We start from the raw sequence: 57,671 nt of genomic DNA, 5'->3' as shown, positions 1-57,671 counted from the left end.
GCAGGTGCTCCAGCGTGCCGTGCTCGCGCTCGCGGATGAAGGCGGCGCCCACCAGAATGATGGACAGCATGGTGATGTTGTTGATCACCTCCATCATGCCGCCAAACCACATGCCGTTCAGGTTGGGATTGAAGCGTACCCGCGGCAGCAGCTCGACCGGCGATGCCGCACTCACATCCGCGCCATGACCGACGAAATTGAGCACCTCGGCAGAAATGATGCTCTGGATGTAGCCCGAGCCGATGAAGGACTGCGACATGATGGTGGCGTCGATGTTGAGCTGTATCACCGGCTGCCGGCCAGCCACCAGATCGCGCTGAAAGTGTGCAGGAATCACGATCGCAAACGAATACTCGCCACGGTCGAGCCCCTCGTCCATCCTGCTCGAGTCGATCAGCTGCGGCACCCGGAAGTACGGTGGATAGAGTGCGTCGACAATCTGTGCCGACAGCTGCGAACCATCCTCATCGACGACCGCAACCGGCGCATTGTGAAGTTCGCGCGACATGCCGGTCGCCGCAACGTACAGACCGACGGTGAAAGCCCATACGATGACGATGAGCAGGATGCGGTCGGCCGCGAGGCTGCGCAGCTCCTTCACGCCCAGGCGACCGATGTTTGCCAGCCGGCCACGACGGATTTCAGCCATGACTCAATCCTCCTGCTTGCGGAGCAAGAGCACGCACAGCCCGATCAGGACCGGCACGAACAGCATCAGCATGCCGATCGGCGCCTGCAGGTTGGCGAGCCCCAGATCCTTGGTGAAGATGCCGCGGCTGATCAGCAGAAAATAGGTCGCCGGCCACAACTCACCCACCACCCGGCCGAAGCCGTCGAGCGAAGTTACCGGATCGGTAAGGCCGGCAAACTGGATGGTCGGCAGCATGGTCAGGATCGCCGTGGCCGCAAGCGCGGCAATCTGGGTGCGGGTGAAGCTCGATACCAGCAAGCCGATCCCGGTGGTCGCGGTGACGTAGATCAGCGCCGCAGCGGACAGCAGCAGTACGCTGCCCTTGACCGGCACCTGAAACACCAGCACTGCCAGCAGCACCAGGCCGACAAAGCTGACCATCGACAGTCCGATATAGGGCAGCTGCTTGCCGAGCAGAAACTCGAGGCGGGTCACCGGGGTGACATAGAGATTGGTGATGGAGCCCAGTTCCTTCTCGCGCACCACCGACAATGCGGTCAGGATGGCCGGAATGAACACCAGCAGCAGCGGAATCACGGCCGGCACCATCGCATTCAGACTCTTGAAGTCCTGGTTGTAGCGGTAGCGGGTTTCGATGCTCACCGGCAAGGACACCGGAACGCGGCCGGTGCGGCTGGCAACCAGCTCGGTCATGGTCTGCGCGTGCAGGCCGATCACATAGCCGCGCAAGGTCTCGCCACGGAACGGCATGGCACCGTCGATCCACGCCGCGAGGCTGGGAACGTCGCCACGGCGAAGGTCGCGACCGAAGCCGGCGGGGATCTCGAGTGCGAGTGCGAGTTCGCCGCTCTGCATGCGACGGTCGAGTTCGTCCGAGTCGCGGATCGGCGCCTGCTCGACGAAGTAGCGACTGCCGCCAATGTTCTCGATCACCATGCGGCTCTCCGGCGTGTCGTCCCGATCGAGCACCGCAAAGCGCAGGTTTTCGACATCGAGCGTAATGCCGAAACCGAGGATCAGCATCAGCAGCACCGAGCCCAGCAACGCAAAGGTGAGACGGATCGGATCGCGACGCAACTCCAGCATCTCGCGGTAGGCATAGCCGAGCAGCCGTCTCAGACTGAACGCGGCATGCCGGTGATTCCCCGCGGAAGCCGCTGCGGCAGGTTGAGCCACCACGGCAGCCCCCGCTTCCGCAGCGGCCGGCGCGTCGTCGCCGGCGTTCGTATCAGGCCCGATCGCCTTCTCCAGCACCTCGATGAAGGCGGTCTCAAGCGTATCCGTCGCATGTGCGGCCTTCAGTGCTGCCGGCGTATCACTGGCCAGCACACGGCCGGCATGCATCAGGCTGATGCGGTCGCAGCGCTCGGCCTCGTTCATGAAGTGGGTGGAGATGAAGATGGTCACGCGCTGCTCGCGCGAGAGTTCGATCAGCAAGGCCCAGAACGCATCGCGCGCCACCGGATCAACCCCGGAGGTGGGCTCGTCCAGAATCAGCAGGCGCGGCTCGTGCACCACTGCGACGGCGAGCGACAGGCGCTGACGTATGCCCAGCGGAAGGTTCTCGGAAACCGTGTCGGCCTGCTCTTCCAGCCCGAAACGCTGCAACAGCCCTTCGACCCGCGACGCAATCCGCTCGGGTGGCAGATGAAAGAGATGCGCATGCAGATCGAGGTTCTGGCGTACCGTCAGTTCGCCGTACAGCGAGAATGCCTGCGACATGTAGCCGACCTGGCGACGGGTTTCGAGCGAACGCGCATCGATGACCTTGCCGAACAGCAGGGCGCTGCCCTCGCTCGGCGGCAGCAGGCCGGTGAGCATCTTCATCGTCGTGGTCTTGCCACAACCGTTGGAGCCGAGAAAGCCGAAGATCTCGCCCTCGCCGATGCGAAAGCTCACGTGATCGACGGCAGTGAAGTCGCCAAAGCGCTGGGTCAGGCCTTCGGCCTCGATCACCCAGTTATCGTCGTTCTCCGGTCGTGGCGGAATCGTCAGCGCATGGTGCGTGCCGCGCCGGGCTTCGGGCAGCAAGGCGATGAACACCTCTTCCAGCGTGTCCTTGCCGGTCCGGGAGCGCAGTGCGTCAGGGCTGCCGCAGCCCAGCACTTTGCCGTCATCCATCGCTGCCAGCCAGTCGAAGCGCACGGCCTCTTCCATGTAGGCCGTCGCCACCAGCACACTCATGCCCGGACGGCCACTGCGGATACGGTCGATCAGTTCCCAGAACTGACGTCGTGACAAGGGATCGACACCCGTGGTGGGCTCGTCGAGGATCAACAGGTCGGGATCGTGGATCAGCGCGCAGCACAATCCGAGCTTCTGCTTCATGCCGCCCGACAGCTTCGCAGCGGGACGCTCGCGGAACGCCGAGAGGCCGGTCGCCGCGAGCAGTTCGGTGATGCGACGCTCGCGCTCCTGTGCAGCCTGGCCGAACAGGCGGCCAAAGAAATCGACGTTCTCGAATACCGATAGCGTCGGGTACAGATTGCGCCCCAGACCTTGCGGCATGTAGGCAATGCGTGGCTGCACCTGGCTGCGAAAATGACGATCGCCCATGTCGCCACCGAGCACCTCCACCGCACCCGTCTGGATCTTCCGCGCCCCGGCCAGCAAGGCCAGCAGCGATGACTTGCCAACGCCATCCGGCCCGATGAAGCCGGCCATGCACCCTCCCGGAACCTCGAGATCGATGTCCTCGATCGCGGCCAGCGCACGATAACGCAGCGAGACGCCGCTCAGGCGGGCAACGGGTTGGTCGAGTGCGGCAGACATGGCATTACCTCGCGGGCAGGCTGTCTGGCCACGGCTGCGTGGCATCGAGGCGCAGCCAGCCCACTGCCGGCATCCCCGGCTTGATCACGTCCGGATGGGCGGCAAGCCAGTCGGCATCAAGCTGGAGCTTGACCCTGAACATGAGCTTCTCGCGCTCGTTGCGGGTTTCGACCTCGCGCGGCGTGAATTGCGCACGCTCGGCAACGAAGCTGACGCGAGCAGGCACCGCTTCCGCTCCAAGCGCATCGACCTGCAGGCGCGCCTCGGCACCCAGCTGCACCTGACCCGCCGTCTCAGAAGGCACGAATACGGTCATGAAAACATCAGACGGATCGAGCACCGTCAGCACCCGCGCACCGGACGCCAGCACTTCGCCGGGTTCGGCAAGCCGGTACAGCACCCGGCCGCTTACCGGCGCAAGGAGCCGGGCGTCATCCAGGTTGCTGCGGATGCGGGTCACATTGGCCTCGGCGGCAAGCACAGCAGCATCTGCAGCCTCCACCCGCAGGCGGCTCGCAGCCAGCGCAGCATCGGCCTGTTGCACCGCGTTGCGATCCTGGTCAAGCCGCTGCGGTGACAGGAACTTGCGTGCCACCAGTTCCTGAGTGCGCTTCAGTGTGGTCGCCGCGAGGGCACGTTCGCTCTGGTAGCGGAGTACGGTTGCACGCGCCTCCGCAGCGGTCTGACGGGCCTGCTGAACCAGCGCCTCAGACTGCAGCAACTGCGCCTGCAAATCGCGGGCGTCGATCAGGCCAAGCTCATCACCCTGCTCAACAATATCGCCCTCCTTTGGGCCGAGCGCCATCAGACGCCCCGACAATCGGGTTGCGACGTCGTAGGAGGTCGACTCAAGACGACCGTTGCCAGACACGAGATTGGGCTGCGACTCGGACGCCGCCATGCCCTGCCAGACGGCGACTGCACCTGTGAGCGCGAGGACAAGAACGAGCACCAGCCAGGCTGACTTGTGGGAAGAAGAACGGGAAACCATGATGCATCCCCTTGAATGGGTGGCACGCGGTCCCGGTCGGCAAGCTTGGTGTTCCAATCGGGATCTGTTGCCATTCATTTGAATGAATTATTCAAATTACTGCATTGATGGTCATCAAACATCTATCAGAAAGTCGTTTTTCCGATGCAGGTCGGCAGGTAAAGCCGCGTGCGCTAGAATGCGCCGTCCAGCCCCCCAATCTCGGGGCACGTCCGTTCACGAGCCTGCTACATGACCAATTACACCGAACTCAACGCCCCGTATGGCCCGCTGGTATCCCGGATCGAGAGCGAAGCAACGATCATTGGTGACCAGATCCTGAAGATCGACCATTTTCTGAATCACCGTATCGAGCCCGCATTCATCATGGAGCTGGGCCGCGAACTTGCCCGCCGTCTCTCCGCCTACCAGCCCTCGGTGATCCTGACCGCAGAAGCCAGCGGCATCGCCCCGGGACTGGTCGTGGCACAGGCGCTGAACGTCCCCCTCGTGTATGCAAAAAAATACGCACCGCAGGTCGAATCGCCTTTCATCTCCCGTGTCATCCCGTCGCCGACCAAGGGCGGCGAAACCAAGCTCGTGCTGTCCCAGCGCTACATCCAGGCCGGCGCGCGTGTTGTAATCGTTGACGACTTCCTCTCCAATGGCCGTACGGCAGTTGCGCTGGTCGAGATGGCCCGCGAGGCAGGAGCGGTGGTGCTCGGCGCAGGCTTTGTGGTCGAAAAGCGTTTCAAGCATGGGCATGAGTCCATCGCCGCGTTGAACGTACCCGTTGCCACCCTCGCCCAGGTCGAACGTCTGGAGAATGGCAAGGCCATCCTGCATCAGCCGGCGCCCTGAACCCCGAAGATGCTGGCTGCTCAATCAGCAGCCAAGGCAGGGGGAATTTCGCCTCGATACTCCCCCCGTTCCTGCCACCCGCGCTAAACTGCAGCAATCTCATGCAGGATGGAAAGCAAGATGCAAGACTTTGACGCGCAGGCACAGGCCTTCTCGGAGCAGATCGAAGCCGAGCTCGAAGACGGACGACTGAACTTTCCGACCTCCCTCGACGTGTCATTGAGAGTCAAGCGTCTGGCCGACGATCCGGACTCCTCGCTCGACTCCATTGCCTCGGTGGTGAAAGCCGAGCCAGTCCTCAGTGCCAAGGCTGTTCGCATGGCAAATGCCGTCCTCCTCAACCCCTACGGCTCGCGCATCGCCGACGTGAATACCGCCGTCAAGCGCATCGGGCTGGCCTCCCTGCGCTGCCTCGCTTTCGCCGTCGCAGCAGAGCAGCTTTCGCAGGATCATCGCTCCAAACACATGCGCCTGATCGCGACCGGGTTGTGGATGCACTCGGTGGATGTGGCGTCGTGGTCCTATGCCCTCGCACGTCACCTGCGCACCGTTAATCCGGACACTGCCATGCTCGCCGGCATGATGGTCGATATCGGACAGTTCTTCCTCCTGGCCCGCGCATCGGCCTATCCTGCCCTGGAAGAAAACCTCGAACGCTTCGCAGAATTCGTTTCGGTCTGGAACGAACCGGTTGGTCGTGCGATTCTCGAAGTGTTCGAACTGCCGGAAGACGTGCTCGACGCGTTCGAATATGAAAATCCCTACGGCGGCTCATGGCCTCCGGAAAACCTCGCCGATCTGATTTTCGTGGCTTCGCTCGCAGCCGAGACCCCGAACCCTTTCGACTCGGCACTTGGCATTCAGCGTCGCCCCGAACTGTTCGACTCGTGCATCGCCGGCATCGAGAAGGACAAGCTTGATGCGCTCCTCGACGCCGCTCGCGCGGGAAAAATGGAAATGCTTGCTGCGGTTTGCGGCTGATCAGGCCGGCCCGTACATCCGGCTGCGCAAACTTGCTGCGGCATGGGCGACGGCAAGATTTGCCTCGGGGAAGAACTTGCCCAGGGTGATGAAGCCATGAACCATGCCTTCAGCCTGAAATTGCTCGATCACCCCGCCTTCGTCTGACACTCTCGCCGCAAAGGCGGCACAGTCGTCGACCAGCGGGTCGCATTCTGCCGTGATCAGGAGCATGGGCGGCAGGCCCGCCAGCGACCTTGCACGCATCGGCGAGGCGCGCCAGTCTTCAGTGTTTCCCTCGGGCAGGTAGCGTGTGAAAAACCACTCCAGGCTTTCCTTGTCCAGAAAGAACCCGTCACTGTAGCGCGCTCGCGAAGGACGCTCGCTCAGGATCTCGGTGCTCGGGTAGATCAGCAGCATGTAAGCCGGCGTCACCCCACCCGCATCGCGCAGGGCAAGCGCCGTGACCACCGAAAGATTCCCGCCCGCGCTGTCGCCGCAGAGCGCAATTCTCGAAGGGTCGACGGCGAGCAGTTCAGCCTGATCGACCGACCAGTCGAATGCGAGGCGTGCGTCATTCACCGCTGCCGGAAAGGGGTGCTCCGGTGCCAGGCGATAGTCAACCGACATCACGGCACAACCGCTGCCGTTGGCGAGCTCTCGACACAGTACGTCATAGCTCTCGACGTCGCCGACACACCAGCCACCGCCGTGGAAATAGATCAGCATGGGCAATGCCGTTGCCGGGTTCGCCTGCAAAGGGCGGTAGTAACGCGCGAGCAGCACGCTGCCATCGGGCCGCCCAATGGGCACTTCGGTGACCGAGGCGACGGCAGGTGCGTCCGGCCGAAAAGCAAACTGCAGCTTCTGGAAGGAATGCCGCGCCTGAAGGTGTGTTAGCTCATGAAACCGCGGTGCACCGACGCGATACACCATGTCGAGAAGAGACTGAGCCTGAGGCGAGAGAGGCATGGCGAACACATGCCCGGCGTCATCAGCCGGGCATCCTGAAAGTGGTTGATGATGACCGGATTGTAACCAGCACCACGCAAAATAACTGCCGATAACGTGTAGTTGACCACGCGCGCGGCCGTCCTCGAAGGGACCAGCAGCGCATGAAGACATAGAATGGACCCATAAACCTATCAGAGCCCACACAGAAAGGAGCCCAGATGACAGCAAGCCCAGGGAAGCCGGCCTCCAGAGAATCGAGCAACGGCACCACACCCCCGCGGAGAAGCCGCAAGCCCCGCCCTGTGAGCGAAGGCGACACCTCACCCGCGCTCGATGCGCTGTCGCTTGAGCAGTTCGAGATCGAGCAGGCTGTAGACGGCGCGCGCAGCAGCACCGAAATGGCGGTGGGCGACATCCTCTCCAAAGCAACAGGCGCCACCGTCAGCGAGGTCACAAAATCGCTCGAGGCCATTCTTGCGGGCGCGTCTCCAGACGACGCACAGCTGCTGCGCAAGACCCTTCTTGCTGTCGGCGGGAGCCCCGCGCCGGCATCGACACGCCCGGACGATGAACTCGCACCTGACTGGCGTATCGGCGCCTACCCGTACAAGAACCTCATGTCCCGACGCAACTACGAAAAACAGAAGTACCGCCTGCAGGTCGAACTGCTCAAGCTTCAGGCCTGGGTCAAGGAGACCGGTCAACGCGTCGTGATTCTGTTCGAAGGCAGGGACGCTGCCGGCAAGGGTGGCACCATCAAGCGTTACATGGAGCACCTGAATCCGCGGGGCGCGCGCGTGGTTGCGCTCGAGAAGCCCTCGGAAATGGAACGCGGCCAATGGTATTTCCAGCGCTACATCCAGCACCTTCCAACCGCGGGCGAAATCGTGCTGTTCGACCGCTCGTGGTACAACCGTGCCGGTGTCGAGCGCGTCATGAACTTCTGCACCCCCGACGAATACAGCGAGTTCATGCGTCAGGTGCCGGAATTCGAGCGCAACCTCGTGCGCAGCGGAATCCACCTGGTCAAGTTCTGGTTCTCGGTCAGCCGTGAAGAGCAGCTCCGCCGCTTCAAGGAACGCGAATCGCATCCGCTCAAGCAATGGAAGCTGTCACCGATCGACCTTGCCTCCCTCGACAAGTGGGACGACTACACCAAGGCCAAGGAAGCGATGTTCTTCTATACCGACACGGCGGACGCACCGTGGACGGTCGTGAAGTCCGACTGCAAGAAGCGCGCACGCCTGAACGCGATGCGCTACGTCCTGCACAAACTGCCCTACTCCAACAAGGACCTCGACCGGGTCGGCCCACTCGATCCGCTGCTGGTCGGCCGCGCCAACGTGGTGTACGAGCGCGGCGAAAAGGACACGCCGATTCTCTAGCACCGCGGCCGTGGCGCTCGGTGCTAGCCGTGCCCCCGATGCTGGTCCTGACCGGACTCAGCGAAGATGGGGAGCGGCGAGGAACAGCGCCGTGACCGTCTTGCTGTCGGTAATCCGGCCGTCGAGCACAGCGGCAGTGGCTTCGGATGGCGAGAACGCCAGAACCTCGAGGAACTCGCCTTCGTCCCACTGATGCCCTACGTGCGTGAGTCCTGTGGCGAGGAAGACCTCGATGCGTTCGTCGGAATAGCCAATGCAAGGATGCATGACACCGAGGTGCTGCCAGGCGTCGGCGACATACCCGGTCTCTTCCCTGAGTTCGCGCTTCGCACAGTCGAGAATATCCTCCCCGGCGTCGATCTTGCCTGCAGGAAGTTCGAGGAAGCTGCGATTGAGCGGATAGCGGAACTGCCGCTCGAAGATCAGCGCGCCATCGGGCATCACCGCGACGATGACGACGGCCCCTGGATGGCGGATGTATTCGCGAACAGACTCGCCTCCATCAGGCAGTCGCACTCTGTCGCGCGAAACCTTCAACAGCACGCCATCGAAAACCCGCTCGGTTGAGAGCGGTGTCTCCGCAAGTGGGTCCTGATCATGCTTGTTCATGTTCTTGCCGCCTCATCTCACAGGTGCCCGTCCGCCACAGCACAGCCGGCTGAGCGCACCTTCACACAGCACGCACGGCCCTTCCTGCTGCAAGCTGCTCGAGGCAGATGTTCGAACAGAAAGCACCGGTCAAAAAAACGGAAAGGGCGAACACCATTGACGGTCGTTCGCCCTTTCGAAGCTCAGTCAGCAATTACCGCTGCCCTTTCACCCCCGCTCAAGCGTCAGAGCGATGCAAGCAGTGCGTAGGCACAGATCGACATCAAGGCCTGCGGAGCAATCCCGAGCGCCGCAACCGCAATACCGTTGGCCGAGAGCATTACGCGCAGTTCAGCAGGCGCATGGATCGGCGCCGTATCGAGCGGTTCGTCGAAGTACATGACCTTCACCACGCGCAGGTAGTAGAAGGCACCAATGACCGACATCACCACCGCGACCGCAGCAATCCAGAAGTAGCCTGCGGCAACCACCGCCTGCAGAACCGAAAGCTTGGCGAAGAAGCCGATGAAGAACGGAACACCGGCCATCGAGAACATGACGAACATCATGACCGCAGCGAACCACGGGCTGCGCTTGTTGAGACCCTTGAAATCGTCGATGCGCTCGGCTTCGAAACCGGCGCGCGACAGCAGGATGATCATGCCGAAGGACGCCAGGCTCATGATCACGTAGGCCACGGCATAGAACATTGCCGAACTGTAGGCGTTCAGTGCGAAATGGCGCTCGCCTTCGACCACGCCCGACAACAGGCCGAGCAGCATGAAACCCATGTGCGAGATGCCGGAATACGCCAGCATGCGCTTGATGTTCGTCTGCGAAATCGCAGCAAGGTTACCGAGAATGATCGATGCCACGGCGACGAACATCAGCATCGTCTGCCACTGCTCAGCGATGTCGAACAGGCCCCAGATCAGCAGGCGCACGGCCATTGCAAACGCTGCCAGCTTGGGCGCCGTCGCAATGATCAGGGTCACGGCCGTCGTCGCGCCCTGATACACATCGGGCACCCACATGTGGAAGGGAACCACGCCGAGCTTGAACGAGATACCGGCAACCAGGAAAACCAGACCAAAGAGCAGGACCGACTTGTTCGCCGCCTGGTTGTAGACCGACTGGGCAACACCGGAGAACTCAAGCGTGCCGGTCGCACCGTACACCATGGACATGCCGTAGAGCAGCAGACCCGAGGCCAGCGCACCGAGCACGAAATACTTCATGCCCGCTTCGGTCGAGCGTGCCGAGTCACGGTCGAAGGCAACCAGCGCGTACAGCGCCAGCGACATCATCTCAAGACCGATGTACATCGTCAGCATGTGGTTGGACGTCACCATGACCATCATGCCGAGGGTCATCAGGATCGCCAGCAGGTAGTACTCCGGCTTGTCGATGTTGCGGTCTGCAAGGTAGCTGCGGCCGTACAGGAGCGCGATGGCCATCGAGAAGTAGATCAGCACCTTCAGAAAGTCGCCCATCAGGTCGCTGATGAACATGTTGCTGAAGGTATAGCTCACCTGACCATCCATGGTAGCGATGGTGATGAACGCCGCCGCAATCAGTGTGAACTGACTCAGGAAGTAGCCGAGTGAGCGTGCAATGCTGCGCGCAAAGGTCGTGGTCAGCATGATCACGAGCGCCATCACGGCGACGAAGATCTCGGCCGCTGCGGGGTAGAAGTCGGGGACAACAAAGTTCATCTTCTGACCAGTCCGGTTAAGTGTCTCGCCTGCTCGCTCAGAGCTTGCTCACGGCAACATGCCGCAGGAGTTCATCCACCGAAGCATGCATCACCTCGGTAAAGGGGAAGGGATAAAGGCCCATCGCCAGCACGAACAGCGCCAGGATGCCAAGGAAGGCAAACTCGCGACCATTGATGTCATCGAGTTTGGCGACATGGTCGTTTGCGATCGGGCCGAACACGACGCGCTTGTACATCCACAAGGTATAGGCAGCACCCACGATCAGCGTGGTGGCGGCGAGGAAGGCCACCCAGAAGTTGAACTGGACTGCACCCAGCACGACCATGAACTCACCAACGAAACCACTGGTCGCCGGCAGGCCGGCATTGGCCATCGCAAACAGCATGAAGAACGCAGCGAACTTCGGCATGCGATGCACGACGCCACCGTAATCGGCGATCTGACGGGAGTGCATCCGGTCGTAGAGCACGCCGATACAAAGGAACATCGCGGCGGATACGAAACCGTGCGAAATCATCTGAACGAGCGCACCTTCCATCGCCAGTGGGTTGAACATGAAGAAGCCAAGGGTGACGAAGCCCATGTGCGAGATGGAGGAATAGGCCACCAGTTTCTTCATGTCGGCCTGCGCCAGCGCAACGAAGCCGATATAGACGACAGCGATCAGCGACAGGGTGATCACCAGCGGCGCCAGCTGCATCGCCGCATCCGGCACGATCGGCAGCGAGAAGCGCAGGAAACCGTAGGCGCCGAGCTTCAGCGCAATTGCGGCCAGCACCACCGAGCCACCCGTCGGCGCCTCGACGTGGGCATCCGGCAACCACGTATGCACCGGCCACATCGGCACCTTGACACCAAACGCCACCAGGAAGGCAAAGAAGATCAGCGTCTGCGCGTCGATCCCGAGCGGCAGCTGATGCCAGTCGAGGATATTGAAGCTGCCACCCGACTCCATGAAGAGGTAGAGCAGCGCGATCAGCATCAGCAGCGAACCGGCCAGCGTGTAAAGGAAGAACTTGATCGCCGCATAGACCCGGTTCGGCCCGCCCCAGATACCGATCACGAGATAGAGCGGAATCAGCGAAGCTTCGAAGAAGACATAGAACAACACACCATCCAGCGCGGAGAAGATCCCGTTCATCAGACCTGACATGATCAGGAACGCTGCCATGTACTGGGCGACCTTCTGCTCAATGACCTGCCATCCCGCCACCACCACGATCACGGTAATGAAGGCGTTGAGGATCACGAACAACACCGAGATCCCGTCCACACCGAGGTGGTAGTTGATGTTGAACCGGGGCACCCAGGGCATGAGTTCAACGAACTGCATCGCACTCGTGCCGACGTCGAAGCCGGTGTAGAGGGGAAGCGTCACGACGAGGCCGGCAATCGCCACCAGCAGTGCTAACGCACGTGCCATCGGGGCGTTGCGGTCGGAGCCAGTGGCGAGCACTAGCAGCCCGCCAATAATTGGCACCCAAACCGCCAGACTGAGGAGGGGAATGTCCGTCATCGTTGCTTTCCGTTCTGTGCGCCGCAAGCGGCGCGTTCGACCTTGTTGTTGTGTCCCTGCGCGTTGCGTTCTTGCTTAAGCACGATTGAGCCAGAATGTCAGCAGAACGAACACGCCAATGATCATTGTGAAGGCGTACTGATACAGGTGCCCGGTCTGGAACAGACTGGAGATCCGCGACACCCAGCCCACCAGCTTCGCAGTGCCATTCACGACCACACCGTCGATCAGGCCCTGATCACCACCCTTCCACAATGCCTTGCCGAGCAGGCGAGCACCGCCCGCGAAGACAATCTCGTTGAACCGGTCAAAGTAGTACTTGTTCTCGAGCAGCGTGTGCAGCGGCTTGAAGGTGCGCTGAATCGCAGCGGGAATCCCCGGTTTGACCATGTAGAAGTACCAGGCCACCGCAACACCGCCCATTGCCAGCCAGAACGGCGCAGTCTGCAGCCCGTGCAAGGCCATTGCGATCGGGCCATGGAAGTTCTCGGCAAGCTCGCTCAGTCCGACATGGTTTTCACCGAAGAAGATGACGCCTTTGAACCACTCGCCGAACAGCATCGGTTCGATGGTGAAGAAACCGATCAGCACCGACGGAATGGCCAGCAGGATCAGCGGCACGGTCACGACCAGCGGCGACTCGTGCGGCTTCTGCCCCGGAGCCAGGCCGTGATGATGGTCGGCCGCAGGCTCCTCGTCATCGTGGTCGCCATGGTGCTCGTGATGCCCGTGGTCCTGCCCGAAGCGTTCCTTGCCGTGGAAGACCAGGAAGTACATGCGGAAGGAGTAGAAGGCGGTGACGAATACGCCCAGCAGCACGCAGAACAGCGCATAGCCCGCACCGGGGATCGTCGAGGCATGAACGGCTTCGATGATCGAGTCCTTGGAATAGAAGCCGGAAAAGAACGGGAATCCGATCAGTGCCAGCGAACCCAGCAAGGAGGTGAACCAGGTGATGGGCATGTACTTCCACAGACCGCCCATGTTGCGCATGTCCTGATCGTGATGCATGCCGATGATGACCGAACCGGCACCAAGGAACAGCAGGGCCTTGAAGAAGGCATGCGTCATCAGGTGAAACACCGCGGCAGAATACGCAGATACGCCGAGCGCCACGGTCATGTAGCCGAGCTGCGACAGCGTCGAGTACGCAACCACGCGCTTGATGTCGTTCTGGATGATGCCGAGGAAACCCATGAACAACGCCGTGGTGGCACCAATGATGAGAACGAAGGACAGCGCGGTATCCGACAGTTCGAACAGCGGAGACATGCGCGCCACCATGAAGATACCGGCGGTCACCATGGTCGCTGCGTGGATCAGCGCGGAGATCGGCGTCGGGCCTTCCATCGAGTCAGGCAGCCAGACATGCAGCGGCACCTGGGCCGACTTGCCCATCGCACCGATGAAGAGGCAGATACAGATCGCGGTCAGCAGCGGCCAGCCGGTCACGTCCATCGTCATCCCGGCGAGCTCGTTCGCCTTGGCGAACACTTCCGCGTAATTGAGGCTGCCGGTGTAGGCAACGATGAGACCGATGCCAAGCAGGAAACCGAAGTCTCCCACGCGGTTGACCAGGAAAGCCTTCAGGTTGGCGTAGATCGCGGTCGGACGCTCGTACCAGAAGCCGATCAGCAGGTAGGAAACAAGGCCCACTGCTTCCCAGCCGAAGAACAGCTGAAGGAAGTTGTTCGACATCACCAGCATCAGCATTGAGAAGGTGAACAGCGAGATGTAGCTGAAGAAACGCTGGTAGCCAGGATCTTCCGACATGTAACCGATGGTGTAGATGTGCACCATCAGCGAGACGAAGGTCACGACCAGCATCATCATCACGGTCAGTGCGTCGATCTGGAAGCCGACTTCGAAGTCGATCCCCCCTGCCTGCATCCAGGTGTAGATCGTTCCGTTGAAGGTGTTGCCCGCCTGAACGTCCTGGTAAATGACCACCGACGCGACCAGTGCGACCGCCACACCGAGAATGGTGACAATGTGCGCCCCGGCACGACCGATCGCCTTGCCAAAGAGACCGGCCATGATCGCGCCAAAGAGCGGCGCGAGCGGCACAAGGAGGTAAAGCTTCTGCATGTCCGTCATCGTGACGCTTCCTTAACCCTTGAGGCTGTCCAGATCATCCACGTGGATCGTGCGCAGGTTGCGGAACAGCACAACCAGGATCGCCAGACCGATTGCCGATTCGGCAGCCGCCACCGTGAGGATGAAGAAAACAAAAACCTGACCAGCGATATCGCCCATGTAGTGCGAGAACGCGATGAAGTTCAGATTGACCGCGAGCAGCATCAGCTCGATGGCCATGAGCAGGACAATGAGATTCTTCCGGTTAAGGAAGATCCCGACCACACTGATCGCGAACAGGATCGCGCCCAGGATGAGGTAATGGGAAAGCGAAAGCATCTATGACTCCCTGATCACGCCGACCGCAACCGGCGTGGTTCTTGTTCGCGCCTGTATCACTCTTTCTCGGCTTGCATCTTCACCAGTTCCACGCGTCCTTCGCGCTTCACCGAGACCTGCCGTGCCGGATCGATGTATTTTGTGTTCTTGCGCTTGCGCAGCGTGAGCGAGACCGCCGCCACCATTGCCACCAGCAGCACCAGCGAGGCCAGTTCGAACGGATAGACGTAGTCGGTGTAGAGCACGCGACCCAGTTCCCGAGTATTGCTGAAACCGGCCTGGGGTTCGGGCGGAACGGGCATTGCATCGAGGCCGAAATACTGACCGCCGAGCACCATGGCCATCTCGATCACCAGCAGCACGCCGATCAGCGCGCCAACCGGGAGGTAACTCCAGAATCCCTGTCTCAGACGCTCGAGGTTGATGTCGAGCATCATCACCACGAACAGGAACAGGACCATGACCGCCCCGACGTAGACCATCACCAGCGTGATGGCGAGAAACTCGGCATGCAGCAGCAGCCAGATGCCGCCGGCGTTGAAGAAGGCGAGTACGAGATAGAGCGCGGCATGCACCGGGTTTCTCGCGGTAATCACTTTCAGTGCGGCGAATACGAGGATCGCCGCAAGAAAGTAGAAAACGAAGGTCTTGAATTCCATAGTTCCGTTTCACGGTGCCCGCAGGCACCCTCCCCTTATCTGTACTTCGCTTCCTGCTCGCGATCGGCCGCAATCTGAGCCTCGTGCCGGTCACCAACCGCAAGCAGCATCTGCTTGGTGTAGTAGAGATCGCCACGCTTCTCACCGTGATACTCGAACACCCGTGTTTCAACGATCGCGTCGACCGGGCAGGCCTCTTCGCAGAAGCCGCAGAAAATGCATTTGGTCAGATCGATGTCGTAACGCGTGGTGCGGCGGGAGCCGTCATCGCGCTGATCGGAATCGATCGTGATCGCCATCGCGGGGCAGACCGCTTCACACAGCTTGCATGCAATACAGCGCTCTTCGCCGTTGGGATAGCGACGCAAGGCATGCAGACCGCGGAAACGCGCGCTTTGCGGCGTTTTTTCCTCGGGGAACTGGACCGTGATCTTGCGCTGGAAAAAATGCCTGCCGGTCAGGGCGAGGCCCTTGACCAGTTCCTTCAGGAACAGGCTTCCGATGTATTCGTTGGCACCCATGATCTTCAGTACCTCACTTCCAGATCGACAGCGGGGACATCATCCACACCGCCACCACGACCACCCAGACCAGGGTGACCGGAATGAAAACTTTCCAGCCCAGACGCATGATGTGGTCGTAACGGAACCGGGGAAAGGTTGCTCGTGCCCACAGGAACAGGAACAGGATGCATGCCGTCTTGAGCGCCAGCCAGGGAAAACCATCGGGCAGGAAACCCACCGGCGACAGCCAGCCACCAAGGAACAGGATCGAGGTCAGAATCGAAACCAGGATCATGTTTGCGTATTCGGCGAGGAAGAACAACGCAAACGCCATGCCCGAATACTCAACCATGTGACCGGCCACGACTTCGGCTTCGCCTTCAACGACGTCGAACGGAGCGCGGTTGGTCTCGGCGATACCCGAGATCACGTACACCACGAACATCGGAAACAGGGGCAGCCAGTTCCAGGACAGGAAGGACAGCCCCATGTCGTGGAAACGACCCTCGCCCTGGGAGGTCACGATATCGGTCAGGTTCAGGCTGGCTGAAATCAGCAGCACACAGATCAGCGCGAAACCCATCGACACTTCGTAGGAAACCATCTGCGCGGCAGCTCGCATCGATCCAAGGAAGGGATACTTCGAGTTCGACGCCCAGCCTGCGACGATCACGCCATAGACTTCCATCGAAGTGATGGCGAGCAGGAACAGCAGACCTGCGTTGACGTTTGCAAGCACCATTCCGTCGCTGAAGGGAACCACCGACCAAGCAGCGAGCGAAGGGGCGATCGCGAGGATCGGTCCAAGGATGAACAGGCCCTTGTTGGCGCCACTCGGAATGATGATTTCCTTGAGGAGCAGCTTCACGCCATCGGCGATCGGCTGCAGCAGACCGAAGGGACCGACGCGGTTGGGGCCAATCCGGACCTGCATGAAGCCGATGACCTTGCGCTCGGCGAGCGTCAGGTAAGCCACGCAGCCAAGCAGCGGCGCAATGATCGCGACGATCTTTAGCAGCGTCCAGACAGCAGGCCAGGTGGGGCCGAAGAGGTCGGCAACCGGTTGCAGCATCGCTTCCATCAGACTCGCTCCACGCTCAATTCACCGCACATCGGGCCCAGCGCCACGGTCGAAACGTGCGCTGCAGCAATCCGTACGCAACCGTCAGCCACCGTATCGTCCGCAACCGCAGCCAGTTCGACGCAGCCACTGCCGCTGACTCGCACACGCTCACCGGAACCAACGCCCAGGCTTGCAAGCGTCGAACCCGACATGCGAGCCACGGGTGCCGCGGCATCCTTGGTCTTCTGCAGGGAGGGTGCGCGGCGTACCAGCGGATCTGCGAAATAGATCGGCACGTCGGCAACACGCTGCAAGCCTGCAATGGCCGTCGAGCCAGCCAAGTCGATGCCGGAGACCGCGTTGCCCAGAGACGCGGGTGTAACCGCACCGAGAACCTCGGCACGCACGGCTTCGGAGTCACCCTGGTCGAAGCCGTCGAGCTGCAACAGGTTTCCGAGGACGCGCAGCACCTTCCAGCCCGGCCGCGTATCGCCCAACTGCTTCGCGACTGCGTTGAAACTCTGCGCAGTTCCTTCGCAGTTAACGAAGGTCCCCGAGGTTTCCGAGAACGGCGCAATCGGCAACATCACGTCAGCCGTCTCACGCAGCGAATCCGATCCGAAGGCGGACAGTGCAACCACAAGCTGTGCTGACGCGAGCGCGGACGTCGCCAGCGCGCCATCAGCAAAATCAAGTGCCGGCTCAGCGCCCATGACAATGTACGCCTTGCGCGGATCTTCGAGCATTGCACGGGCATTGAGCCCCGCCCCCGCAGGAACGGCCCCGGCAAGATAAGCGCCCACGCTGTTGGCCGCCTCACCGATGAAGCCGAACACACCGTCGGACAGGCGGGCAATCTCCTGCGCGAGAACCTGAAGCTCTGCAGCACACGGGTGCTGCACAGCCAGATTTCCAAGCCACACGGCAACCTTACGACCACTCGCAAGACTCTGCGCAATCCCGGTTTCCGCTTCCGACGCGTTTGCGGGCAACTGGGCGCTGAGACCCTCGCTGACTGCAACGCCCTTCTCGGCTGCCAGCGCGACCACGATCCCGGCAAGGGTCGCAACCATTGCGTCGGGCGCGACCAGTGCGCGCTGGCGCACCGGAATCAGCCATTCTTCTGCGGTGGGTCCAACAGCACTGACGTGCAGCCCGCGCTTGGCGGCCTGACGCACACGCTGCGCCAGGAGCGGCGCGTCCTTGCGCAGGAAGCTGCCCACGACCAGCAGGCGGTTGAGATCAGACACACCCGCCACCGGCATGCCCAGCCAGGGAGCAGCGCTGCGCGATGCATCGGCACGGAAATCGGTCTGACGGAGGCGGAAGTCGATGTTGTCCGAGCCCAGTCCGCGAACCAGCTTCTGCAGCAGGTGGAGTTCTTCCACCGTGGAATGCGGAGAAGCAAGTGCACCGATCGAGGCGGAACCGTAGTCCTTGGAGATTCCCTTGAGACCGGTCGCAACGAACTCAAGCGCGGTCTGCCAGTCGGTGGCCTTCCATTCGCCACCCTGCTTGATCATGGGCTGGGTCAGGCGATCTTCGCTGGACAGGCCTTCGTAGGAGAAGCGGTCCTTGTCCGACAGCCAGCACTCATTGAGCGCTTCATTCTCATTCGGCAGCACGCGCTTGACCACTTCGTGCTTGGTTTGCACGATGAGGTTGGCGCCAAGGGCGTCATGCGGGCTCACCGACTTGCGACGCGAGAGCTCCCACGTGCGTGCAGCAAAACGGAAGGGCTTGGAGGTCAGCGCACCCACCGGACACAGGTCGATGATGTTGCCGGAGAGTTCGGAATCGACCGTCTTCTCGACAAAGGTCATGATCTCCGCGTGCTCGCCGCGGAAGGCCTGACCCAACTCCATTTCACCCGCAATCTCGGTCGTGAAACGCACGCAGCGCGTGCAGTTGATGCATCGCGTCATGTCGGTCGACACGAGGGAGCCGAGGTTCTTGTTGAACACGACCCGCTTTTCTTCCTGATAGCGGGACTGGCTGCCACCGTAGCCCACGGCCAGATCCTGCAACTGGCATTCACCACCCTGGTCACAGATCGGACAGTCCAGCGGATGGTTGATGAGCAGGAACTCCATCACGCCCTTCTGCGCCTTGACCGCAAGTTCGGACTGGGTCCAGACCTTCATGCCGTTGGTAACGGGCGTCGCACAGGCAGGCAAGGGCTTGGGCGCCTTTTCCACCTGCACCAGGCACATGCGGCAGTTGGCCGCAATGGAGAGTTTCTTGTGATAGCAGAAATGGGGGATGTAGGAGCCGGTCATGGATGCGGCATCCATGACGGTGCTGCCATCCGGCACCTGAACCTGCTTTCCGTCGATTTCGATCTCTAGCATGAGGGGCTCACGTAGATTTGGCTGCCGGCACGCTGCACTTCCGGCGGAACCAGACATTTCTTGTTTTCGATGTGATACGCGAATTCATCGCCGAAGTGCTTGATGAAGCTCTGCACCGGCATCGAGGCCGCATCACCGAGCGCACAGATGGTGCGCCCCATGATGTTGGTGGTCACCGAGTTCAGCAGATCAAGGTCGTCCGGACGGCCGAGACCGTTTTCGATCCGGTGCACAACCCTGTACAGCCAGCCGGTGCCTTCGCGACACGGCGTACATTGACCACAGGACTCCTCGAAGTAGAAGTAGGACAGGCGCTCGAGCGCCTTCACCATGCAGGTGGTCTCGTCCATCACGATCACCGCCCCCGAACCCAGCATCGAGCCTGCCTTGGAGATCGAGTCGTAGTCCATCGTACAGTCCATCATCACCGCACCGGGAATGACCGGCGACGAAGAGCCACCCGGAATCACGCCCTTCAGCTGACGCCCGCCACGCATGCCACCGGCCATCTCGAGAAGCTCGGAGAACGGCGTACCGAGATTGATCTCGTAGTTGCCCGGACGATTGACATGACCGGAAATCGAAAACAGCTTGGTGCCACCGTTGTTTGGCTTGCCGAGGTTCAGGAAGCCCTCGCCGCCCATGTTCATGATGAACGGGACCGACGCAAAGGTTTCAGTGTTGTTGATGGTGGTCGGCTTGCCGTACAGACCGTAGCTTGCCGGGAACGGCGGCTTGAAGCGCGGCTGCCCCTTCTTGCCTTCGATCGACTCCAGCAGCGCGGTTTCTTCGCCGCAGATGTAGGCGCCGTAACCGTGGTGGGCAAACAGCTCGAAGGAAAAGTCCGACCCGAGGATGTTCTGACCGAGAAGTCCGGCAGCACGCGCCTCGTCGAGCGCCTCTTCGAAGCGGGTGTAGATCTCGAAGATCTCACCGTGGATGTAGTTGTACCCGCGGGCACAGCCCATCGCATAGGCCGCAATGATCATGCCTTCGATGACGGTATGCGGGTTGTAGCGCAGGATGTCGCGATCCTTGAACGTTCCCGGCTCGCCTTCATCGGAGTTGCATGCAAGGTACTTGTCGCCCGGGAAGGAGCGCGGCATGAAGCTCCACTTCAATCCCGTCGGAAACCCTGCACCGCCACGCCCTCGCAGCACTGACGCCTTGAGTTCGGCAATGATGGTCTCGGGTGGCGTCTTTTCCGCAATGATCTTGCGCAACGCTGCGTATCCGCCGCGGGCCATATAATCCTGGAGCCGCCAGGTGCGGTCGCCATCGACTCCGGCGAGAATCAGTCCGTGCGCGCTCATTTGTCTTCCAGATCGGCCAGCATTTGGTCGATTTTCTCGGTCGTCATCCAGCTGCACATCTTGTGGTTGTTGTGCAGCAGCACCGGGGCATCTCCACAGGCACCCATGCACTCGCCCTCCTTGAGGGTGAACTTGCCGTCAGGGGTGGTTTCGTTGAAGTCGATGCCCAGCTTGCTCTTCAGGTAATCGGCCGCGTGTACGCCGCCCGACAGCGCACAGGGCAGATTGGTACATACCGTGATCTTGTGGCGTCCGACCGGATTGAGGTCGTACATGTTGTAGAAGCTTGCGACCTCGTAAGCGGCAATGGCCGGCATGTCGAGATAACTCGCGACGTACTCGATGACGTCCTTGGGCAACCAGCCCTTCTCGACCTGTGCAATACGCAGCGCTGCCATGACAGCCGACTGCTTCTGGTCTGACGGATATTTTGCGATCTCGCGATCGATCTGTTGCAACGTTTCCTGGCTCAGCATGTCGTACTCTTTTTCCGGATAGCCTGCCGTCTGTTCGTAGGGGCGCACACCTTCAGCCTGTGCACGCTCATCTGTCGATTTCGCCGAACACGACGTCCATCGTGCCGATGATTGCGACGACGTCGGCAATCATGTGCCCGCGGGTCAGTTCGTCCATTGCCGCGAGGTGGGCGAAGCCCGGCGCACGCAGCTTCAGGCGATAAGGCTTGTTTGCACCGTCGGACACGGCATAGACGCCAAACTCGCCCTTCGGGTGCTCGACCGCCGCATAGACCTCGCCCTTCGGCACATGCATACCCTCGGTGAAGAGCTTGAAGTGGTGAATCAGCTCTTCCATGTTGGCCTTCATGTTCTCGCGAGCCGGAGGTGCAACCTTGTGATTGTCGGTAATCACGGGACCCGGGTTCTTGCGCAGCCAGTCGATGCACTGACGAATGATCCGGTTCGACTGGCGCATTTCTTCCATGCGGCACAGGTAGCGGTCGTAGCAGTCACCGTTCTTGCCGACCGGGATGTCGAAGTCGACCTTGTCGTACACCTCGTAGGGCTGCTTCTTGCGCAAATCCCATGCGATGCCCGAACCACGCAGCATCGGACCGGTAAATCCCCAGCTCAGCGCCTGCTCGGGCGACACCACGCCAATCCCAACCGTACGCTGCTTCCAGATGCGGTTGTCGGTCAGCAGGGTCTCGTATTCGTCGCAATAACGCGGGAACCGGTCGGTGAAGTCCTCGAGGAAGTCGAGCAGCGAGCCTTGACGGTTCGCGTTGAGATCCTTGATTGCCTTTGCGTTCTTGAACTTGTTCGCCTGGTACTGCGGCATGCGATCGGGCAGGTCGCGATAAACGCCACCCGGCCGGTAATAGGCGGCATGCATGCGTGCCCCCGACACCGCCTCGTAGGCGTCCATCAGGTCTTCACGCTCACGGAAGGTGTAGAGCACCATCGTCATTGCGCCGATATCCAGCGCATGCGTTCCGATGTTCAGCAGGTGATTCAGGACACGGGTGATTTCGTCGAACATCACCCGGATGTACTGAGCACGCAGCGGCACTTCGACCCCTAGCAGGCGCTCGATTGCCATGCAGTACGCATGCTCGTTGCACATCATCGACACGTAGTCGAGACGATCCATGTAAGGCACGGACTGAACCCAGGTACGGGTCTCGGCCAGCTTCTCGGTGCCACGATGCAGCAGACCGATATGCGGATCAGCGCGCTCGACCACCTCGCCATCCAGCTCGAGCACCAGGCGCAATACGCCGTGTGCCGACGGATGCTGCGGGCCAAAGTTGATCGTGTAGTTACGGATCTCAGCCATGTCCTACGTCCCCGTAGCTTTCCTCACGCACGATGCGCGGTGTGTTTTCACGCGGTTCGATACTGACCGGCTGATAGACAACCCTGCCCTGCTCCGGGTCGTAACGCATTTCGACGTAGCCGGAAATCGGGAAATCCTTGCGGAAGGGGTGGCCGACAAAACCATAGTCGGTCAGGATGCGGCGCAAATCCGGGTGGCCGGCATACATGATGCCGTACAGGTCGAAAGACTCACGCTCGAACCAGTTTGCACTGGCCCACAACTCGCACAGGGAGTCGAGAACCGGAAAGGCATCATCATCGGCAAAAACACGAAGACGCACGCGCCAGTTGTGACGAATCGACATCAGGTGCGCAGCGGACGCGAAGCGCTTGCCGGCCCAGCCGCCATTGCCATACGTGGAGTAATCAAGCCCTGACACATCGAGCAACTGCTCGAAATGCAGACTTTCGTGATCACGCAACGTGAGTGCAACGTGTAGATAATCGGCAGCGGACACCTCAATGGTGACCTCTCCGCGATCAAGAACCAGCGACTGCAGTTTCTCGCCAAACACTTCCTGCAGAGACTGGCTCAGACGTTCAAGCTTGGAACTCATGATCTGGAGCCTCGTCAGCGCGCAATCGTATTGGTGCGCTTGATCTTGTTCTGAAGCTGGATGATGCCGTAGAGCAGCGCCTCGGCCGTCGGGGGACAGCCCGGCACATAGACATCCACGGGGACGATGCGGTCACAGCCGCGCACGACCGAGTAGGAGTAGTGATAGTAGCCGCCGCCATTCGCGCACGAGCCCATCGAGATCACCCAGCGCGGCTCAGCCATCTGGTCGTACACCTTGCGCAGCGCAGGAGCCATCTTGTTGCACAGCGTACCTGCCACGATCATCAGATCGGACTGCCGCGGGCTGGGACGAAAGACCACACCGAAACGATCCAGGTCATAGCGCGAACAGCCCGCATGAATCATCTCGACTGCACAACAGGCCAGACCGAAAGTCATGGGCCACAGCGACCCGGTGCGCGTCCAGTTGATGACCGCATCAAGCGAAGTGGTCACAAACCCTTCGCGAAAGACGCCCTCTATGCTCATGCCTTACTCCCAGTCGAGTGCGCCGTTTTTCCACTCGACGATGTAGCCGATAACCAGGATAGCCAGAAAGACCATCACCGACCCGAAGACGAACCAGGCAACCTCGCCAGCGGCGATGAACTCCTGGAAGACGGTCGCCCACGGAAACAGGAAGGCGATTTCAAGATCGAAAAGAATGAAGAGAATGGCGATGAGATAGTAGCGGACGTCGAACTTCATACGGGCGTCTTCAAACGCCTCGAAGCCGCACTCATACGGAGACAGTTTCTCACTGTCGGGACGATAGGGCGCAATGATGCGACCCAGCAGGACGGGAACGACCCCGAAACCCAGACCAACAAGGATGAACAGCAGAACGGGAAAATAGCTTTCCAACATGACTCAATGACCCCTATTGAGTTTGGCAACTTATTGCTGCCATTATTGTTTTAGCTGCCCTTCATGGAAACGCCCGCTGTTGCGGGCGCTCACTATATTCTGGTGCCGACGGTGAGACTCGAACTCACACGACCGAAGCCACTACCCCCTCAAGATAGCGTGTCTACCAATTTCACCACGTCGGCTTACTTCGTACAGCGCGAGAATTATACGACATTTTCCGCACTGCGCAAAGTGATACTTATACCTACTTCGGGATTGCCTGAGCCTTGGAGTCATCCGCCGGAGCGGCCGGCACAGCGTCACCTGCGGCCTCTGCGGGCGCACTCTGAACGACGCCATCCATCACACTGGAAGGGGCTGCAGGCTTGTTGCTTGCGAGATAGCTCAGACTCAGGCTGGTGATGAAAAACACCGTCGCCATCGCCGCCGTCGTGCGGCTCAGGAAGTTGGCCGAACCCGAGGATCCGAACAGACTGCCCGACGATCCGCCACCAAAAGCAGCACCCGCATCAGCACCTTTGCCGTGCTGCACAAGAACCAGACCGATCACACCGAGACCGACCAGGACATGCACCGTCAGCACCAGGGAAAAAACGACATCACTCATCACAACAGACCTTGAAAGAAACCTGCATCAGTTTTGTTTAACCACCGCCGAACGGCAAATGGCCATGAAATCTTCAGCCACCAGCGAGGCGCCGCCAATCAACCCACCATCGACATCGTTCACCGCAAACAATTCGGCAGCATTGTCAGGCTTGACACTGCCACCATAGAGGATGCGCACACCATCCGCATCCACATCGTGCGTCCGCAGCCAAGAGCGCAAACCGCCATGCACCTCACCGACCTGAGCCGCCGTTGCCGACAGCCCCGTCCCGATCGCCCACACCGGTTCGTACGCAACCACCATTCGAGCCATTGCATCGGCGCCTGCGACTTCAAGTACCGCCGCAAGCTGGCGCCCAACGACATCCATCACCTGCCCGGCCTCGCGTTCTGCGAGCGTTTCGCCAACACAAACGATGGGCACCAGACCCGCTGCCTGCGCCGCAAGGGCCTTACGCCCCACGACTGCATCACTCTCTGCAAAGAGTGCGCGCCGCTCCGAGTGGCCAACGATTACGTAGCGGCAGCCGAACTCTGCAAGCATTGCAGCACTGACTTCTCCGGTAAACGCACCAGAAGCATATTCGCTGACATCCTGCGCACCGAGCGCGATACCCTGCAGGGCCGATTTCGCCTGTGCAAGATACGGATACGGAACACATACCGCCATCTCGACACCGGGCAGCGCAGCGAGTGCTGAAAGCAGGCGCTCATTCGCACCGAGACTGCCATTCAGTTTCCAGTTGCCGGCAACCAGTTTCTTCGACATGCAGAAAGCCGTCCGATAAATCGGAGGATTATATGCCGCCGCGGGCAATGCAGCAAAGTCGCATGTCGCAGACGAGACAGTCGGCACCTGGGCAAGGCTCACTGGCAAGACATGCATGCGGTATGCGAAGGCGCGATGACAGCCCGAGGATGCGGCCCTGCACGAGACGCCGCCGACAACGGCCGGCAGCGAATCCGCCGTGAAAACGCCTGGCGACGCGAGTCGCCAGAAAAGTGCCGCACCCGCCGCCATTGCGGGCATTCAGGCCGGCAAGCACTCTGGGCCGCATCACGGATCAGACTGGACATCGGCCCGCAATCCGCCAGAATAAGATCAGGCCTCTCGTTATTTTCGCGTACAGTGCCCTCAAGGACTCAAGCGCACAACAAGGAGACGGAGATGGAAAACCCGATTCACGAATTCAAGGACTTGTTCGAGCAACTGGGACTTCCGAGCGACAAGGCGTCGATTACATCCTTCATCGACAGCCACCGCCCGCTGCCTCACGACATCAAGCTCGCCGAAGCGCCGTTCTGGAATGCTTCACAGGCAGGCTTCCTGCGTGAAGAACTGCTCGAGGACGCCGACTGGGCTGAAATCGTCGACCGGCTCGACGTCGCCCTCAGAACCACCTGACTGCAGCGTCCGCCTGCCCGTCGCGAAGACCGCGAATCGTTGAAGCGCTGACGCAGGGCGTACCCGGAACGCGGCACCAGCCCTGCTCCGACAAGAAAAAAACGGAGCCTGAAGGCTCCGTTTTTTTGCTCACTCAGCCGAAACGGCCGGTGATGTAGTCTTCCGTTTCCTTCTTCTTCGGCTTCAGGAAGAGTTCGTCCGTCACGCCGAACTCGACCATCTCGCCCAGATACATGTAGGCGGTGTAATCGGAGATCCGCGCCGCCTGCTGCATGTTGTGGGTCACGATGACGATGGTGAACTCTTCTTTCAGCTCGCCAATCAGCTCTTCGATACGCGAGGTCGAGATCGGGTCAAGCGCCGAAGTCGGTTCGTCCAGCAGGATGACCTGCGGTTTGACCGCAATGCCGCGGGCAATGCACAGACGCTGCTGCTGACCACCCGACAGACTCATGCCGCTCTGGTGCAGCTTGGTCTTGACCTCATCCCACAGAGCGGCCTTGCGCAGCGCCCACTCCACCCGGTCGTCCATGTCGGACACCGACAGCTTCTCGTGCAGCTTCACACCGAACGCAATGTTGTCGTAGATCGACATCGGAAACGGGGTCGGCTTCTGAAACACCATGCCAATCTTGGCACGAAGCACGCTGACATCGATGCCAGAATCCAGCAGATTCTTGCCATCGAAAATCAATCCACCCTCTGCACGCTGTTCCGGATAGAGGTCGTACATCCGGTTAATCGTCCGCAGCAGCGTCGACTTCCCGCAGCCTGAGGGGCCGATGAAGGCGGTGACCTTGTGGCGCGCCATTTTGAAGTTGATGTTCTTCAGGGCGTGGAACTTGCCGTAATAGAAGTTGAAATCCTTGAACTCGATCTGTGCGTCGGTGATTTCCATAGTCATCTCGAAAGGCCCGCAAGGAGGCTTAGTTGATCTTTTCCACCCGCAGGAACACGCGGGCAACAATGTTCAGCACCAGCACACCAAGCGTAATCAGGAATACGCCGGCCCACGCCAGATCCTGCCAGTTGGAGAACGGGCTCATGGCGAACTTGTAAATCGTAACCGGGAGGTTGGCGACGGGACCGCTCATGTCCATCGACCAGAACTGGTTTGACAACGCGGTAAACAATAGCGGCGCAGTCTCGCCTGCGATTCGTGCAACGGCGAGCAGCACTCCGGTCATCACACCAGCACGTGCCGCACGCAAGGTCACCTTCGAGATCACCACGCTTTTCGGCGCACCGAGCGCAAAGGCGGCTTCACGGAGCGTGTCCGGAATCAGCTGCAGCATGTTCTCCGTCGTGCGCACGACCACGGGCAGCACGATCAGGGCCAGTGCGATCACACCCGACCACCCCGAAAACTTGCCGGTCTGCGCCACCACCACCGCGTACACGAAAAGACCGATCACGATGGACGGTGCAGACAGCAGCAGGTCGTTGATGAACCGGGTTGCCTTGCCGAGCGCGGTAAAGCGGCCGTACTCGGCCAGATACACGCCAGCCAGAATACCGATCGGCGTACCCAGCAGCGTTGCCAGGCCAACCATCACCAGGCTGCCCACAATTGCGTTCAGCAGACCGCCGACATCATCGCCGGGAGGCGGCGTCATCTCGGTAAACAGCGTGAGCGACAAGCCTGAGATACCGAGCTTGAACACGGTGAGCAGAATCCAGATCAGCCACACCAGTCCGAACATCATCGCCATCAGCGACAGCGTGAGCGCAACCGCGTTGATCAGCTTGCGTCGTTTCAGCAGATTCATGATATGCCTATCAACTCTTTGCGCCCTCGCCCTTGGCGAGACGGAGCAGCAACAGTTTTGAGATCACCAGCACGATCATCGTGATCACGAACAGAATCAGACCCAGTTCCATCAGCGCCGCAGTGTGCAGGCCGGGGTCTGCCTCGGCAAACTCGTTTGCGAGCGCAGAAGTGATACTGTTGCCCGGATCGAACAGCGACGGCGAACTGAGGAAGTTTGTATTACCGATCACGAAGGTGACGGCCATCGTCTCGCCCAGCGCGCGCCCGAGACCGAGCATCACACCGCCAATCACACCTGTCTTGGTGTACGGCAGCACAACACCCCACATCACTTCCCAGGTGGTACAACCGAGACCGTAGGCGGACTCCTTGAGCATCGGCGGAGTCACATCAAACACATCACGCATGACCGAGGCGATATACGGGATGATCATGATCGCAAGGATGATCCCTGCGGACAGCAAACCAATGCCGATCGGCGGGCCCGAGAAGAGCGCACCAATGACAGGAATGTTCCCGAGCGTTGCACTGAGAAACGGCTGCACGTACTTTGCAAAGATGGGGGCAAAAACCAGCAGACCCCACATGCCGTAGACGATGCTGGGAATGGCAGCCAGCAGCTCGATCGCAGTCCCCAAGGGGCGGCGCAACCACAGCGGCGAGAGCTCGGTGAGAAACAGGGCGATCCCGAAGCTCACCGGCACCGCAATCAGAAGTGCAATTGCGGACGTGACCAGCGTGCCATAAACCGGAATCAGGGCGCCGAACTTCTCCATCGGCGGATCCCAGTCCGTCGAAAACACGAAGCCGATGCCGAATTCGCGGATGCTTGGCCAGGATTCATAGATCAACGAAAGGATGATCCCGGCAAGCAGAATCAGGGTCAGGATGGCGAAAGAACGCGCCGCCAGCCCAAACACGCGGTCGCCAAGTTTCTTCCAGGCTGACGTTTTGAATTCTTTCGTGGACATACGGATACCCGAAAGGGCGGCGGCATCGCCACCACCCGCGGAAACAAGACCAAAGGCCTCCTCGGCCTTTGGTTGCTCATTGGAGCGAAGCACGTGCCTGCTCCGATTACTTGCCGGAATACACAGTCTTGCCCGACGTATCCTTGATCATGCCCCAGGACGTCTTGATGAGCTTGATGGTCTCGGCCGGCAGCGGAACGTAGTCGAGCTCGGAAGCCATCGACGCGCCATTCGCGAACGCCCACTCGAAGAACTTCAGCGCTTCAGCAGCCTGAGCCGGCTTGTCTTGAGCCTTGTGCATCAGGATGAAGGTTGCGCCGGTGATCGGCCACGAAGCCTTGCCCGGTTCGTTGGTCAGGATCTCATAGAACTCAGCCTTACTCCAGTCTGCGCTGGCCGCTGCTGCTGCGAAAGCCTCTTCGGTCGGGCCAACATAGGCGCCATCCTTGTTCTGCAACAGGGTGTGGGTCAGCTTGTTCTGCTTGGCGTAGGAATATTCAACATAGCCGATCGAACCCGGCAGGCGCTGAACAAACGCGGACACACCTTCGTTACCCTTGCCACCCAGACCAACCGGCCACTGCACCGCTGCGCCTTCACCGATCTTTTCTTTCCAGTTTGCAGAGACCTTGGACAGGTAGTTGGTGAAGATGAAGGTCGTACCCGAACCATCAGCACGGCGCACCACACCGATGTCCTGATCGGGCAGATTCAAGTCGGGGTTGAGCGCGACAAGCGCCTTGTCGTTCCACTTGACGATCTTGCCGGCGTAGATGTCAGCCAGCGCCTCACCAGTCAACTTCATCTGGCCCGGCTTCACACCCGCCAGGTTCACCACCGGCACCACTCCACCGATGACCGTCGGGAACTGCTGCAGACCGTCCTTGGCCAGCTCTTCCGGGGTCAGCGGCTTGTCCGATGCACCGAAATCAACCGTCTTCGCAGAGATCTGACGGATGCCACCACTGGAACCGATCGACTGATAGTTAACCTTGTTGCCGGTTGCTTTCTGGTAGGCATCGGCCCACTTTGCATACACAGGCGCGGGGAAGGAAGCACCGGCACCGGTGATTTCAGCAGCCTGCACGCCCATCGAGAAAAGGGCTGCAGTGCTTGCAACGACAACTAGCTTGGTCGATACGCGGATCATGACTACCTCGTGTTTGGTAACTGAGCCGCTAAGGTAACAAGCGACTGTTACAAACACATTTCATGTCTTCAAAAATTAAGACGTATGACACACTTCGAGAGGCCTCATTCATTACAAATCAGCACTTTACGGAACGTCTCAAATATTACAGCTGACCCGCGCTGACCATCGATCAGGCCACCGCCTGCTCCACCGCCCCGGCGATCTGACGTGCGAGTCGTTCGACCACCTCGCCATCCCTGCCCTCTACCATCACCCGAAGCAAGGGCTCTGTTCCCGACGGACGCAACAGGACGCGCCCGGCATCGCCAAGCTCACGCTCGGCGGCTTCCCGCGCTGCATCGATGCCCTGATCTGCCTTCCAGTCAAAGCCTGAAGGCAATCGCACGTTGATCAGGCGTTGCGGATAGAAGACCAGGTCCGCGCAGCTCTCTGCCAGCGTCTGCCCACGCTGCTTGAGCGCCGCCAGCACCTGCAGGGCAGACACGATGGCATCGCCGGTCGAATGGCAATCGAGGCAGATGATATGCCCGGAATTTTCACCCCCGAGTTGCCAGCCCTTCTCGTGCAGCAACTCAAGGACATAGCGGTCACCGACCTTGGCCCGCGCGAAGGGGACGCCAAGTCGGCCAACAGCGTGTTCGAAGCCGAGATTGCTCATCAGGGTTCCGACCACCCCGTCAAGCCGCCCTGCCGCCCTGCGCGCCGCAGCGATCACGTAGATCAGCTTGTCGCCATCGTAGATCTCGCCCTGACGATCGACCATGATCAGACGGTCGCCATCACCATCGAGGGCGATGCCGATATCCGCCCCTTGGGCAAGAACGGTCTTGCGCAGGTTCTCGGGCCGGGTTGCGCCAACCCCGTCGTTGATGTTCAGGCCGTTCGGCTCAACGCCGACCGAGACCACGTCCGCACCCAGTTCATGAAACACGCTGGGGGCAATGTTGTATGCCGCGCCATGGGCACAATCCAGCGCAATCCGCAGCCCGCGCAGATCGAGCTCATTGGGGAAGGTGCTCTTGCAGAACTCGATGTAACGCCCTGCCGCGTCATTGATCCGTCGGGCCCGGCCAAGCCGGGACGAGTCGACACAGCCCATGGGCTCATCGAGGTGTGCCTCGATCTCCGCCTCCATCGCGTCGGGAAGCTTGGTGCCGCCCGCCGAGAAGAACTTGATGCCATTGTCGTAGAACGGATTATGCGATGCGGAAAGCACCACGCCGGCCTGCAACCGGAGCGCCCGCGTCAGATAGGCAACCGCAGGCGTGGGGATTGGCCCGGCGAGCATCACGTCCACGCCCGCGGCAGCGAAGCCGGCCTCAAGGGCAGCCTCAAGCATGTAACCGGAGATTCGCGTGTCCTTGCCAATCAGAATGGCGGGACGCTCGCCCGGTGGCAGGTGCTCGCGTGCAACCAGGGAAACACCGGCCGCATAGCCGATACGCATCACGAACTCTGGCGTGATCGGAAACTCACCTACACAGCCCCGAACACCGTCCGTGCCGAAATACTTGCGTCCCATGCTGTCCCCACCCGTGCGGCAAAAGCAGGATTATGACACCGCCTGCCACACTGTGAGCGCATCCCGGGTCGGCGCCACATCGTGAACCCGCACAATCGCAGCACCACGCTGCACTGCGATCAGCGCGGCGGCCACGCTGGCGCTCACGCGCTGATCAACCGGTCGCCCGGTCAGGGCACCCAGCATGGACTTGCGCGACAGTCCGGCCAGCACCGGCAACCCGCGCTCTCCGAAACGCGCCATCTCGCGCAACATCATGCAGTTGTGTTCAACAGTCTTCCCGAAACCGAAGCCGGGATCGAGCACGATGCGCTCACGCGCCACGCCCGCCGTGGCGAGCACATCAACCCTGTCGGCGAGGAATGCAGCGACCTCGGACACCACGTCCTGATACAGCGGATTGTTCTGCATGGTGCGTGGTTCGCCCTGCATGTGCATGACACAAAGGCCTGTACGCCCGCCCGCTACCGCGTCGACCGCACCCGGCGCACGAAAGCCATTCACGTCGTTGATCATGTCCGCACCCGCACGGATCGCCTCTCGCATGACGGCCGGCTTGAGCGTATCCACGGATATCGGAACCCCCAAGCCAAGGAGCGCTTCGACCGCCGGAACCACCAGGTCGATCTCCTGCTGCTCGCTCACTGGCGCAGCGCCGGGACGCGTGGACTCCGCTCCGATATCGAGGATATCGGCACCATCGCGCAGCGCCGACTCGGCGCGCCGGATCGCCGCCGGGACGTCATGATGCAACCCGTCACCCGAGAACGAATCTGCGGTCAGATTCACGATTGCCATGATCCTGGGCACCGAAAGGTCCAGATCAAAGCGCCCACATGTCAAATTGGGCATTGCCCCTCCTGCACGCCGGAATCGACGCACAAAAAAACGGGCCGGAAAACCGGCCCGTCTGTTGTTACGGTAACGACTGAATCAGGCCGCCGGAGCAGCAGCCGATGGCGCGGCTCCCGGCGTATCGTCAGAGGAGCGCGACTTCGGCACCGGAGTCGGCTTGGGCGGCCGCGGCGGACGCCCTTCCATGATGTCGTTGATCTGCTCGGCGTCGATCGTCTCCAGCTCGAGCAGGGCGGCGGTCATGCTCTCGACCTTGTCCCTGTTCTCTTCCAGCAGGCGACGCGCCAGGGCGTACTGCTGATCGACAATGCGACGAATTTCCGCGTCGACCTTCTGCATCGTGGCTTCCGACACGTTACGGTGCGTCGTCACCTGGCGACCGAGGAAGATCTCACCCTCCTCTTCGCCGTAGACCATGGGTCCGAGCGTATCCGACATGCCCCACTGGGTCACCATGCGACGCGCGAGATCGGTTGCACGCTGGAAGTCGTTCGACGCACCTGTCGTCATCTGCTTCATGAAGATCTCTTCCGCAATCCGTCCGCCGAACAACACGGTGATGGTTTGCAGCAGGCGCTCACGATCCTGACTGTAGCGGTCTTCGGTCGGCAACTGCATCGTCACACCGAGCGCACGACCGCGCGGGATGATCGTGACCTTGTGCACCGGATCGGTCTTGTCCAGCAAACGGGCGACGACGGCGTGTCCGGACTCATGGTAAGCCGTGTTGCGGCGTTCCTCTTCCGGCATCACCACCGAGCGACGCTCGGCACCCATCATGATCTTGTCCTTGGCGCGCTCGAAGTCATCCATATCGACCAGGCGCTTGTTGCCACGCGCAGCGAACAGTGCGGCCTCGTTGACCAGATTGGCCAAGTCTGCCCCTGCGAAACCGGGGGTACCACGTGCCAGCACCTGCGGTTCGACGTCGGGTGCAATCGGCACCTTGCGCATATGAACCTTGAGGATCTGCTCGCGACCGCGGATATCGGGCAGGGACACCACGACCTGACGGTCGAAACGCCCCGGACGCAGCAGTGCGGGATCGAGCACGTCGGGACGGTTGGTTGCCGCAACGACGATCACACCAGCCTGCCCCTCGAAGCCGTCCATCTCGACCAGCAACTGGTTCAGGGTCTGTTCGCGCTCGTCGTTACCACCACCCATGCCGGCGCCACGCTGGCGGCCGACAGCATCGATTTCGTCGATGAAGATGATGCACGGTGCGTGCTTCTTGGCCTGCTCGAACATGTCACGGACACGTGCAGCACCCACGCCGACGAACATCTCGACGAAGTCCGAACCGGAGATCGAGAAGAACGGTACCTTTGCCTCTCCGGCAATCGCCTTCGCCAGCAAGGTCTTGCCGGTACCCGGCGAGCCGACCATCAGCACGCCCTTGGGAATACGGCCACCGAGTTTCTGGAACTTGGACGGGTCGCGCAGGAACTCGACCAGTTCGAACACTTCCTCCTTGGCCTCGTCGCAACCGGCGACATCGGCAAAGGTGATCGAATTGGCTGACTCGTCCAGCATCCTCGCCTTGCTCTTACCGAAGGAAAAGGCACCGCCTTTTCCGCCACCCTGCATCTGACGCATGAAGAAGATCCACACGCCGATCAGAAGCAGCATCGGGAACCAGGACACGAAGATGCTCGACAGGAAGGACTGCTCTTCCTCGGGCTTGGAGGCCGTCACTGCCACGCCGTAGCGCATCAGATCGGAAACCATCCAGATATCCTGAACACCGGGTGTGTACACCGTGATCGACCGGCCTTCCTGGGTCGTCGCGCGCAGCATGCGACCATCCACGGTTGCCTTGGCGATGCGCCCGGACTTCGCCTCCTCCATGAACTGGGAATACTCCATGGTGTTGGGCGCAGCCTGCCGCGTATTGAACTGGTTGAACACAGTCATCAGCACAACACCGATAACCATCCAGATCGCGAGATTCTTGAAGAGATTGTTCAACGTCTTACCCCGAAAGCCCATCATGGGCGTGCACACTAAGGACTCATTCTAGTGGCGAACGTTCCCGCCAGCAAACCAATGAGCGGCATTGATACCCGCTATCGTCGCCCCCTGACCGCCAGGCGCCGTGTACTGCATCCCCAACCATCAGGATGCGGCGTTTCCACAACATCCAATCGTGCGCTAAAGCGCTGAACAGGAATTCAGGACCGCAGCTTGCTCCCGAGCAGATAGACCTCCGCACTCCGGTCTCTGGAAGCCTTTGGTTTGCGAACCTGGACAGAAGCAAACTGCCGCTCCATTTCCTTGCGGAACTCCATGAAGCCTTCGCCCTGAAACACCTTCACCAGGAAATGACCATGGGTGTTGAGGTGATTGACCGCAAATTCGAGCGCCAATTCGCACAACATGATTGAACGCGCCTGGTCGACCGTCGCCACACCTGAAAGGTTCGGCGCCATGTCGGACAGAACGATGTCTACATGGGCACCGTCAAGGCGTTTTTCAAGCTCTGCCAACACGCTGTCTTCGGTGAAATCGCCTTGCAGGAAGTCCACACCGTGAATATGTTCAATTGGCAGGATGTCGAGTGCGAACACGCGACCGGTCGGCCCGCAACGCTGCACCGCAATCTGACTCCAGGACCCAGGAGCCACGCCGAGATCGACCACGACATTGCCACGCTTGAGCAGGCGGTCACGGTCGTCGATCTCCATCAGCTTGTACGCGGCGCGTGCGCGATAGCCTTCGGCGTTTGCGCGCAACACATAGGGATCGTTCAGGTGCTCGTGCAACCACGCTTTGCTGGTCTTGTTTCGCTTCATCAGAGTAAAATCCGGGGCCTACAGAGGTAATAAATGTCAATGATCGAGCTTACACCTGCACAGCGTCGCGACTTTCGCGCCCGTGCGCACCACCTGAGTCCTGTCGTCACCGTCGCCGGTAACGGCCTGACCCCCACTGTCGTTGCCGAAATCGACCGTTCGCTCCAGGCCCATGAACTGATCAAGGTTCGTGTGCAGGGTGCTGAACGAGAGCAGCGTGACGCGCTGATGGGCGAATTGTGCGCCAGTCTTGATGCTGCCGCCGTCCAGCACATCGGTAACATTCTGATCGTCTGGCGCCCGCGCCGGGAAGAAGAAAAGAAGGTTGCACAGCCCGCAGCCGCGAAACGTGCCGGCGGTGCTGCCACGGCAAAATCTGCTGCAGCCTTCGCTGCTGCCGCACGCCGTGCAGCGCTGGCCAAAGCCTCAGCCGAGAAGCGTCGCACTGCGTCGCGCACCTCCCCGGCCCGTGGGCGCAATGCAGGCACGCCTGGCTCAGGCCGCGGCCGCTGATGCGCTACGCGACCCTGCGCATCAGCGCAGGGTACGCCGCAAACCCAGTACCAGCGCGATACCCAGCAGGCTCTGCAACAGGTAGAGCACGCTGGATACGCCATGCCAGGTCGAGAACCGGTCGCGCATCATGCTGTTCATGACTTCCCGCGGCCAGGCGCTGGCCTTGAGTTCAGCCATCAGGGGCTGAATGCCATACTGCCCCGCAATCGTGCACAACAGCAGCACGAGCACCAGCCAGAACAGCCCGTTGCGAAAGGCCTGCCAGCCCAGACGCATGGCCAGGAACATCAGCAGGTAAGCCGCAGACCCGATGCCGATCCAGGCCACGAGGGTGAACAGCTGGCCTGCGACATTCCCCGCCAACCTGCGATCCGGCAGCATCGAGAACAGCGTCGGCGCCACCATGTATCCGACCACCCACATTGCACCGATCCACAAGGTGACCACGAGCACAGCGAGATGATCGGCAACGCGATTCATTGATCGTCAGATATAGCTGACTTCAATGATTTCAAGCTCACGGACACCGCCCGGGGCCTGAACTTCCGCAACATCGCCTGCGTACTTTCCGATCAGTGCGCGTGCAATCGGGGAACTGACCGAAATCTTGTTCAGCTTGATGTCGGCTTCGTCCTCACCCACGATCTGATAGCTGATCGTCTTGCCGGAATCCATGTCCTCAAGGGTCACGGTGGCGCCAAAAACGCAACGCCCGTCAGCATCGAGCAGCTTGGGGTCGATAACCTGGGCATTCGACAGCTTGCCCTCGACCTCCATGATGCGCCCCTCGACAAACCCCTGGCGTTCCTTGGCTGCGTCGTACTCTGCATTCTCGGACAGGTCGCCGTGCGAACGCGCCTCGGCGATCGCAGCGATGACATTGGGACGCTCCACCGTCTTCAGACGGTGGAGTTCGGCGCGGAGCGCTTCAGCCCCCGCAATGGTCAGTGGTGTCTTGTTCATTTGCTCTGGTTCAGTTCCGCATGCAGTTCCTGCACAGCGTAGACTTCAAGGCCGGCCAGATGGCGCAGTCCCATGCAGGCAGCACGCGCGCCCTCGATGGTGGTGAACACGCTCGCCTTCGCAGCCAGCGCACTCGTTCGAATCGAGCGCGAGTCGGTGATTGCCTGCCGCTTCTCTTCGACGGTGTTGATCACCAGAACGACTTCCTCGTTCTTGATCATGTCGACGATGTGCGGACGGCCCTCATTGACCTTGTTCACGAAGGCAACAGGAATCCCCGCCGCTTCGATCACCCCACCGGTACCGCGAGTGGCGACGAGCGAGAAACCGAGTTCGTGCAATTCGCGGGCAACCTCAACTGCGGCGCCACGATCGGTCGGCTTGACGCTGATGAAGGCCGTACCCGATGTCGGCAGACGCACGCCGGCACCGAGCTGACTCTTGATGAACGCCTCGGCGAAGCTGCGTCCCACCCCCATCACCTCGCCGGTCGACTTCATCTCCGGTCCGAGAATGGTATCCACGCCCGGGAACTTGACGAAGGGGAACACCGCCTCTTTCACGGAGTAATACGGCGGCACGATCTCGCCGGTCACGCCCTGGCTCGCAAGGCTCTGTCCCGCCATGCAGCGCGCAGCAATCTTGGCCAGCGGCAGCGAGCAGGCCTTCGATACGAAGGGCACGGTACGCGATGCGCGCGGGTTGACTTCGAGCACATAGACGACGGCGTTGTCGCCCTCGCCCTGAATCGCGAACTGCACGTTCATCAGGCCAACCACGTTGAGCGCTCGCGCCATGGCTTCGGTCTGACGACGAAGCTCGTCCTGCAGCTTTTCCGACAGCGTGTAAGGCGGCAGCGAACATGCGGAGTCGCCCGAGTGCACACCCGCTTGCTCGATGTGCTCCATGATGCCGCCGATGATCACCTGGTGACCGTCGGACAGGGCATCGACGTCGACTTCAGTCGCGTCGTTCAGGAAGCGGTCGAGCAGCACCGGCGATTCGTTCGAGACCTTGACCGCTTCACGCATGTAGCGCTCGAGGTCTTTCTGTTCGTGCACGATTTCCATCGCACGGCCGCCCAGCACATAGGACGGGCGCACCACGAGCGGGTAACCGATTTCGGCTGCCAGACGAACGGCGGCTTCCGGCGTACGCGCAGTACGGTTGGGCGGCTGCTTCAGGCCAAGGTCGACCAGCAGCTTCTGGAAGCGCTCGCGGTCTTCTGCAGCATCGATCATGTCCGGGCTGGTGCCGATGATGGGCACGCCGTTGGCTTCGAGCGCACGCGCCCTCTTCAGCGGCGTCTGGCCACCGAACTGGACGATCACGCCCACCGGCTTTTCGATATGCACGATCTCGAGGATGTCCTCAAGCGTGATCGGCTCGAAATACAGACGGTCGGAGGTGTCGTAGTCGGTCGACACGGTTTCCGGGTTGCAGTTGACCATGATGGTCTCGTACCCGTCTTCGCGCAGCGCCAGCGCAGCATGAACGCAGCAGTAGTCGAACTCGATGCCCTGGCCGATGCGGTTCGGACCGCCGCCCAGCACCATGATCTTTTTCTTGTCGGTCGGCTGTGCCTCGCACTCATCCTCGTAGGTGGAGTACATGTAGGCAGTCGACGTGGCGAATTCGGCGGCGCAGGTATCGACGCGCTTGTAGACCGGGCGCACACCGAGGGTGTGGCGGTGCAGGCGCACCGCGGTTTCGTCGGTCGCAAGCAGCTTCGCAACACGGCGGTCCGAGAAGCCCTTGCGCTTGAGTTCGCGCATTTCGACTGCCTGAATGGCCTTGAGCGAACGACCCACGAGCGCCTTCTCGGTCAGCACGATGTCTTCGATCTGGGCCAGGAACCACGGGTCGATCTTGGTCAGATTGAAAACCTGCTCCTGCGTCATCCCTTCGCGGAAGGCCTGACCGACGTACCAGATACGCTCGGGACCCGGGCTGGCGAGCTCACGTTCGAGATCCTCGCTGTCGGCCTCAACCTCGTCGAGGCCGTAGACACCCACTTCAAGGCCGCGCAGCGCCTTCTGGAAGGATTCCTGGAAGGTGCGACCCATGGCCATCACCTCACCCACCGACTTCATCTGGGTGGTCAGGCGATCATTGGCCTGGGGGAATTTTTCAAAGGCAAAACGCGGAATCTTGGTGACGACGTAGTCGATCGACGGCTCGAAGGCCGCAGGCGTCGCGCCGCCGGTGATGTCATTGCGCAGCTCGTCCAGGGTGAAGCCGACCGCAAGCTTGGCTGCGACCTTGGCAATCGGGAAACCGGTTGCCTTCGAGGCAAGCGCGGACGAACGCGACACGCGCGGGTTCATCTCGATGACGATCATGCGACCATCGACCGGATTGATCGCGAACTGCACGTTCGAGCCACCGGTATCCACGCCGATTTCGCGCAGCACGGCGATCGAGGCATTACGCAGGATCTGATATTCCTTGTCGGTCAGCGTCTGCGCCGGCGCAACGGTGATCGAGTCGCCGGTATGGACGCCCATCGGATCAAGGTTCTCGATGGAACACACGATGATGCAGTTGTCGGCGCGGTCGCGCACGACTTCCATCTCGTATTCCTTCCAGCCCAGCAGCGACTCTTCGATCAGCAGTTCGTTCGTCGGGCTGGCCTCGAGACCGCGCTTGCAGATCTCGTGGAACTCTTCCATATTGTAGGCGATGCCACCGCCCGTACCGCCGAGCGTGAAGCTGGGACGGATGATGGCCGGAAAGCCGATCCCGCCCTGCACCTGCAGCGCTTCTTCCATACTGTGGGCGATACCGGAACGCGCCGAGCCAAGACCGATCTTGGTCATCGCGTCCTTGAACTTGAGGCGGTCTTCGGCCTTGTCGATAGCCTCTTCGGCCGCACCGATGAGTTCGACACCGTACTTCTCGAGCACGCCATGACGGGCGAGATCGAGCGCGCAGTTTAGCGCGGTCTGCCCACCCATTGTCGGCAGCAGTGCGTCGGGACGCTCTTTTTCGATGATGCGCTCGACGACCTGCCAGGTCACGGGCTCGATGTAGGTCACATCGGCCGTGCCAGGATCGGTCATGATCGTGGCCGGGTTGGAGTTCACCAGCACGACCTTGTAGCCTTCCTCGCGCAGGGCCTTGCAGGCCTGGGCGCCGGAGTAGTCGAATTCACATGCCTGCCCGATGATGATCGGACCTGCACCGATGATCAGAATGGTCTGGATGTCTGTACGTTTGGGCATTGCGTTGCCTCTGAAATTCTTGGGCGGCGGGCGGCGCCCGCCGGGGAGTGCTGTATTACTTGCCGGCTTCGATCAGTTTGATGAAGCGGTCGAAGAGGTAACCTACATCGTGCGGACCCGGGCTCGCTTCAGGGTGCCCCTGGAAGGAGAAGGCCGGGACATCGGTACGTGCGATACCCTGATTGGAACCGTCGAACAGCGACACATGCGTCACCCGCAGCGTTTCGGGCATGCTTTCCGGGTCAACCGCGAAGCCGTGGTTCTGACTGGTGATCAGCACCTGACCGGTATCGACGTCCTTGACCGGATGGTTCGCGCCGTGATGACCGAACTTCATCTTCATGGTCTTCGCACCCGAGGCCAGCGCAAGCAGCTGGTGTCCCAGACAGATGCCGAAGGTCGGCACGCCTGCAGCCAGGATCTCGCGGATGGCTTCGATGGCGTAGTCGCAGGGCTCCGGGTCGCCCGGTCCGTTGGAAAGGAAGACGCCGTCGGGATTGAGCGCGAGCACATCCTTGGCCGGCGTCTGTGCGGGCACCACCGTCAGGCGGCAGCCGCGCGAGGCGAGCATGCGCAGAATGTTGCGCTTGACGCCGAAATCGTAGGCCACGACATGGAAGCGCGCGTCGGCCTGCGACACGTAGCCGCTGCCCAGCGCCCACTCGCCTTCGGTCCACTCGATCGTTTCCGCGGCACTGACGACCTTTGCCAGATCCATGCCGGCAAGGCCGGGAAATCCGTTCGCCTGAGCGATGGCCGCTTCCGGGTTCAGGGTCTCGCCGGGGGCGGCGGTGACGATGCACCCCGCCTGCGCACCCTTCTCGCGAAGCACGCGCGTCAGCTTGCGGGTATCGAGCCCGGCAATCGCAACCACGTTGCTATCGGCAAGATAGGCGTCGAGACGCTGACTCATGCGGAAGTTGGAGGGAAGAATGGGAAGATCACGGATCACAAGGCCGGCAGCATGCACTCGACCAGACTCGACGTCCTCGAGGTTGACACCGGTATTGCCAATGTGAGGGTAGGTCAGCGTCACGATCTGGCGGCAGTAACTCGGATCAGTCAGAATTTCCTGATAACCCGACATCGAGGTATTGAACACCACCTCGCCGACCGTACTGCCAACCGCACCGATACCCTTGCCGTAGAAAACCGTTCCGTCGGCAAGCGCAAGAAGGGCGGGCGGGAAAGCAGTCACGAAAAACTCCTGGATTCAGCCGAAAAGACCGGAGCGAGCCCGATTCGGGCCACTCCATATGCGAAAAAACGGGACGAGCCTATTGGCCAATCCCGCCATCAAATCGGCGGAATTCTAACGTTTTTCGAGCGTTGAAGCAACGCACTCCGGCCATCGGCCCGTCTGTCACCTCTCCCGAACAGCGCCAGCAAGGCGATCGTCATGCAAAAAAATGTCAGGCCACTTCGCGCCGTTAGCGCTGAAGCGACGGTCGCAACGCAGTAGCAAGCGCATTCATCTCGCGCAGCAAGGTCTCGAGCAGCGCCCCCGAAGCGGCGGGGTCGGCATTGCGTGCAGCCGATTCGACCGCCTTCGATGCCTCGGTTGCACGCTGCGCACCGAACAGGCCAACCGAGCCCTTGATCGAATGCGCCAGTTCGCCGAGGCGCACGAGATCGCCCCTGGCGCCGGCGCCGCGCAACTCCGACAGGGTGCTGCCAAGATCGCGAAAGAACACGACGAGAAGCTGCTGCACGATTTCTTCGTCGCCGTCGAACAGGGCGCGCGCCTCGCCGAGGTCTGCAACACCACTTCCATCGCCGCCCTCGGCCTCGAGCAGACTCTTGTCACCGTCGACGCCGGCATCGGACACCGGCTCGCACATCCGTCCGATTGCAGCAACAAGGTCGGCCGGCCTGATCGGCTTGCTCACGTAATCGTCCATGCCCGCTTCGAGACAGCGCTCGCGGTCGCCGGCCATGGCATGCGCCGTCATCGCGACAATGGGAATGGGGCGCCAGTCGCCCTGAATCGCCCAGCTTCGCCGCGCCTCGCGCGCACGGATGGCCTGAGTTGCCTCCAGTCCACCCATCACCGGCATCTGCAGATCCATCAGGATCAGGTCGAACCGTCCGCCATCGAAGGCTTCAACAGCCTCTTCGCCATTGTTTGCGACCGTCACCCGGTGCCCGATCTTCTCCAGCATGCGGGTCGCCACCGTCTGGTTCACCGGATTGTCCTCGACCAGCAGGATCTCCAGCTTGCGCTGCGGCGCGTCCATCTCGCACAGGATCTCGGTTAGCGACTTCTCGGGATCGAAGGCACCGATCACCTCGTCGCCGGCCTGATCCCCACAATGCGCCACCTGCAGCGCCTCGATAAGATCATCACGGGAAAAAGGCTTCGATATGCGGGATTTGAGCCCAAGCTGATGGCAGCGGGCAAGGTCGTTGCGCTGGGAATGACTGGACAGCATCATCACGATCCGGTCCAGCCACGGCGCCGCCTCGTGGTAGCGACGGGCGAGATCAAACCCACCCGGATCGGGCATGGCCGCATCCATCAGGACGAATGCAAACGGATCGTTGCGCTCGTGCGCAGCGGCGAGCGCCTCGAGTGCGGCCTCACCCGACTGGACACAACGCGACGCCAGGCCACAGGCCTTGAGCATGGCGCAGATCGACCGTCCGAACCCCTCATTGACTGCGGCCACAAGGATACGACCGCCACGCAAGGGGCCCAGCACTGGCGGCTTCGCATCGGCCACCACATCGAGGCGCACATTGAACGAGAAACAGCTGCCGACGCCGGGTTCGCTGCTGACCTGAATCGACCCGTCCATGAGGTCCACCAGATGGCGGCAGATCGCCAGCCCGAGGCCGGTCCCCCCGTACTTGCGCGTCGTTGAGCTGTCGGCCTGTGAAAACGCACCGAACACGGTTTCCTGCTTGTCGGGCGCAATCCCGATGCCGGTGTCGCGCACGGAGAACGCAAGACTGGCCTTGCTGCCTTCCCTCACCCCCAGCGCGACGCGAACCTCCACCTCGCCCTGGTCGGTAAACTTGATGGCATTGCCGATCAGGTTGGTCAGCACCTGTCGCAAACGCACCGGGTCGCCCCGCAGCACGGCAGGCACGTCCGGATCGATCACCGAGTACAACTCGACCCCTTTCTGGTGCGAGCGCAACGCCAGAACGCGGATCGTCTCGGAAATCACCGCCGCGATCGAGAAGTCGATGCTCTCGAGCGTCATCCGACCGGCTTCGATGCGGGAGAAATCGAGGATGTCGTTGATGATCGTCAGCAGCGCCTCCGCCGACGACTTGACCGTGAGCAGGTATTCGCGTTGCTCAGGAGCCAGCGCCGAATCGAGCAGCAGCTCTGTCATGCCGAGAATGCCGTTCATCGGCGTACGAATCTCGTGACTCATGTTGGCGAGAAAATCGCCTTTCGCACGACTGGCCGCCTCGGCCTGCTCCTTGGCCTGCAGCAACTCCATTTCCCGCGTGCGCTCGCGCGTCACATCGGTGTAGATCCCGATCACCCGCTGCCAGCGCCCATCCGGCATGCGGTCGCGCACCTGCCCGCGCGCACTGAGCCAGCGCGACTGTCCGTCCGCCGCCCGAATCCTGAACTGAACCTCGAACAGGGTAAGTTCCCCGCGCAGATGAGCGAGCAGACACTCGTTCATCCGCTCCCGGTCTTCTTCGTGGACGAGTGGCAGCCAGTTGTCGAAAGGCGCCTCCTCGGTGCCCTCCTCGTACCCAAGCCAGCTGCGCCAGCGAGAATCGACGACAAGGCACTTGGTCGACGTATCCCAATCCCACAGCCCGGTGTGCGCACCGAGCCTGACCAGTTCCAGGCGATCATTGGCCCGGTCGAGCTCCGCGCGCAGCTGCTCGACAGTGACAGCCTCGCCAGACATCGCCGGGCCCTCGCTCATGGAGCCGGCTCAGCGCAGGCCGAGCACATCCTGCATGTCAAACAGACCATTGCTGCGGCCCGCGAGGAAGCGCGCGGCGCGCATCGAGCCGAGCGCATACGGCATGCGACTGCCCGACTTGTGCGTGATCTCGATACGCTCTCCGATACCGGCAAACAGCACGGTATGGTCGCCAACGACGTCGCCACCGCGAATCGTGGAAAAACCGATGGTTTCGGCCTTGCGCTCACCGGTCACGCCTTCGCGACCGTAAATGGCGCAGTCCTCGAGATCACGGTCAAGCGCTTTCGCCACGACCTCGCCCATGCGCAAGGCGGTACCCGAGGGCGCATCGACCTTGAAGCGGTGGTGAGCCTCGATGACCTCGACGTCATAGCCCTCGTTGAGGATCTTCGCCGCAACCTCGAGCAGGCGGAAGACGGCGTTCACCCCCACCGCCATGTTGGGCGCAAAAACAACCGGCACCGACTGTGCCGCGGCAGCGATTGCAGCCTTGCCGGCAGCATCGAAACCGGTCGTGCCGATCACCATTGCCGTGCCGAGCCGGCGTGCGATCTCGAGATGCTCGAGCGTGCCCTCGGGCCGGGTGAAATCAATCACACAGTCTGCGGCGGCAATGGCAGCCGATGCATCGTCACCGATTGCAACACCACTGACGATGCCGAGCATCTCCCCTGCGTCCCTTCCGATAAAAGGCGTGCCGGGGCGATCGAATGCCGCTGCCAGCACGATGTCCTCGTCCTTGTGGGCAGCCTCGATCAACATGCGGCCCATGCGGCCGGACGCGCCGGCAATCGCAACGCGGATAGGCGTCATCTTCAAAATCCTGTCAGTCATCTGGCCCGTCAACGGGCGCTCAAAAAATCAGTCCTTGGGTGCCGCAGGCACTTCGACGACCCGGGTGCGGGTAGCCTGCTGCGAATCCACCGCTGCCGTGGCGTCACCACCGGTCACATCACCGTCGATGTGATCAAGGCGGTCATCGACGAAGAATACGGAGATCACCCGCTGCTCGACCTCGCCCACGCCCGGACGGAAGCGATACACGTAGTCCCAGCGGTCGGTGCGAAAGACATCGGTAACGAGCGGAGACCCGAGTACGAAACGCACCTGATCGCGTGACATGCCGCGCTTGAGCTGCGCGACCATTGACTGGTCGACGTAGTTGCCCTGGCGGATATCGATGCGATAAGGCGTGATGCGGTCGGTGATGGAATCAAACGAGCAGCCCGCAAGCAGGCTGGCGGCGGCAAGCGCCGAAATAAGCGATAAACGCATGGACAGGGTCACTTTAACGCGCACGGAACTGCGCATGGTTCTCAGTAAAGGTCAAAAAATATAACATAGCGACGCAACACAACGTTGTCTTGCTCCTCAGCCACACCGACAGGCGACCATGTCCGAGAACTCGCAGAACCTAAAAAACATCGGTCTCAAGGCCACCTACCCGCGCCTCAAGATCCTCGACCTGTTCCAGACCACGGAACAGCGTCATCTCACCGCGGAAGACGTCTATCGACTGCTGATGAACGAAGGCATGGATATCGGGCTGGCAACAGTCTATCGCGTACTGACGCAGTTCGAGCAGGCTGGCCTGCTCGAACGGCACTACTTCGAATCCGGCAAAGCCGTCTTCGAGCTCAACAAGGGCGGACACCACGACCATCTCGTCTGCCTGCAGTGCGGGAAGGTCGAAGAATTCTTCGACCCGGAAATCGAGCGTCGCCAGAACATCGTTGCCGAAGAGCGCGGCTTCGCGGTGAAGGAACATGCGCTCTATCTTTACGCCGACTGTCTGCGCAAGGACTGCCCGAACCGCAACGACTGACCGGCCCAGCCTCTGCCACGAATCGACCGCACGTCTTGCTCTAATCGCAGCCGGGCGTGCCGTCAGACCTGTCCCAGCATCTCGGCTGCATGCCTTCGCGTCGTATCGGTGATGCTCACGCCGCCAAGCATGCGGGCAATCTCCTCGACCCGCTGCCCGGCGTCGAGCGCCGTCACCGCACTCAATGTCTCACCGCCCCGCTCTGCCTTGGCGATCTGCCACTGCCAGTCGGCGCAAGCGGCAACCTGCGGCAGATGCGTGACGCACAGCACCTGCCGGTCGCGTCCGAGACGATGGAGCAGCTTGCCCACGATCTCGGCCACTCGCCCGCCGATCCCGACATCGACTTCGTCGAAAATCAGGGTCGGTGTCGCCGAGTCACGACTGGTCATGACCTGAATCGCCAGCCCGATGCGCGAGAGCTCGCCCCCGGAAGCAACCTTGGCCAGCCCGCGCAGGCTCTGTCCCTGATTCGCAGCAACCAGGAATTCGACATCCTCGGCGCCGTGAAGGGTGGGCTCGCATGGCGCCAGCGACACTTCAAACCGCCCTCCTTCCATCGCCAGGGACTGCATCGCCTCGGTGATTTCTGCCGAGAGCTTGACTGCCGCAGGCGCACGCGCGGCCGACAGGCGGCTCGCAGCCTCATCGTAGGCAGCACGCGCCGCCGTTTCGGCGGCTTCGAGACGGGCAGGATCCGCGCTTGCCTCGAGCTCGGTGAGGCGCTGACACCAGTTCGCCTCCAGTTCGGGGAGCGCTTCGGGCGCGACGCGGTACTTGCGTGCGACATCCATCACCGCGGTGATCCTGCGTTCGATCTCGCCCAGACGCTGAGGGTCGAGATCGAGCCGGTCACGGTATCGGCGCAGCGCATGCAGCGCCTCGTCCGCCTGAATCGCAGCAGAGGCGAGCAAGTCGCGCACTTCATTCAGCGAGGCGTCGATGGCACTCATCTCGTCGAGCCTGGCATCGAGCCGCCCGAGCACGACGGACACCGCGTAATCGCCCTCGCCCAGCGCTTCAAGGGTTTCATCCGCACCTTCCATCAGCCCTGCCGCGTGGGCGAGCCGGCCATGTTCGGCGTTGAGTTCGACCCATTCTTCGGCGTTGAAGGCAAGGTCCTTCAGCTCCTTGAGCTGCCAGGTGAGAAGTTCGCGCTCGCGGGCGGAGGCGGCGGAATCGAGCTCTGCATTGCGTCGCAGTTCGCTGATGCGCTGCCATTCGCGCCAGCAGGTGGCGACAGCGGCGCCAAGTGGCGCGGCACCGGCATGCGTGTCCAGCAGTTGCCGCTGGGCGTCTGCGCGCAACAGGGCATGATGGGCATGCTGCCCGTGAATGTCGGCGAGCGAGTCCCCGGCGACCCGCAGCTGTGCCAGCGTCACCGGAACGCCGTTGATCCAGGCTTTGCCACGTCCATTCGCGTCGACCACCCGGCGCAGAATCACGGTGTCGTCGTCCGGTGGCAGCTCCTGCTCGTCAAGCCAGTCCGCAAGCCCCCCTCCCGGCGGCAGGCCAAACTCGGCGACGATGTCCGCCTTGGCCTGGCCCACGCGCACCACGCCGCTGTCGGCGCGACTGCCGAGCGCAAGCCCGAGCGCATCGAGCAGGATGGATTTGCCGGCACCGGTCTCGCCGGTCAGGGCACCAAAGCCCGCGCCGAACTCGAGTTCGAGACGATCGACAATGACGAAATCACGAATAGTCAGACGGCGCAGCATGGTCTCGCGTTCAGGTTGGTCGAACTGTCCCGCGCAGGACAGCTCATCATTCGGACGGGTCAGTTGTGCCGCGGCGCCGCACTCCAGTGCAGCTTCTCTCGCAGCATCGCAAAATAGCTGTAGCTCTTCGGATGCAGCAGGCGCACGGCAAGTGGCGATCGGGTCAGGCGCACGCGGTCGCCCGCACGCGCATCGAAGCGCGCCTGGCCATCGAAATGCACCCGCGCATCATGCGGTGGCAGCAACTCGATTTCAATGCAGCACGAATCCGGCAGGGTCACCGGACGCGCGGTCAAGGCGTGCGGACACAGGGGCACAAGCGCGATGCCGCCCACGCTCGGATGCAGGATGGGGCCGTTGGCCGACAGCGCATAGGCCGTCGAACCGGTGGGTGTCGATATGATCATGCCGTCGGAGCGCTGGGTATAGACAAACTCGCCGTCGATCGACAGATCGAATTCGATCATGCGCCCGAGGTCGCCCTTGTTCACAACGACGTCGTTGAGCGCCAGCGTATGAAACACACGCTGACCCGCGCGCAGCACCTCGGCATCGAGCATGAAGCGGGATTCCTCGCGGAAGCTGCCATCGAGGATTTCGCCCAGCCTCAGCAAGGCATCCTTGCGCGCGATATCGGTCAGAAAGCCCAGCCGCCCGAGGTTGACGCCGACAAGCGGCACCGCACGCTCGGCGAGCCGGCGAGCCGTCGTGAGCATGGTGCCGTCGCCGCCAACGACCACGGCAAGATCACACTTCGCCGCAATCTCTTCATAGGCCGCGACCGGAAAACCTTCCGCCTGACCGATGGAACTCGCCGTACCCTGCTCGATCCACACTTCAAGACCCCGTTCGCGAAGATAGCGAGCGATCAGCAGCACCGACTCCGCCACATCCGGGCTCTGGTACTTTCCGATCAGGGCAACATTGGTAAAGCGCATAGTCATGGCTGCGGATTAAACCACATTCGGATTCCGTCATGCGCGACCTTGCGGTCGATTGCCGCTTGGCAGCAAGGCACGCAGTTCCATAGAATCGGGCTATATTGCAGGCCAACCATGAAACCGCTCGACACCCGCTCCCAGATCCTGCTGAAAACGCTGATCGAACGCTACATCGCCGAGGGCCAGCCCGTCGGCTCGCGCGCGCTTTCACGCTATTCCGGACTTGAACTCTCACCCGCGACGGTGCGCAACGTGATGAGCGACCTCGAGGAAATGGGGTTCATCTCCAGCCCGCATACCTCGGCAGGAAGAGTCCCCACCTCGCTCGGCTACCGCTTCTTCGTTGACGCGCTGCTCACGGTGCAGCCTATGGAAAGCAATCGGGTTCAGGCCCTGAAGGGACAGTTCCAGCCCGATCAGCCCGGGCGCCTGATCAGCTCTGCATCGCACATGCTGTCCAACCTGACCCAGTTCGCTGGCGTCGTCGTGACACCGCGCAAGGATGCGGTGCGCATCCGTCAGATCGAGTTCATCAAACTGTCGGAAAACCGCATCCTGCTGATCATCGTCACCACCGCGGGCGACGTGCAGAACCGCATCCTCATCACCCGCCGCAGCTACAACTCATCAGAGCTCGGCGCTGCGGCGAGCTACCTGAACGAGCATTTTGCCGGCCTCGCGTTTGAAGACATTCGCAAGCGCATCCGCGAAGAGCTCCAGCAGTTGCGCAGCGACATGAGCGAGCTGATGACGGCCACCGTCGAAGCCGGCTCCGAAGCCGCAGAGGAATCCGCGCTCAATTACGTCATCTCAGGCGAAACCAATCTTCTCGACGTCGAAGACCTTTCGTCCAACATGTCGCGTCTGCGCGAACTGTTCAAACTTTTCGAGCAGCGCACCGGTCTCATGCAACTGCTGGATCTGTCCAATCGCGCGCAGGGCGTGCAGATCTTCATCGGAGACGAATCCGGCCTGGCCCAGCTCGACGGCTGCAGCGTGATCACGGCCCCCTACGAAGTCGACGGCCAACTGGTGGGCTCGGTCGGCGTGATCGGCCCGACACGCATGGCCTACGACAGGGTGATTCCGATCGTGGACATCACCGCCCGCCTGCTGTCGAACGCGCTCTCGTCCAATTCCTGACTCTTCGTTGCGGATTTTTGCAGCGAAAGCCTGCTGCCTCACCTGACTGAAGGAAGAACATGGCCCGCTACTGGCCCGAGCCCGACTACAAACACGGCACCCCCGCACGCACAGGCGTGCTGCTGGTCAATCTCGGCACGCCCGAAGCGCCGACCGCGCAAGCCCTGCGTCCCTACCTGAAGCAGTTCCTGTCCGACCCCCGCGTGGTGGAGATCCCGCGTGCGCTGTGGTGGATCATCCTCAACGGCATCATCCTCAACACGCGCCCGGCCAAGTCCGCGGCCAAATATGCAAGCGTGTGGATGGACGCCGGATCGCCGCTCAAGGTCCATACCGAACGCCAGGCCAAGCTGCTCGACGGCTACCTGAACGCGGCCACGGGAGGCGACGTCGAGGTGGCGTGGGCAATGCGCTACGGCGCCCCGTCAATTCCGGATGCGCTGCAGGATCTGCGTGCGCGCAATTGCACCCGCATTCTCGTTGTACCGCTGTATCCGCAGTTTGCCGCCAGCACCACCGCCAGTGTGATGGACGAGGTCGCCCGCTGCATGCTGCACTGGCGCAACCTGCCCGAGATCCGCTATGTGCGCAGCTTCCAGGACGATCCGGGCTACATCGCCGCCATCGCCCAGAGCGTGCGCGAAAACTGGGTCAAGCACGGTGAGCCCGATCGGCTGCTGATGAGTTTTCACGGCGTTCCCCGGCGCACGCTCGATCTCGGCGACCCGTATCACTGCGAATGCCACAAGACCGCTCGCCTTGTGGCCGAATCTCTCGACTTCCCGGCCGAGCGGATTCTGGTCACCTTCCAGTCGCGATTCGGCAAGGCCGAGTGGCTCAAGCCCTATACGCAGCCGACGCTCGAGAAGCTCGCGCGCGAGGGGGTCAAGCGGGTGGACGTCATCTGCCCCGGCTTCGTTTCCGACTGTCTGGAAACGCTCGAGGAAATCGCCATCGAGTGCAAGGAGGCCTTTCTCACGCACGGCGGCAGCACCTTCCACTACATCCCCTGCCTCAATGAGCGCCACGACTGGATTACAGCACTCACCGACCTCACCCGCTGCCATCTTGGCAACTGGCTCGACACCACCACGGACACGCCGGAGTCACTTGCCGCCGCGCGCCAGCATGCGCTCGACCTGGGAGCAAAACAGTAATGACGCCAGGTCTGCGCCTGCTGCTGCGCTGGGCCCTGAACGCCGTGGCCCTGCTGATCATCCCCGAGATCGTCTCCGGCATCGCGGTCGAGAGCTACGTCTCGGCGCTGGCTGCAGCCCTGCTGCTCGGGCTGATCAATGCCCTGATCCGCCCCATTCTGATCCTGATCACCCTGCCCATCACCCTGCTCACGCTGGGTCTGTTCACGCTGGTGATCAACGCACTCCTGTTCTGGGGCGTCTCGGGTCTGGTCGGCGGCCTGCAGGTGAGCGACTTTGGAAACGCCTTCTGGGGCGCGCTGCTCTACAGCGTGCTGACCTGGCTCGTCAATCTTGCGGTTGGCGACCCCGAACGCAAGGTGCGCGTCGTCATCAATCGCCAGCGCTGAGATCACGCGCTGGCGCTGAGCGCGCGCACGGATTGATCGTGCGCGCGGACGCAACGCGGTGAACGGTCAGTCCTCGACCAGTTGCAGATCAAGCCCGCCGGTGGCGGTGTAGTCACCACGGACCGCGGGCTCGCCGTCCTGCGCCGCGACCCGGGCGATGTCCGCGAGGCGCCTGACCACAACGGTCGACACCTGGCGCCTGAACAGCTCCTGCACCTCGTCTGTCGCCAGCGCCAGCGCGGGGGGATTGATTTCGAGATAAGTCAGCGGCTCGAGCGAGACGGAGGTCATCATGTGGCGATGCTCGAGATGATCGAGCCAGGCCTGCTCGCCGAAAACCTCGCCCGGCCCGAGCGTCAGCACCCTGCGCCCGTCAATCGACACCTCGACCTGACCCGACAGCACGATGGCGAAACGCTGATCGGCGTCGCCCTCTCGCATCAGGGTCACATGCTCATCGACCTTGCGCCATGAGCAGATGCGCAAGACCTCCCACAACTCGATATCGTCGAACTCAGTGAAGAAGGCCAGCTTGCGCAGCATCGTGAACCGGCTCGTATCGGGCGGCACGCACTTGTCGTCAACGATCTTGTAGCGAACTGCGGCGAGATCCTTCGCAAACTCGGCACCGTTCTTGTAGCGGGAGTAGAGGTCTTTCTCGAGCGCCTTGCGGATGACCGCATCCATCTGCTCGGGAATCTCGGGATTGAGCTGAGAAACCGAGGGCTGGTCCGCGTTGATGATCTTGTAGATCAACTGCGCCGGGTTGGCTGCGCGGAACGGCAGGCGGCCGGTGAGCAGATGGAACAGCACCACGCCGAGCGAATAGAGATCGGTCTTCTGGTTGAGCGGATAGCTCTTGATCTGCTCCGGACTCATGTAGGCCGGCGACCCCACGCCCATGATGAAGGTGGAGTCAGTCTCGATCTTCTTGCTGATGTTCAGCGCCAGCCCGAAGTCGGTGATCTTCACGTTGTCGTTGTCGTCGACCAGGATGTTGGCGGGCTTGATGTCACGATGGACGATTCCCTGCCGATAGGCATGATCGAGCGCCATGCAGCACTTGAAGATGATGCCGATCACGCGGTGGATGGGGAGCAGCTTTTCGAAACTGCAGTAGCGCTCGAGCGTGTAGCCGGGGAAGTACTCCATCACCACGTAGGCCTGGTCGGCCTCGACCACCGCCTCGAAAATGCGAATGATGTTGGGATGGTCCAGGCGCTTGGACACCGCACCCTCGGCCTTCAGCAGCTTCAGCAGACGGCGGTTCCACTTCGCGACGTCTCGCGCCTTGTCGTCAAACTTGACGTGCTTGAGCGCGATCTGCTCGGGGTAATGCGGATTCTCGGCGAGGTAAACAACAGCCGTCGCACCGCGACCCAGCTCGCGAACGATTCGGTACTTCCCGATTCTTTCGGGCATTGTTCCCATGGCATCAGGGTGGCGCGCAGGGCGCCCCGCAACAGGTCTGTTTCGATATGTTGATTGTGTCACGATACCCGGCTGCAGAGAATCACCATTGCGCGCACCTGACCGGGTGGCACTGCCGCGAATCAATATTGTTCGCCGCGCGCAGTGTGTGCTTAAATCAACCGACAATATTGAGACGCTCACAACCCGGCGGGAGGGCACATCGTGCACACGTTCGACACGCCTGCCCGTGCCGGCACACCCCAGGCAGCAGTGCCCGGGAGCGCGCTGACGGCTCGCCCGGTACAGCGCCGTTACCGATCAGCGAGCGGGCAAGCGCATCAGCAGAATTGAAACCATTGGTTACAGCACACCAGATGCTCATCCTCACCCCCTGCGCTGACACGCACAGGCCGATCAATTCGCCCGCAGGGTTCGAGCCTCGGCGCCGCATTGCCGTCAACACTGCAACCGGTGCCGGACCGTCCGTCCGCGCAGCACACCCGCCCCCCGCCGCTTGCGGGACCTGTTTTAACGGAGCATCAATTTGAGCGAATCCGTCGACCAACTCATCCACGCCCGCTGGGTGATCCCGGTATCACCGGCCGATACCGTGTTCGAGCATTACAGCGTCGCGATCCGGGAAGGCGCCATCGTCGATGTACTTGCGCAATCAGAAGCCCGCTCGCGCTACCGTGCCGCCGAGGTCGTCGAACTCGGTGAGCACGCCCTGATTCCCGGCCTGGTCAACCTTCACGCCCACGCCGCCATGAACCTGATGCGGGGGATGGGTGATGACCTGCCCCTGATGCGCTGGCTGCAGGAAACCATCTGGCCCGCCGAAGGCAAGCATGTCTCACCCGCCTTCGTTCGCGATGGCACGCTGCTGGCTGCACGAGAGATGCTGCGCGGAGGCATCACGACCTGCAACGACATGTACTTCTACCCCGAAGCTGCGGCACAGGCGTTTGACGAAGCCGGCATGCGCGCGGTGGTCGGTATCATCATGCTGGATTTTCCGACACCGTATGCGAGTGACGCGGACGACTACCTCCGCAAGGGCCTGCGCACCAGAGACCAGTGGCGCGATGCGCCCTTGCTCGGTTTTTCAGTTGCACCGCACGCACCCTACACCGTCTCCGACGCAAGCTTCGAGCGCGTCGCCAGCCTTGCCGCCGAACTCGATCTGCCGATCCACATTCATGTTCACGAAACGGCGACCGAGATCAGCGACGGACTGGCCGCCCACGGCGTACGCCCGCTGGCCCGCCTCGAACGCCTGGGGTTGCTGGGCCCCAACCTGATCGCGGTGCATGCCGTACATCTCGACGAAACCGACCTCGCGCGCCTCGCGCATCACGGCTGCAGCGTCGCGCACTGCCCCACGTCGAACATGAAACTCGGCAGCGGCATTGCCCCGCTGTCCAGCCTGGTACAACGCGGCATCAACGTCGGTCTCGGCACCGACGGCGCAGCCAGCAACAACCGCCTCGACATTTTTCAGGAGATGCGCCATGCGGCCCTCCTCGCCAAGGCGGTCAATTGCGACGCGAGCGTCATTCCCGCACATCGCGCATTGCACATGGCCACGCTCGGTGGCGCGCAGGCGCTTGGGCTGGAAAACAACATCGGCTCGATCACGCCGGGCAAGCGCGCAGACCTCTGTGCTGTCTCGCTCTCAGGCCCATTGATGCAACCATGCTTTGACCCCGTTTCCCACCTCGTTTATGTTTGTGGCCGCGATCAGGTATCGCACGTATGGGTCGATGGAACGCTGCGTGTGAAGGACGGCACGGCACTGTTGCGAATTAGCGACAAAGAATTGCTCGAAATCACAACGGTATGGCAAACTAAACTCGTTAATTGAACAAAATAACGATTCAGTTCAATCCAACGCAAGACGGCAAAGCGACCGTTTTCGCTCAGTTGCAGCGGCTCGAATAGTCTCTCGCCCTTCTCAAGAGGAAACCATGATCAAACAAACCAAGAATCAGATGCTCATGCTGGCCGCCATCGCTTCGATCGGCCTGTCCGCAACCAGCGCTTTCGCAGCGGACGTTGTTGTTGATGGCAAGGGCGAAACCCCCTATGTGATCGACGGTCGCAACGTCGTCGCACGCAGCGGCTACGACCTGTGCTGGCGCACCGGCTACTGGACCCCGGCCGCGGCAGGTACCGCGATGGCTGGCGAGTTCCCCGCCGGTTGTGCATGTGATAGCGACATCGTGCCGAAAGACAAGTGCGTGAAGATGGCTGCCGCTCCGGCACCCACCCCCGCAGCACCGATGCCGAAGCCGACCGCTGAGAAGATCAAGCTGTCCGCTGACGCACTGTTCGACTTCGACAAGGCTGTCCTGAAGAGCGACGGCATGGCCAAGCTCGACGAACTGGCCTCCAAGTCCAAGGCCGTCAAGCTTGAAGTGATTCTGGCTGTCGGTCACACTGACCGTCTGGGTTCCGACGCCTACAACCAGAAGCTGTCCGAGCGTCGCGCTGCCGCCGTCAAGACCTACCTGGTTTCGAAGGGCGTTGAAGCCAACCGTGTTTACACCGAAGGCAAGGGCGAGAAGCAGCCCGTGACCGGCGACAAGTGCAACACCGTCAAGAACCGCAAGGCTCTGATCGAGTGTCTGCAGCCGGATCGTCGCGTTGAAGTCGAAGTGATCGGCTCCAAGTAATTCGACTGCTGTCGTTCAAAAAGCCCTGCCTCGGCGGGGCTTTTTCTTTTTATGGACACAGCGAACGCTTTTCGGCAACGTCGGTCCTTACTGCCGTGCACGTTTAAGGCTCTCACCATGACCACGCTTAACGCAGACCCAGCAGAGCTGCAGAAATTCAGCGATCTGGCCCACCGCTGGTGGGACCCCGCCTCCGAATTCAAACCCTTGCATGAGATCAATCCGCTTCGACTGAACTGGATCGACGACATTGCCAGCCTTGCAGGCAAGGACGTCCTCGACATCGGCTGTGGTGGCGGCATCCTGTCCGAAGGCATGGCATCGCTTGGTGCCACGGTAACCGGCATCGACCTGTCGGAGAAGGCGCTTGGCGTTGCGCGCCTCCACCTTTTCGAGAGCGGTCAGAAAGTCGATTACCGACTGGTCAGCGCCGAAGCATTTGCTGAAGAAAGCCCTGCCCGGTTCGACATCGTGACCTGCATGGAAATGCTGGAACACGTGCCAGATCCGGCAAGCACGATTGGCGCCTGCGCAAAGCTGGTCAAGCCCGGCGGCCATGTGTTCTTCTCAACCCTCAACCGCAACCTGAAGGCTTACGCCCTGGCCATCATTGGCGCAGAGTACCTGCTCAAGCTTCTGCCGCGTGGCACGCACGAGTACGCGAAGTTCATCAAACCTTCTGAGCTAAGCCGTTACAGCCGGAACGCCGGACTGAACCCCCAGACACTCACAGGAATGAACTACAACCCTCTGACCAAGGTCTATTCACTCGGACGGGACACGGATGTCAATTACCTGCTCCATACCCGGCGCGAAACCTGAGCACGCTGGGCAAAGCAGGCCCGTGATACACTCAGAACTTGAAATATCACCAAGACGCCCCATCTTGGTATTGCTTCACCGATCATTGGGGCCGACCTGGCTTCGACGTGGGTCGCGAAGCAGCGCAGTGCATACCGAGGACCAGTCACCTCGTAAATCCATCTGGGAAACTATAAACGCCAACGACGAGCGTTTCGCTCTAGCCGCTTAATCCCGGTTAGCGCTGCACCGACAGGTCTCTGGGTCGGGTGGTAAGGTGAAAGCCGAGCCGCTGCAGTGTCATTTACAGAGAATCGCGAGTTGCGCCGGGTTACTTGGTTCGACAGCTAAAGGTAAGGTAACTCGCCTCTGACCGGCCTGCCGACCGGCTAAGTCAGGGGTTAAATCCAAATAGGGCGGATAAGTATGTAGATCTGTCTGTAGAGGACTTGCGGACGGGGGTTCGATTCCCCCCGGCTCCACCAGAAAGTGTTCCAAAGAAGTACGAGAAAGGCCGGACACCCCAAAGAAATAAAGGGTTCCGGCCTTTTTTACGTCCGGTGAGTTCCAGCAGCGACCATTGCAATCCGACGGTAAGTGGCGGTAGATTGAGCGGTAACAGCCCATCTACCGCATCGAGTTACCGTCATGCCCCTTACCGACACTGCAATCCGTAATGCAAAACCCGCCGACAAAGCACGCAAGCTGACTGACGAAGGTGGGCTCTATCTGCTGATCAACCCCACGGGGTCAAAATGGTGGCGCTTCGATTTCCGGTTCAACGGAAAGCGGAAGACTTTATCCATGGGAGTCTATCCAGACGTCTCCCTCAGGATGGCAAGGGACCGCCGAGACGATGCGCGCCGCCTTCTTGCTGACGGAGTCGATCCAAGTGAAACCCGAAAAGCCCTGAAGTCGGCTGGTCTCGAGAAGGTACAGAACAGCTTTGAGGTTGTAGCCAGAGAGTGGTACGCAAGAATGGCACCAACTTGGGTACCCGCTCATGGAGAAAAGATCATCCGCCGACTGGAGCGCGATATCTTCCCATGGATAGGCGGGAAGCCGGCCTCCGATATCAGCCCACCCGACCTCCTTGCCACGATCCGAAAAATCGAGGGCCGGGGGCGACTCGAAACAGCTCACCGAGCACTGCAGAATTGCGGCCAGATCTTCAGGTATGCCATTGCCACGGGCCGAGCAAGTCGAGACCCATCGGGCGACCTGAAAGGCGCACTTCCGCCAGTCCGCGAAACGCACTTTGCAGCAATTATCGACCCCCTCGAAGTTGGCGCCTTGCTCCGAGCCATAGAGGGTTTTTCCGGTACGTTTATAGTCAAGGCGGCACTGAAGCTCGCACCACTCCTATTCTGTCGCCCCGGCGAGTTGCGTAAAGCAAGATGGGAGGACATCAACCTCGACACGGGAGAGTGGCGCTATCTTGTCACGAAGACGAGAACAGACCATCTCGTCCCCTTGTCGACACAAGCAGTCGAGATACTGCGGGAGCTGCAACCACTCTCCGGTCGTCATGAATGGGTATTCCCCGGGATTCGCGACAACAAGAAGCCTATGAGCGAAGCAGCGATCAATGCAGCACTTCGTCGCATGGGATACGACACAAAAACGGAGATTACGGGCCATGGGTTCCGCGCTATGGCACGAACAATCCTGCATGAAGAACTAGGCGTAAAGCCTGAGATCATCGAGCACCAACTTGCGCACCAGGTACCCGACGCACTAGGCACAGCATACAACCGGACGAAGTTCATCAGCGAGCGACGACTCATGATGCAACGCTGGAGCGACTATCTCGACAAGCTGAAAGCTGGCGGCGCGGTGATTCCGTTCAATCAGGAAGCCGCAGCCTGAGCACTTCGACCTTGGAAAACAGCTGCCGCGGGTATCGTTCCAATCTTCAATCGCTAAGATTTTCCCATGCTGATCAAACGACAGCACGAGATAAACATCCAGCGAAT

At 61.1% G+C, this 57,671-nt stretch carries 52 protein-coding genes, 1 tRNA gene and 1 other RNA gene (1 of these 54 running past the window's edge); 14 read left to right on the top strand and 40 right to left on the bottom strand.

Annotated features, from left to right (window positions below; genetic code table 11):
* The 3 genes in view from AC22G6_RS17455 to AC22G6_RS17445 are tightly spaced (at most 4 nt apart) and all read right to left on the bottom strand, a layout consistent with a single transcriptional unit that may run on beyond the window.
* Positions 1-649: the 5' portion of an ABC transporter permease gene (locus AC22G6_RS17455; RefSeq protein WP_487367825.1), read on the bottom strand. It extends 491 nt beyond the left edge of the window; the window shows 649 of its 1,140 coding nt (coding positions 1-649); the start codon lies at positions 647-649; the stop codon falls past the left edge of the window.
* A 3-nt stretch (positions 650-652) separates the two neighbouring features.
* On the bottom strand, positions 653-3,424 hold the full coding sequence (gene rbbA, locus AC22G6_RS17450) for a ribosome-associated ATPase/putative transporter RbbA (protein ID WP_487367824.1): 2,772 nt from the start codon (positions 3,422-3,424) through the stop codon (positions 653-655).
* A gap of 4 nt (positions 3,425-3,428) precedes the next feature.
* A complete protein-coding gene (locus AC22G6_RS17445) occupies positions 3,429-4,415 on the bottom strand; it encodes an HlyD family secretion protein (protein ID WP_487367823.1) in 987 nt (328 codons plus the stop codon).
* 231 nt (positions 4,416-4,646) lie between these two features.
* On the opposite strand from AC22G6_RS17445, the gene xpt reads away from it, so the two are divergent.
* Positions 4,647-5,255, top strand: a complete 609-nt coding sequence (gene xpt / locus AC22G6_RS17440; RefSeq protein WP_487367822.1) for a xanthine phosphoribosyltransferase — start codon at positions 4,647-4,649, stop codon at positions 5,253-5,255.
* Between the two features lie 120 nt (positions 5,256-5,375).
* Positions 5,376-6,236: an HDOD domain-containing protein gene (locus AC22G6_RS17435; protein ID WP_487367821.1), complete on the top strand. Its 861-nt coding sequence runs from the start codon at positions 5,376-5,378 to the stop codon at positions 6,234-6,236.
* Here the strand turns inward: AC22G6_RS17435 and AC22G6_RS17430 are convergent, their stop codons facing one another.
* The gene (locus AC22G6_RS17430; RefSeq protein ID WP_487367820.1) at positions 6,237-7,187 is read right to left on the bottom strand and encodes an alpha/beta hydrolase; all 951 of its coding nucleotides are present in this window, start codon (positions 7,185-7,187) and stop codon (positions 6,237-6,239) included.
* 200 nt (positions 7,188-7,387) lie between these two features.
* Between AC22G6_RS17430 and ppk2 the strand changes: the two genes are divergently transcribed.
* Entirely contained in the window at positions 7,388-8,554 is a 1,167-nt protein-coding gene (gene ppk2, locus AC22G6_RS17425) for a polyphosphate kinase 2 (RefSeq protein ID WP_487367819.1), read from the top strand.
* Between the two features lie 57 nt (positions 8,555-8,611).
* On the opposite strand, the gene AC22G6_RS17420 is transcribed toward ppk2, so the two are convergent.
* From AC22G6_RS17420 to tpiA, 18 genes are all read right to left on the bottom strand, one after another.
* A complete protein-coding gene (locus AC22G6_RS17420; protein WP_487367818.1) occupies positions 8,612-9,163 on the bottom strand; it encodes an NUDIX domain-containing protein in 552 nt (183 codons plus the stop codon).
* A gap of 224 nt (positions 9,164-9,387) precedes the next feature.
* Positions 9,388-10,857 carry an NADH-quinone oxidoreductase subunit NuoN gene (gene nuoN, locus AC22G6_RS17415; RefSeq protein WP_108947535.1) on the bottom strand — a complete coding sequence of 490 codons (1,470 nt, stop codon included), beginning with the start codon at positions 10,855-10,857 and terminating at the stop codon, positions 9,388-9,390.
* A gap of 37 nt (positions 10,858-10,894) precedes the next feature.
* A complete protein-coding gene (locus tag AC22G6_RS17410; protein ID WP_487367817.1) occupies positions 10,895-12,376 on the bottom strand; it encodes an NADH-quinone oxidoreductase subunit M in 1,482 nt (493 codons plus the stop codon).
* Positions 12,377-12,451: 75 nt separating this feature from the next.
* The gene (gene nuoL, locus AC22G6_RS17405) at positions 12,452-14,473 is read right to left on the bottom strand and encodes an NADH-quinone oxidoreductase subunit L (RefSeq protein WP_487367816.1); all 2,022 of its coding nucleotides are present in this window, start codon (positions 14,471-14,473) and stop codon (positions 12,452-12,454) included.
* A gap of 12 nt (positions 14,474-14,485) precedes the next feature.
* Positions 14,486-14,791 (bottom strand): NADH-quinone oxidoreductase subunit NuoK, encoded by a 306-nt coding sequence (nuoK, locus tag AC22G6_RS17400; protein WP_108947532.1) that lies wholly within the window; start codon positions 14,789-14,791, stop codon positions 14,486-14,488.
* Between the two features lie 56 nt (positions 14,792-14,847).
* Positions 14,848-15,450, bottom strand: coding sequence for an NADH-quinone oxidoreductase subunit J (locus AC22G6_RS17395; RefSeq protein WP_108947531.1), 603 nt, complete (start codon positions 15,448-15,450; stop codon positions 14,848-14,850).
* A 35-nt stretch (positions 15,451-15,485) separates the two neighbouring features.
* Entirely contained in the window at positions 15,486-15,971 is a 486-nt protein-coding gene (gene nuoI / locus AC22G6_RS17390; RefSeq protein ID WP_108947530.1) for an NADH-quinone oxidoreductase subunit NuoI, read from the bottom strand.
* Positions 15,972-15,984: 13 nt separating this feature from the next.
* A complete protein-coding gene (gene nuoH, locus AC22G6_RS17385; protein WP_108947529.1) occupies positions 15,985-17,034 on the bottom strand; it encodes an NADH-quinone oxidoreductase subunit NuoH in 1,050 nt (349 codons plus the stop codon).
* Entirely contained in the window at positions 17,034-19,367 is a 2,334-nt protein-coding gene (nuoG, locus tag AC22G6_RS17380; protein ID WP_487367815.1) for an NADH-quinone oxidoreductase subunit NuoG, read from the bottom strand. Before nuoG ends, nuoH begins: the two co-directional genes overlap by 1 nt.
* Positions 19,361-20,680 (bottom strand): NADH-quinone oxidoreductase subunit NuoF, encoded by a 1,320-nt coding sequence (gene nuoF, locus AC22G6_RS17375; protein WP_487367814.1) that lies wholly within the window; start codon positions 20,678-20,680, stop codon positions 19,361-19,363. Before nuoF ends, nuoG begins: the two co-directional genes overlap by 7 nt.
* Positions 20,677-21,156, bottom strand: coding sequence for an NADH-quinone oxidoreductase subunit NuoE (nuoE, locus tag AC22G6_RS17370; RefSeq protein ID WP_108951091.1), 480 nt, complete (start codon positions 21,154-21,156; stop codon positions 20,677-20,679). The genes nuoF and nuoE overlap by 4 nt, the downstream gene beginning before the upstream one ends.
* Positions 21,157-21,223: 67 nt before the next feature.
* The gene (locus tag AC22G6_RS17365) at positions 21,224-22,477 is read right to left on the bottom strand and encodes an NADH-quinone oxidoreductase subunit D (RefSeq protein ID WP_487367813.1); all 1,254 of its coding nucleotides are present in this window, start codon (positions 22,475-22,477) and stop codon (positions 21,224-21,226) included.
* Positions 22,470-23,075, bottom strand: a complete 606-nt coding sequence (locus AC22G6_RS17360) for an NADH-quinone oxidoreductase subunit C (protein WP_487367812.1) — start codon at positions 23,073-23,075, stop codon at positions 22,470-22,472. The genes AC22G6_RS17365 and AC22G6_RS17360 overlap by 8 nt, the downstream gene beginning before the upstream one ends.
* Before the next feature lie 14 nt (positions 23,076-23,089).
* Positions 23,090-23,566: a NuoB/complex I 20 kDa subunit family protein gene (locus AC22G6_RS17355; RefSeq protein WP_011765130.1), complete on the bottom strand. Its 477-nt coding sequence runs from the start codon at positions 23,564-23,566 to the stop codon at positions 23,090-23,092.
* A 3-nt stretch (positions 23,567-23,569) separates the two neighbouring features.
* On the bottom strand, positions 23,570-23,944 hold the full coding sequence (gene ndhC / locus AC22G6_RS17350) for an NADH-quinone oxidoreductase subunit A (protein WP_108947525.1): 375 nt from the start codon (positions 23,942-23,944) through the stop codon (positions 23,570-23,572).
* A 100-nt stretch (positions 23,945-24,044) separates the two neighbouring features.
* Positions 24,045-24,129: transfer RNA gene (locus tag AC22G6_RS17345), tRNA-Leu, on the bottom strand.
* 62 nt (positions 24,130-24,191) lie between these two features.
* Positions 24,192-24,554, bottom strand: coding sequence for a preprotein translocase subunit SecG (gene secG / locus AC22G6_RS17340; RefSeq protein WP_487367811.1), 363 nt, complete (start codon positions 24,552-24,554; stop codon positions 24,192-24,194).
* 27 nt (positions 24,555-24,581) lie between these two features.
* Positions 24,582-25,325, bottom strand: a complete 744-nt coding sequence (gene tpiA / locus AC22G6_RS17335; protein ID WP_487367810.1) for a triose-phosphate isomerase — start codon at positions 25,323-25,325, stop codon at positions 24,582-24,584.
* A gap of 399 nt (positions 25,326-25,724) precedes the next feature.
* On the opposite strand from tpiA, the gene AC22G6_RS17330 reads away from it, so the two are divergent.
* Entirely contained in the window at positions 25,725-25,961 is a 237-nt protein-coding gene (locus AC22G6_RS17330; protein ID WP_108947522.1) for a DUF2789 domain-containing protein, read from the top strand.
* A gap of 133 nt (positions 25,962-26,094) precedes the next feature.
* On the opposite strand, the gene pstB is transcribed toward AC22G6_RS17330, so the two are convergent.
* From pstB to AC22G6_RS17290, 8 genes are all read right to left on the bottom strand, one after another.
* On the bottom strand, positions 26,095-26,859 hold the full coding sequence (pstB, locus tag AC22G6_RS17325; RefSeq protein WP_108947521.1) for a phosphate ABC transporter ATP-binding protein PstB: 765 nt from the start codon (positions 26,857-26,859) through the stop codon (positions 26,095-26,097).
* A gap of 28 nt (positions 26,860-26,887) precedes the next feature.
* Positions 26,888-27,730 (bottom strand): phosphate ABC transporter permease PstA, encoded by an 843-nt coding sequence (gene pstA / locus AC22G6_RS17320; protein WP_487367809.1) that lies wholly within the window; start codon positions 27,728-27,730, stop codon positions 26,888-26,890.
* A gap of 10 nt (positions 27,731-27,740) precedes the next feature.
* Positions 27,741-28,796: a phosphate ABC transporter permease PstC gene (pstC, locus tag AC22G6_RS17315; protein ID WP_487367808.1), complete on the bottom strand. Its 1,056-nt coding sequence runs from the start codon at positions 28,794-28,796 to the stop codon at positions 27,741-27,743.
* A 13-nt stretch (positions 28,797-28,809) separates the two neighbouring features.
* Positions 28,810-29,853: a phosphate ABC transporter substrate-binding protein PstS gene (gene pstS / locus AC22G6_RS17310; protein WP_487367807.1), complete on the bottom strand. Its 1,044-nt coding sequence runs from the start codon at positions 29,851-29,853 to the stop codon at positions 28,810-28,812.
* Between the two features lie 172 nt (positions 29,854-30,025).
* Entirely contained in the window at positions 30,026-31,378 is a 1,353-nt protein-coding gene (glmM, locus tag AC22G6_RS17305; RefSeq protein ID WP_487367806.1) for a phosphoglucosamine mutase, read from the bottom strand.
* A gap of 30 nt (positions 31,379-31,408) precedes the next feature.
* Entirely contained in the window at positions 31,409-32,230 is an 822-nt protein-coding gene (folP, locus tag AC22G6_RS17300; RefSeq protein ID WP_487367805.1) for a dihydropteroate synthase, read from the bottom strand.
* Between the two features lie 81 nt (positions 32,231-32,311).
* Positions 32,312-34,204, bottom strand: a complete 1,893-nt coding sequence (gene ftsH / locus AC22G6_RS17295) for an ATP-dependent zinc metalloprotease FtsH (RefSeq protein ID WP_487367804.1) — start codon at positions 34,202-34,204, stop codon at positions 32,312-32,314.
* A 203-nt stretch (positions 34,205-34,407) separates the two neighbouring features.
* Positions 34,408-35,028, bottom strand: a complete 621-nt coding sequence (locus AC22G6_RS17290; protein WP_108951088.1) for an RlmE family RNA methyltransferase — start codon at positions 35,026-35,028, stop codon at positions 34,408-34,410.
* Between the two features lie 39 nt (positions 35,029-35,067).
* Here AC22G6_RS17290 and yhbY point away from each other — a divergent pair, with 39 nt between their 5' ends.
* Entirely contained in the window at positions 35,068-35,541 is a 474-nt protein-coding gene (yhbY, locus tag AC22G6_RS17285; RefSeq protein WP_108951087.1) for a ribosome assembly RNA-binding protein YhbY, read from the top strand.
* A gap of 21 nt (positions 35,542-35,562) precedes the next feature.
* Here the strand turns inward: yhbY and AC22G6_RS17280 are convergent, their stop codons facing one another.
* The 7 genes from AC22G6_RS17280 to AC22G6_RS17250 all read right to left on the bottom strand — a co-directional run bounded on the left by AC22G6_RS17280 (position 35,563) and on the right by AC22G6_RS17250 (position 44,908).
* Positions 35,563-36,024 (bottom strand): DUF4149 domain-containing protein, encoded by a 462-nt coding sequence (locus AC22G6_RS17280; RefSeq protein WP_487367803.1) that lies wholly within the window; start codon positions 36,022-36,024, stop codon positions 35,563-35,565.
* 6 nt (positions 36,025-36,030) lie between these two features.
* Positions 36,031-36,507, bottom strand: coding sequence for a transcription elongation factor GreA (gene greA / locus AC22G6_RS17275; protein WP_108951086.1), 477 nt, complete (start codon positions 36,505-36,507; stop codon positions 36,031-36,033).
* Positions 36,504-39,731, bottom strand: coding sequence for a carbamoyl-phosphate synthase large subunit (carB, locus tag AC22G6_RS17270; RefSeq protein ID WP_487367802.1), 3,228 nt, complete (start codon positions 39,729-39,731; stop codon positions 36,504-36,506). Before carB ends, greA begins: the two co-directional genes overlap by 4 nt.
* Positions 39,732-39,786: 55 nt before the next feature.
* On the bottom strand, positions 39,787-40,929 hold the full coding sequence (gene carA, locus AC22G6_RS17265) for a glutamine-hydrolyzing carbamoyl-phosphate synthase small subunit (RefSeq protein WP_487367801.1): 1,143 nt from the start codon (positions 40,927-40,929) through the stop codon (positions 39,787-39,789).
* 232 nt (positions 40,930-41,161) lie between these two features.
* A complete protein-coding gene (locus AC22G6_RS17260; protein WP_487367800.1) occupies positions 41,162-43,630 on the bottom strand; it encodes a response regulator in 2,469 nt (822 codons plus the stop codon).
* 9 nt (positions 43,631-43,639) lie between these two features.
* Positions 43,640-44,446, bottom strand: coding sequence for a 4-hydroxy-tetrahydrodipicolinate reductase (gene dapB / locus AC22G6_RS17255; RefSeq protein WP_487367799.1), 807 nt, complete (start codon positions 44,444-44,446; stop codon positions 43,640-43,642).
* Positions 44,447-44,494: 48 nt separating this feature from the next.
* Positions 44,495-44,908: an outer membrane protein assembly factor BamE gene (locus AC22G6_RS17250; RefSeq protein WP_487367798.1), complete on the bottom strand. Its 414-nt coding sequence runs from the start codon at positions 44,906-44,908 to the stop codon at positions 44,495-44,497.
* 118 nt (positions 44,909-45,026) lie between these two features.
* On the opposite strand from AC22G6_RS17250, the gene fur reads away from it, so the two are divergent.
* The gene (gene fur, locus AC22G6_RS17245) at positions 45,027-45,458 is read left to right on the top strand and encodes a ferric iron uptake transcriptional regulator (protein WP_487367797.1); all 432 of its coding nucleotides are present in this window, start codon (positions 45,027-45,029) and stop codon (positions 45,456-45,458) included.
* Positions 45,459-45,520: 62 nt separating this feature from the next.
* On the opposite strand, the gene recN is transcribed toward fur, so the two are convergent.
* Both recN and AC22G6_RS17235 read right to left on the bottom strand, forming a co-directional pair.
* Complete coding sequence (recN, locus tag AC22G6_RS17240) at positions 45,521-47,176, bottom strand: DNA repair protein RecN (protein WP_487367796.1); 1,656 nt, start codon at positions 47,174-47,176, stop codon at positions 45,521-45,523.
* Between the two features lie 59 nt (positions 47,177-47,235).
* The gene (locus AC22G6_RS17235; protein ID WP_487367795.1) at positions 47,236-48,120 is read right to left on the bottom strand and encodes an NAD kinase; all 885 of its coding nucleotides are present in this window, start codon (positions 48,118-48,120) and stop codon (positions 47,236-47,238) included.
* A gap of 111 nt (positions 48,121-48,231) precedes the next feature.
* Between AC22G6_RS17235 and hrcA the strand changes: the two genes are divergently transcribed.
* The 3 genes from hrcA to AC22G6_RS17220 are packed head-to-tail and all read left to right on the top strand — an operon-like array spanning position 48,232 to position 50,806.
* On the top strand, positions 48,232-49,260 hold the full coding sequence (hrcA, locus tag AC22G6_RS17230; RefSeq protein WP_108951081.1) for a heat-inducible transcriptional repressor HrcA: 1,029 nt from the start codon (positions 48,232-48,234) through the stop codon (positions 49,258-49,260).
* A 59-nt stretch (positions 49,261-49,319) separates the two neighbouring features.
* A complete protein-coding gene (gene hemH / locus AC22G6_RS17225; protein WP_487367794.1) occupies positions 49,320-50,417 on the top strand; it encodes a ferrochelatase in 1,098 nt (365 codons plus the stop codon).
* Positions 50,417-50,806 (top strand): phage holin family protein, encoded by a 390-nt coding sequence (locus AC22G6_RS17220; RefSeq protein ID WP_108973494.1) that lies wholly within the window; start codon positions 50,417-50,419, stop codon positions 50,804-50,806. Before hemH ends, AC22G6_RS17220 begins: the two co-directional genes overlap by 1 nt.
* A gap of 66 nt (positions 50,807-50,872) precedes the next feature.
* On the opposite strand, the gene AC22G6_RS17215 is transcribed toward AC22G6_RS17220, so the two are convergent.
* Complete coding sequence (locus AC22G6_RS17215) at positions 50,873-52,237, bottom strand: serine/threonine-protein kinase (RefSeq protein ID WP_487367793.1); 1,365 nt, start codon at positions 52,235-52,237, stop codon at positions 50,873-50,875.
* Between the two features lie 526 nt (positions 52,238-52,763).
* Between AC22G6_RS17215 and AC22G6_RS17210 the strand changes: the two genes are divergently transcribed.
* The 5 genes from AC22G6_RS17210 to AC22G6_RS17190 all read left to right on the top strand — a co-directional run bounded on the left by AC22G6_RS17210 (position 52,764) and on the right by AC22G6_RS17190 (position 57,564).
* On the top strand, positions 52,764-54,083 hold the full coding sequence (locus AC22G6_RS17210) for a TRZ/ATZ family hydrolase (protein WP_487367792.1): 1,320 nt from the start codon (positions 52,764-52,766) through the stop codon (positions 54,081-54,083).
* 103 nt (positions 54,084-54,186) lie between these two features.
* Positions 54,187-54,894, top strand: coding sequence for an OmpA family protein (locus AC22G6_RS17205; RefSeq protein WP_108951076.1), 708 nt, complete (start codon positions 54,187-54,189; stop codon positions 54,892-54,894).
* A gap of 117 nt (positions 54,895-55,011) precedes the next feature.
* On the top strand, positions 55,012-55,716 hold the full coding sequence (ubiG, locus tag AC22G6_RS17200) for a bifunctional 2-polyprenyl-6-hydroxyphenol methylase/3-demethylubiquinol 3-O-methyltransferase UbiG (protein ID WP_487367791.1): 705 nt from the start codon (positions 55,012-55,014) through the stop codon (positions 55,714-55,716).
* An 87-nt stretch (positions 55,717-55,803) separates the two neighbouring features.
* Positions 55,804-56,180: a transfer-messenger RNA gene (ssrA, locus tag AC22G6_RS17195) on the top strand.
* Between the two features lie 163 nt (positions 56,181-56,343).
* Positions 56,344-57,564, top strand: a complete 1,221-nt coding sequence (locus tag AC22G6_RS17190; protein WP_487367790.1) for a tyrosine-type recombinase/integrase — start codon at positions 56,344-56,346, stop codon at positions 57,562-57,564.
* Positions 57,565-57,671 lie beyond the last annotated feature (107 nt).

The sequence above is a fragment of the Parazoarcus sp. PS-13 R2A genome (assembly GCF_057621855.1).
The sequence above is the reverse complement of the archived record's forward strand: the minus strand, read 5'-3'. Positions and strand labels throughout refer to the sequence as shown.

Bases quoted from the DNA above. Each gene is read 5' to 3' on its own strand.
- AC22G6_RS17410 (WP_487367817.1), bottom strand. From the start codon at position 12,376: ATGACGGACATTCCCCTCCTCAGTCTGGCGGTTTGGGTGCCAATTATT.
- yhbY (WP_108951087.1), top strand. From the start codon at position 35,068: ATGATCGAGCTTACACCTGCACAGCGTCGCGACTTTCGCGCCCGTGCG.
- AC22G6_RS17205 (WP_108951076.1), top strand. From the start codon at position 54,187: ATGATCAAACAAACCAAGAATCAGATGCTCATGCTGGCCGCCATCGCT.
- tpiA (WP_487367810.1), bottom strand. From the start codon at position 25,325: ATGTCGAAGAAACTGGTTGCCGGCAACTGGAAACTGAATGGCAGTCTC.
- hemH (WP_487367794.1), top strand. From the start codon at position 49,320: ATGGCCCGCTACTGGCCCGAGCCCGACTACAAACACGGCACCCCCGCA.
- AC22G6_RS17250 (WP_487367798.1), bottom strand. From the start codon at position 44,908: ATGCGTTTATCGCTTATTTCGGCGCTTGCCGCCGCCAGCCTGCTTGCG.
- ndhC (WP_108947525.1), bottom strand. From the start codon at position 23,944: ATGTTGGAAAGCTATTTTCCCGTTCTGCTGTTCATCCTTGTTGGTCTG.
- AC22G6_RS17290 (WP_108951088.1), bottom strand. From the start codon at position 35,028: ATGAAGCGAAACAAGACCAGCAAAGCGTGGTTGCACGAGCACCTGAAC.
- AC22G6_RS17365 (WP_487367813.1), bottom strand. From the start codon at position 22,477: ATGGCTGAGATCCGTAACTACACGATCAACTTTGGCCCGCAGCATCCG.
- greA (WP_108951086.1), bottom strand. From the start codon at position 36,507: ATGAACAAGACACCACTGACCATTGCGGGGGCTGAAGCGCTCCGCGCC.
- glmM (WP_487367806.1), bottom strand. From the start codon at position 31,378: ATGGGACGCAAGTATTTCGGCACGGACGGTGTTCGGGGCTGTGTAGGT.
- xpt (WP_487367822.1), top strand. From the start codon at position 4,647: ATGACCAATTACACCGAACTCAACGCCCCGTATGGCCCGCTGGTATCC.
- nuoN (WP_108947535.1), bottom strand. From the start codon at position 10,857: ATGAACTTTGTTGTCCCCGACTTCTACCCCGCAGCGGCCGAGATCTTC.
- AC22G6_RS17435 (WP_487367821.1), top strand. From the start codon at position 5,376: ATGCAAGACTTTGACGCGCAGGCACAGGCCTTCTCGGAGCAGATCGAA.
- recN (WP_487367796.1), bottom strand. From the start codon at position 47,176: ATGCTGCGCCGTCTGACTATTCGTGATTTCGTCATTGTCGATCGTCTC.
- nuoK (WP_108947532.1), bottom strand. From the start codon at position 14,791: ATGCTTTCGCTTTCCCATTACCTCATCCTGGGCGCGATCCTGTTCGCG.
- AC22G6_RS17190 (WP_487367790.1), top strand. From the start codon at position 56,344: ATGCCCCTTACCGACACTGCAATCCGTAATGCAAAACCCGCCGACAAA.
- nuoL (WP_487367816.1), bottom strand. From the start codon at position 14,473: ATGACGGACATGCAGAAGCTTTACCTCCTTGTGCCGCTCGCGCCGCTC.
- nuoG (WP_487367815.1), bottom strand. From the start codon at position 19,367: ATGCTAGAGATCGAAATCGACGGAAAGCAGGTTCAGGTGCCGGATGGC.
- hrcA (WP_108951081.1), top strand. From the start codon at position 48,232: ATGAAACCGCTCGACACCCGCTCCCAGATCCTGCTGAAAACGCTGATC.
- AC22G6_RS17420 (WP_487367818.1), bottom strand. From the start codon at position 9,163: ATGAACAAGCATGATCAGGACCCACTTGCGGAGACACCGCTCTCAACC.
- ppk2 (WP_487367819.1), top strand. From the start codon at position 7,388: ATGACAGCAAGCCCAGGGAAGCCGGCCTCCAGAGAATCGAGCAACGGC.
- nuoE (WP_108951091.1), bottom strand. From the start codon at position 21,156: ATGCTGAGCCAGGAAACGTTGCAACAGATCGATCGCGAGATCGCAAAA.
- ubiG (WP_487367791.1), top strand. From the start codon at position 55,012: ATGACCACGCTTAACGCAGACCCAGCAGAGCTGCAGAAATTCAGCGAT.
- nuoF (WP_487367814.1), bottom strand. From the start codon at position 20,680: ATGAGCGCGCACGGACTGATTCTCGCCGGAGTCGATGGCGACCGCACC.
- pstA (WP_487367809.1), bottom strand. From the start codon at position 27,730: ATGAATCTGCTGAAACGACGCAAGCTGATCAACGCGGTTGCGCTCACG.
- AC22G6_RS17430 (WP_487367820.1), bottom strand. From the start codon at position 7,187: ATGCCTCTCTCGCCTCAGGCTCAGTCTCTTCTCGACATGGTGTATCGC.
- dapB (WP_487367799.1), bottom strand. From the start codon at position 44,446: ATGACGCCTATCCGCGTTGCGATTGCCGGCGCGTCCGGCCGCATGGGC.
- secG (WP_487367811.1), bottom strand. From the start codon at position 24,554: ATGAGTGATGTCGTTTTTTCCCTGGTGCTGACGGTGCATGTCCTGGTC.
- AC22G6_RS17355 (WP_011765130.1), bottom strand. From the start codon at position 23,566: ATGAGCATAGAGGGCGTCTTTCGCGAAGGGTTTGTGACCACTTCGCTT.
- fur (WP_487367797.1), top strand. From the start codon at position 45,027: ATGTCCGAGAACTCGCAGAACCTAAAAAACATCGGTCTCAAGGCCACC.
- nuoH (WP_108947529.1), bottom strand. From the start codon at position 17,034: ATGGAAGCGATGCTGCAACCGGTTGCCGACCTCTTCGGCCCCACCTGG.
- AC22G6_RS17260 (WP_487367800.1), bottom strand. From the start codon at position 43,630: ATGAGCGAGGGCCCGGCGATGTCTGGCGAGGCTGTCACTGTCGAGCAG.
- folP (WP_487367805.1), bottom strand. From the start codon at position 32,230: ATGCCCAATTTGACATGTGGGCGCTTTGATCTGGACCTTTCGGTGCCC.
- AC22G6_RS17235 (WP_487367795.1), bottom strand. From the start codon at position 48,120: ATGACTATGCGCTTTACCAATGTTGCCCTGATCGGAAAGTACCAGAGC.
- carB (WP_487367802.1), bottom strand. From the start codon at position 39,731: ATGCCCAAACGTACAGACATCCAGACCATTCTGATCATCGGTGCAGGT.
- AC22G6_RS17395 (WP_108947531.1), bottom strand. From the start codon at position 15,450: ATGGAATTCAAGACCTTCGTTTTCTACTTTCTTGCGGCGATCCTCGTA.
- pstS (WP_487367807.1), bottom strand. From the start codon at position 29,853: ATGATCCGCGTATCGACCAAGCTAGTTGTCGTTGCAAGCACTGCAGCC.
- AC22G6_RS17280 (WP_487367803.1), bottom strand. From the start codon at position 36,024: ATGAATCGCGTTGCCGATCATCTCGCTGTGCTCGTGGTCACCTTGTGG.
- AC22G6_RS17445 (WP_487367823.1), bottom strand. From the start codon at position 4,415: ATGGTTTCCCGTTCTTCTTCCCACAAGTCAGCCTGGCTGGTGCTCGTT.
- AC22G6_RS17330 (WP_108947522.1), top strand. From the start codon at position 25,725: ATGGAAAACCCGATTCACGAATTCAAGGACTTGTTCGAGCAACTGGGA.
- pstB (WP_108947521.1), bottom strand. From the start codon at position 26,859: ATGGAAATCACCGACGCACAGATCGAGTTCAAGGATTTCAACTTCTAT.
- nuoI (WP_108947530.1), bottom strand. From the start codon at position 15,971: ATGGGTGCCAACGAATACATCGGAAGCCTGTTCCTGAAGGAACTGGTC.
- AC22G6_RS17215 (WP_487367793.1), bottom strand. From the start codon at position 52,237: ATGGGAACAATGCCCGAAAGAATCGGGAAGTACCGAATCGTTCGCGAG.
- rbbA (WP_487367824.1), bottom strand. From the start codon at position 3,424: ATGTCTGCCGCACTCGACCAACCCGTTGCCCGCCTGAGCGGCGTCTCG.
- AC22G6_RS17360 (WP_487367812.1), bottom strand. From the start codon at position 23,075: ATGAGTTCCAAGCTTGAACGTCTGAGCCAGTCTCTGCAGGAAGTGTTT.
- AC22G6_RS17220 (WP_108973494.1), top strand. From the start codon at position 50,417: ATGACGCCAGGTCTGCGCCTGCTGCTGCGCTGGGCCCTGAACGCCGTG.